55 protein-coding genes and 2 pseudogenes (1 of these 57 cut by a window edge) are annotated in these 55,390 nt (G+C 67.0%); 29 read left to right on the forward strand and 28 right to left on the reverse strand.

Translation table 11 applies throughout. From position 1 onward, the window contains the following. Window positions 1-1,583 carry the 3' portion of a hybrid sensor histidine kinase/response regulator gene (locus tag HWY45_RS27980; protein WP_059883642.1) on the forward strand. 1,480 nt of this gene lie to the left of the window's left edge, so the window shows 1,583 of its 3,063 coding nt (coding positions 1,481-3,063); its start codon lies beyond the left edge, outside the window; the stop codon is at window positions 1,581-1,583. 120 nt (window positions 1,584-1,703) lie between these two features. On the opposite strand, the gene HWY45_RS27985 is transcribed toward HWY45_RS27980, so the two are convergent. From HWY45_RS27985 to HWY45_RS28005, 5 genes and pseudogenes are all read right to left on the reverse strand, one after another. Further along, window positions 1,704-2,036 carry a DUF2322 family protein gene (locus tag HWY45_RS27985; RefSeq protein ID WP_059564221.1) on the reverse strand — a complete coding sequence of 111 codons (333 nt, stop codon included), beginning with the start codon at window positions 2,034-2,036 and terminating at the stop codon, window positions 1,704-1,706. A gap of 135 nt (window positions 2,037-2,171) precedes the next feature. Next, window positions 2,172-2,339, reverse strand: a pseudogene (locus tag HWY45_RS27990) (flavin reductase family protein); the annotation flags it as partial. 90 nt (window positions 2,340-2,429) lie between these two features. Continuing rightward, window positions 2,430-4,238 carry a hybrid sensor histidine kinase/response regulator AtsR gene (gene atsR / locus HWY45_RS27995; protein ID WP_059810646.1) on the reverse strand — a complete coding sequence of 603 codons (1,809 nt, stop codon included), beginning with the start codon at window positions 4,236-4,238 and terminating at the stop codon, window positions 2,430-2,432. Continuing rightward, a complete protein-coding gene (locus tag HWY45_RS28000; RefSeq protein ID WP_059883597.1) occupies window positions 4,235-4,732 on the reverse strand; it encodes a putative pterin-binding protein in 498 nt (165 codons plus the stop codon). The genes atsR and HWY45_RS28000 overlap by 4 nt, the downstream gene beginning before the upstream one ends. A 34-nt stretch (window positions 4,733-4,766) precedes the next feature. Beyond that, window positions 4,767-5,645, reverse strand: coding sequence for a response regulator (locus tag HWY45_RS28005; RefSeq protein ID WP_059883594.1), 879 nt, complete (start codon window positions 5,643-5,645; stop codon window positions 4,767-4,769). 325 nt (window positions 5,646-5,970) lie between these two features. Between HWY45_RS28005 and HWY45_RS28010 the strand changes: the two genes are divergently transcribed. From HWY45_RS28010 to HWY45_RS28030, 5 genes and pseudogenes are all read left to right on the forward strand, one after another. Then, entirely contained in the window at window positions 5,971-6,573 is a 603-nt protein-coding gene (locus HWY45_RS28010) for a tetratricopeptide repeat protein (protein WP_059810648.1), read from the forward strand. Window positions 6,574-6,693: 120 nt separating this feature from the next. Next, the gene (locus HWY45_RS28015) at window positions 6,694-7,521 is read left to right on the forward strand and encodes a hypothetical protein (RefSeq protein WP_059564215.1); all 828 of its coding nucleotides are present in this window, start codon (window positions 6,694-6,696) and stop codon (window positions 7,519-7,521) included. Window positions 7,522-7,581: 60 nt separating this feature from the next. Continuing rightward, window positions 7,582-7,758 carry a hypothetical protein gene (locus HWY45_RS28020; protein ID WP_175038312.1) on the forward strand — a complete coding sequence of 59 codons (177 nt, stop codon included), beginning with the start codon at window positions 7,582-7,584 and terminating at the stop codon, window positions 7,756-7,758. Window positions 7,759-8,169: 411 nt separating this feature from the next. After that, window positions 8,170-8,446: pseudogene (locus HWY45_RS28025) on the forward strand (hypothetical protein); the annotation flags it as partial. Between the two features lie 599 nt (window positions 8,447-9,045). Continuing rightward, a complete protein-coding gene (locus HWY45_RS28030; protein ID WP_059564212.1) occupies window positions 9,046-9,687 on the forward strand; it encodes a response regulator in 642 nt (213 codons plus the stop codon). A 63-nt stretch (window positions 9,688-9,750) separates the two neighbouring features. Here the strand turns inward: HWY45_RS28030 and HWY45_RS28035 are convergent, their stop codons facing one another. Both HWY45_RS28035 and HWY45_RS28040 read right to left on the reverse strand, forming a co-directional pair. After that, on the reverse strand, window positions 9,751-10,278 hold the full coding sequence (locus HWY45_RS28035; RefSeq protein WP_230946865.1) for a Rossmann-fold NAD(P)-binding domain-containing protein: 528 nt from the start codon (window positions 10,276-10,278) through the stop codon (window positions 9,751-9,753). A gap of 489 nt (window positions 10,279-10,767) precedes the next feature. Continuing rightward, window positions 10,768-11,784 (reverse strand): 1-aminocyclopropane-1-carboxylate deaminase, encoded by a 1,017-nt coding sequence (locus tag HWY45_RS28040; RefSeq protein ID WP_059883591.1) that lies wholly within the window; start codon window positions 11,782-11,784, stop codon window positions 10,768-10,770. Window positions 11,785-11,944: 160 nt separating this feature from the next. Here HWY45_RS28040 and HWY45_RS28045 point away from each other — a divergent pair, with 160 nt between their 5' ends. After that, on the forward strand, window positions 11,945-12,445 hold the full coding sequence (locus tag HWY45_RS28045) for an Lrp/AsnC family transcriptional regulator (protein WP_059883588.1): 501 nt from the start codon (window positions 11,945-11,947) through the stop codon (window positions 12,443-12,445). Window positions 12,446-12,461: 16 nt separating this feature from the next. Here HWY45_RS28045 and mdeB read toward each other — a convergent pair whose 3' ends face one another. Next, the gene (gene mdeB, locus HWY45_RS28050; RefSeq protein WP_059883586.1) at window positions 12,462-15,182 is read right to left on the reverse strand and encodes an alpha-ketoglutarate dehydrogenase; all 2,721 of its coding nucleotides are present in this window, start codon (window positions 15,180-15,182) and stop codon (window positions 12,462-12,464) included. Window positions 15,183-15,333: 151 nt separating this feature from the next. Here mdeB and HWY45_RS28055 point away from each other — a divergent pair, with 151 nt between their 5' ends. Both HWY45_RS28055 and HWY45_RS28060 read left to right on the forward strand, forming a co-directional pair. Continuing rightward, entirely contained in the window at window positions 15,334-15,861 is a 528-nt protein-coding gene (locus HWY45_RS28055; protein ID WP_059883584.1) for an Lrp/AsnC family transcriptional regulator, read from the forward strand. 2 nt (window positions 15,862-15,863) lie between these two features. Further along, complete coding sequence (locus HWY45_RS28060) at window positions 15,864-16,337, forward strand: GNAT family N-acetyltransferase (protein WP_230943204.1); 474 nt, start codon at window positions 15,864-15,866, stop codon at window positions 16,335-16,337. Between the two features lie 18 nt (window positions 16,338-16,355). Here the strand turns inward: HWY45_RS28060 and blaOXA are convergent, their stop codons facing one another. Then, on the reverse strand, window positions 16,356-17,168 hold the full coding sequence (gene blaOXA, locus HWY45_RS28065) for an OXA-1043 family class D beta-lactamase (RefSeq protein ID WP_059883580.1): 813 nt from the start codon (window positions 17,166-17,168) through the stop codon (window positions 16,356-16,358). A gap of 235 nt (window positions 17,169-17,403) precedes the next feature. After that, window positions 17,404-18,555, reverse strand: a complete 1,152-nt coding sequence (locus HWY45_RS28070) for a porin (protein ID WP_059883578.1) — start codon at window positions 18,553-18,555, stop codon at window positions 17,404-17,406. A gap of 381 nt (window positions 18,556-18,936) precedes the next feature. Here HWY45_RS28070 and HWY45_RS28075 point away from each other — a divergent pair, with 381 nt between their 5' ends. From HWY45_RS28075 to HWY45_RS28085, 3 genes are read left to right on the forward strand one after another with little or no spacing between them, the layout of a single operon-like run. Further along, on the forward strand, window positions 18,937-19,959 hold the full coding sequence (locus HWY45_RS28075) for an ABC transporter substrate-binding protein (protein ID WP_230942502.1): 1,023 nt from the start codon (window positions 18,937-18,939) through the stop codon (window positions 19,957-19,959). Between the two features lie 42 nt (window positions 19,960-20,001). Next, the gene (locus tag HWY45_RS28080; protein ID WP_059883575.1) at window positions 20,002-20,955 is read left to right on the forward strand and encodes an ABC transporter permease; all 954 of its coding nucleotides are present in this window, start codon (window positions 20,002-20,004) and stop codon (window positions 20,953-20,955) included. Window positions 20,956-20,969: 14 nt separating this feature from the next. Continuing rightward, complete coding sequence (locus HWY45_RS28085) at window positions 20,970-21,791, forward strand: quaternary amine ABC transporter ATP-binding protein (protein WP_059883573.1); 822 nt, start codon at window positions 20,970-20,972, stop codon at window positions 21,789-21,791. A 114-nt stretch (window positions 21,792-21,905) separates the two neighbouring features. Here HWY45_RS28085 and HWY45_RS28090 read toward each other — a convergent pair whose 3' ends face one another. From HWY45_RS28090 to HWY45_RS28115, 6 genes are all read right to left on the reverse strand, one after another. Continuing rightward, complete coding sequence (locus tag HWY45_RS28090) at window positions 21,906-22,271, reverse strand: class I SAM-dependent methyltransferase (RefSeq protein ID WP_059883571.1); 366 nt, start codon at window positions 22,269-22,271, stop codon at window positions 21,906-21,908. A 116-nt stretch (window positions 22,272-22,387) separates the two neighbouring features. Further along, entirely contained in the window at window positions 22,388-24,067 is a 1,680-nt protein-coding gene (locus tag HWY45_RS28095) for a GMC family oxidoreductase (protein WP_059883566.1), read from the reverse strand. A 16-nt stretch (window positions 24,068-24,083) separates the two neighbouring features. Beyond that, a complete protein-coding gene (locus tag HWY45_RS28100; protein ID WP_059883564.1) occupies window positions 24,084-25,301 on the reverse strand; it encodes a mandelate racemase/muconate lactonizing enzyme family protein in 1,218 nt (405 codons plus the stop codon). Then, window positions 25,298-26,620 carry an MFS transporter gene (locus tag HWY45_RS28105; protein WP_230946863.1) on the reverse strand — a complete coding sequence of 441 codons (1,323 nt, stop codon included), beginning with the start codon at window positions 26,618-26,620 and terminating at the stop codon, window positions 25,298-25,300. The genes HWY45_RS28100 and HWY45_RS28105 overlap by 4 nt, the downstream gene beginning before the upstream one ends. 102 nt (window positions 26,621-26,722) lie before the next feature. Continuing rightward, on the reverse strand, window positions 26,723-28,147 hold the full coding sequence (gene aldA / locus HWY45_RS28110; RefSeq protein WP_059883562.1) for an aldehyde dehydrogenase: 1,425 nt from the start codon (window positions 28,145-28,147) through the stop codon (window positions 26,723-26,725). A 171-nt stretch (window positions 28,148-28,318) separates the two neighbouring features. Next, complete coding sequence (locus HWY45_RS28115; RefSeq protein WP_059883560.1) at window positions 28,319-29,257, reverse strand: LysR substrate-binding domain-containing protein; 939 nt, start codon at window positions 29,255-29,257, stop codon at window positions 28,319-28,321. A 166-nt stretch (window positions 29,258-29,423) separates the two neighbouring features. Between HWY45_RS28115 and HWY45_RS28120 the strand changes: the two genes are divergently transcribed. Next, on the forward strand, window positions 29,424-30,275 hold the full coding sequence (locus HWY45_RS28120; protein WP_059883559.1) for an AraC family transcriptional regulator: 852 nt from the start codon (window positions 29,424-29,426) through the stop codon (window positions 30,273-30,275). A gap of 18 nt (window positions 30,276-30,293) precedes the next feature. Here the strand turns inward: HWY45_RS28120 and HWY45_RS28125 are convergent, their stop codons facing one another. The 3 genes from HWY45_RS28125 to fae are packed head-to-tail and all read right to left on the reverse strand — an operon-like array spanning window position 30,294 to window position 33,347. Then, window positions 30,294-31,745, reverse strand: a complete 1,452-nt coding sequence (locus HWY45_RS28125) for an NAD-dependent succinate-semialdehyde dehydrogenase (RefSeq protein WP_059883557.1) — start codon at window positions 31,743-31,745, stop codon at window positions 30,294-30,296. Window positions 31,746-31,759: 14 nt separating this feature from the next. Then, entirely contained in the window at window positions 31,760-32,782 is a 1,023-nt protein-coding gene (locus HWY45_RS28130) for an aldo/keto reductase (protein WP_059883555.1), read from the reverse strand. Window positions 32,783-32,822: 40 nt separating this feature from the next. Next, window positions 32,823-33,347, reverse strand: coding sequence for a formaldehyde-activating enzyme (gene fae / locus HWY45_RS28135; RefSeq protein WP_059883553.1), 525 nt, complete (start codon window positions 33,345-33,347; stop codon window positions 32,823-32,825). 320 nt (window positions 33,348-33,667) lie between these two features. Here fae and HWY45_RS28140 point away from each other — a divergent pair, with 320 nt between their 5' ends. Then, window positions 33,668-34,585, forward strand: a complete 918-nt coding sequence (locus tag HWY45_RS28140) for a LysR family transcriptional regulator (protein WP_059883551.1) — start codon at window positions 33,668-33,670, stop codon at window positions 34,583-34,585. Between the two features lie 12 nt (window positions 34,586-34,597). On the opposite strand, the gene HWY45_RS28145 is transcribed toward HWY45_RS28140, so the two are convergent. After that, window positions 34,598-35,473, reverse strand: a complete 876-nt coding sequence (locus tag HWY45_RS28145; RefSeq protein ID WP_059564204.1) for a LysR family transcriptional regulator — start codon at window positions 35,471-35,473, stop codon at window positions 34,598-34,600. Window positions 35,474-35,653: 180 nt separating this feature from the next. Here HWY45_RS28145 and HWY45_RS28150 point away from each other — a divergent pair, with 180 nt between their 5' ends. Together HWY45_RS28150 and HWY45_RS28155 are read left to right on the forward strand one after the other, a co-directional pair. Further along, a complete protein-coding gene (locus HWY45_RS28150) occupies window positions 35,654-36,973 on the forward strand; it encodes a DUF3422 family protein (RefSeq protein WP_059883550.1) in 1,320 nt (439 codons plus the stop codon). Window positions 36,974-37,000: 27 nt separating this feature from the next. Beyond that, on the forward strand, window positions 37,001-37,201 hold the full coding sequence (locus HWY45_RS28155; protein ID WP_059883547.1) for a hypothetical protein: 201 nt from the start codon (window positions 37,001-37,003) through the stop codon (window positions 37,199-37,201). Window positions 37,202-37,357: 156 nt separating this feature from the next. On the opposite strand, the gene HWY45_RS28160 is transcribed toward HWY45_RS28155, so the two are convergent. Then, on the reverse strand, window positions 37,358-38,416 hold the full coding sequence (locus tag HWY45_RS28160) for a DUF3466 family protein (RefSeq protein WP_081069835.1): 1,059 nt from the start codon (window positions 38,414-38,416) through the stop codon (window positions 37,358-37,360). A 168-nt stretch (window positions 38,417-38,584) separates the two neighbouring features. Between HWY45_RS28160 and HWY45_RS28165 the strand changes: the two genes are divergently transcribed. The 4 genes from HWY45_RS28165 to HWY45_RS28180 all read left to right on the forward strand — a co-directional run bounded on the left by HWY45_RS28165 (window position 38,585) and on the right by HWY45_RS28180 (window position 40,013). Next, entirely contained in the window at window positions 38,585-39,019 is a 435-nt protein-coding gene (locus tag HWY45_RS28165; protein WP_124491548.1) for a hypothetical protein, read from the forward strand. A gap of 35 nt (window positions 39,020-39,054) precedes the next feature. Continuing rightward, a complete protein-coding gene (locus tag HWY45_RS28170) occupies window positions 39,055-39,489 on the forward strand; it encodes a GNAT family N-acetyltransferase (protein ID WP_059883545.1) in 435 nt (144 codons plus the stop codon). Beyond that, on the forward strand, window positions 39,486-39,626 hold the full coding sequence (locus HWY45_RS28175) for a hypothetical protein (protein ID WP_170304032.1): 141 nt from the start codon (window positions 39,486-39,488) through the stop codon (window positions 39,624-39,626). Before HWY45_RS28170 ends, HWY45_RS28175 begins: the two co-directional genes overlap by 4 nt. Before the next feature lie 90 nt (window positions 39,627-39,716). Then, a complete protein-coding gene (locus HWY45_RS28180; RefSeq protein WP_059883543.1) occupies window positions 39,717-40,013 on the forward strand; it encodes a cupin domain-containing protein in 297 nt (98 codons plus the stop codon). 27 nt (window positions 40,014-40,040) lie between these two features. Here HWY45_RS28180 and HWY45_RS28185 read toward each other — a convergent pair whose 3' ends face one another. From HWY45_RS28185 to HWY45_RS28195, 3 genes are all read right to left on the reverse strand, one after another. After that, a complete protein-coding gene (locus tag HWY45_RS28185) occupies window positions 40,041-41,525 on the reverse strand; it encodes an aldehyde dehydrogenase family protein (RefSeq protein ID WP_059883541.1) in 1,485 nt (494 codons plus the stop codon). Between the two features lie 23 nt (window positions 41,526-41,548). Continuing rightward, complete coding sequence (gene speB / locus HWY45_RS28190) at window positions 41,549-42,499, reverse strand: agmatinase (protein ID WP_059564197.1); 951 nt, start codon at window positions 42,497-42,499, stop codon at window positions 41,549-41,551. A gap of 133 nt (window positions 42,500-42,632) precedes the next feature. Beyond that, window positions 42,633-43,478, reverse strand: a complete 846-nt coding sequence (locus HWY45_RS28195) for a helix-turn-helix transcriptional regulator (RefSeq protein ID WP_059883538.1) — start codon at window positions 43,476-43,478, stop codon at window positions 42,633-42,635. 189 nt (window positions 43,479-43,667) lie between these two features. Here HWY45_RS28195 and HWY45_RS28200 point away from each other — a divergent pair, with 189 nt between their 5' ends. From HWY45_RS28200 to HWY45_RS28210, 3 genes are all read left to right on the forward strand, one after another. Beyond that, window positions 43,668-44,012: a cupin domain-containing protein gene (locus tag HWY45_RS28200; protein WP_059564195.1), complete on the forward strand. Its 345-nt coding sequence runs from the start codon at window positions 43,668-43,670 to the stop codon at window positions 44,010-44,012. An 88-nt stretch (window positions 44,013-44,100) separates the two neighbouring features. Then, entirely contained in the window at window positions 44,101-45,555 is a 1,455-nt protein-coding gene (locus HWY45_RS28205) for an NAD(P)/FAD-dependent oxidoreductase (RefSeq protein WP_059883536.1), read from the forward strand. A gap of 172 nt (window positions 45,556-45,727) precedes the next feature. Next, window positions 45,728-46,648: a LysR family transcriptional regulator gene (locus tag HWY45_RS28210; protein ID WP_059564242.1), complete on the forward strand. Its 921-nt coding sequence runs from the start codon at window positions 45,728-45,730 to the stop codon at window positions 46,646-46,648. Window positions 46,649-46,722: 74 nt separating this feature from the next. Here the strand turns inward: HWY45_RS28210 and HWY45_RS28215 are convergent, their stop codons facing one another. Together HWY45_RS28215 and HWY45_RS28220 are read right to left on the reverse strand one after the other, a co-directional pair. Continuing rightward, window positions 46,723-47,589 carry an FG-GAP repeat protein gene (locus HWY45_RS28215; RefSeq protein WP_059883534.1) on the reverse strand — a complete coding sequence of 289 codons (867 nt, stop codon included), beginning with the start codon at window positions 47,587-47,589 and terminating at the stop codon, window positions 46,723-46,725. Beyond that, entirely contained in the window at window positions 47,579-47,953 is a 375-nt protein-coding gene (locus tag HWY45_RS28220) for a winged helix-turn-helix transcriptional regulator (protein WP_059883533.1), read from the reverse strand. The genes HWY45_RS28215 and HWY45_RS28220 overlap by 11 nt, the downstream gene beginning before the upstream one ends. Window positions 47,954-48,090: 137 nt before the next feature. On the opposite strand from HWY45_RS28220, the gene HWY45_RS28225 reads away from it, so the two are divergent. The 6 genes from HWY45_RS28225 (at window position 48,091) to HWY45_RS28250 (ending at window position 52,926) form a co-directional block, all read left to right on the forward strand. Next, window positions 48,091-48,723 carry a glutathione binding-like protein gene (locus HWY45_RS28225; protein WP_059883531.1) on the forward strand — a complete coding sequence of 211 codons (633 nt, stop codon included), beginning with the start codon at window positions 48,091-48,093 and terminating at the stop codon, window positions 48,721-48,723. Between the two features lie 62 nt (window positions 48,724-48,785). Next, a complete protein-coding gene (locus HWY45_RS28230) occupies window positions 48,786-49,109 on the forward strand; it encodes an ArsR/SmtB family transcription factor (protein ID WP_017330601.1) in 324 nt (107 codons plus the stop codon). Continuing rightward, window positions 49,106-49,516, forward strand: a complete 411-nt coding sequence (locus tag HWY45_RS28235; RefSeq protein WP_059883529.1) for an SRPBCC family protein — start codon at window positions 49,106-49,108, stop codon at window positions 49,514-49,516. Before HWY45_RS28230 ends, HWY45_RS28235 begins: the two co-directional genes overlap by 4 nt. Before the next feature lie 28 nt (window positions 49,517-49,544). Further along, on the forward strand, window positions 49,545-49,949 hold the full coding sequence (locus HWY45_RS28240; RefSeq protein WP_059883527.1) for a DUF1801 domain-containing protein: 405 nt from the start codon (window positions 49,545-49,547) through the stop codon (window positions 49,947-49,949). A 599-nt stretch (window positions 49,950-50,548) separates the two neighbouring features. Next, the gene (locus HWY45_RS28245) at window positions 50,549-52,360 is read left to right on the forward strand and encodes an ExeM/NucH family extracellular endonuclease (protein ID WP_059883525.1); all 1,812 of its coding nucleotides are present in this window, start codon (window positions 50,549-50,551) and stop codon (window positions 52,358-52,360) included. Window positions 52,361-52,596: 236 nt separating this feature from the next. Beyond that, window positions 52,597-52,926: a hypothetical protein gene (locus tag HWY45_RS28250; protein WP_059883523.1), complete on the forward strand. Its 330-nt coding sequence runs from the start codon at window positions 52,597-52,599 to the stop codon at window positions 52,924-52,926. Between the two features lie 86 nt (window positions 52,927-53,012). Here the strand turns inward: HWY45_RS28250 and HWY45_RS28255 are convergent, their stop codons facing one another. Next, entirely contained in the window at window positions 53,013-54,143 is a 1,131-nt protein-coding gene (locus HWY45_RS28255; RefSeq protein ID WP_059883521.1) for a DSD1 family PLP-dependent enzyme, read from the reverse strand. A gap of 128 nt (window positions 54,144-54,271) precedes the next feature. Next, window positions 54,272-55,231 (reverse strand): LysR family transcriptional regulator, encoded by a 960-nt coding sequence (locus tag HWY45_RS28260; RefSeq protein WP_081069832.1) that lies wholly within the window; start codon window positions 55,229-55,231, stop codon window positions 54,272-54,274. Window positions 55,232-55,390 lie beyond the last annotated feature (159 nt).

Raw genomic sequence — 55,390 nt, forward strand, 5'->3', positions numbered from 1 at the left:
TCACCGCCCGAAAGCAGATGGAAGGAAAACTGCGCGAGGCACGCGAGGCCGCCGAGTATGCAAACAAGGCGAAGTCGACGTTTCTTGCGACGATGAGCCACGAGATCCGCACGCCGCTCAACGCGATCGTCGGCAACCTTGAACTGATGGAACGCGCCGAGATATCCGCGCCGTTGCGGCGCCGGCTCGGGACGATCATGTCGTCGTCGGACGCGTTGCTGCGCGTGATCAACGACGTGCTCGACCTGTCGAAGGCCGAATCGAACCAGATGGTGCTGGAACATATCGCCTTCGACCTGCGCGCGTTGTTGCGCGACGTCGCCGCGATCTTCCGGCCGCTTGCCGATGCGAAACATCTGGCGCTCATATGCCGTCTTTCTCCGGAGTTGGCCGATGGCTACGTTGGGGACCCGGTGCGACTCAGGCAGGTCGTCACGAATCTTGTCAGCAATGCGATCAAATTCACGGAGCACGGCACCGTGACGGTGGACGCGCGGCTCTCGCCGATCGAGGCCGGTACTCGGCGTGTCGAGCTTGTCGTCAGCGACACGGGCGTCGGCATTCCCGAGGAGAGCATGTCGACGCTGTTTGACGTTTACATTCAGGCCGATGCGTCGACATATCGACGTTTCGGGGGCACCGGGCTCGGCTTGCCGCTGTGCAAACGTATCGTCGGGCTGATGGACGGCGAATTGTCCGTCGACAGTCGTTTCGGCGAAGGCTCGAATTTCGTTGTCACGCTACCGTTGCCGGATGCACCGCGCGGCTGGCGCGCCGAGCTGTCGGATCTCGACGCGTGCCTGGGCCCGGCGTACGGTGTCGGTATCGACGATGGCCCGACGGCGGATGAAACCGGCGGGGAGCGACGCGTTGGCGGCGAGCCGATCCGCGTGCTGGTCGCCGAGGATCATCCTGCGAGCCGCGCGCTGCTGCGCGACCAGCTTGACGCGCTCGGCTACGATGCGACGATCGTCGCCAACGGCATCGAGGCGATGCGGGCATACTTCGAGCAGCCGTACGATATCGTGTTGACCGATCTCGGGATGCCGGAACTCGACGGCTTCGCGCTCGCGAATTTTCTTCGCGAACAGGGCGCGCGGGTGCCCGTGATCGCGATGACCGCCCATGCGACCGACGAAGATCGCCGGCGCTGCGAGAAGGCGGGCGCCGTGGAGGTCGTGCTGAAGCCGCTGTCGATCGGCGCACTCAATGCAGTATTGCGTCGGCATGCGGGGCATGACATCGTTGCGTCCGCATCGCAGGGAAGCCCGGAGCGCGAATTGGAGATAACCGACGAGATTCGCCAGACACTACTCGCATCGACGCGGCACTCGCTCGCGGCAATCGAGGCAGCGCTGACGAGCGGCGATACGGACATCGTCCGGGTCGAGCTTCATTCGATGCGAGGCGGCTTCGCGCTGGTCCGGGATGTCGATGCACGGGACGCATGCGCGCGCGCCGAGTCGACTTTGCGCGACGACGGCCTCGATGCGCTCAATCGGATCTGGTCTTCGATCGAAGCAGCGGTCACGCTCGCGCTCAGGCGTCTGGCGAGCGGAGATGCGCAAGTTGATTCGCCCTAAGCGCAACAGGGCGGATTGCACGCGGGGCGTGCCGGACGATGATTCGGCATGCCTTCGCGCCCACTGAAAAAGATGAGCGTGCCGCACTTTCTTGTGCGGCACCGCTGTCCCGCCAGTCGCTCAGCCCTTCGCGACGACGTCGATCCGCAGCGCTTCGCCACCGGCGACGATCGCGAGCAGCCGATCGACGTTCGGATGTGCGCCCGGACGGTTGCGTGCGTCGGCCGTATGTTCGGCGAACACGGCGAGCCCATGCTCGGCGGCCTTCGCATCGAGCGTGCCGAACGCCTGCTTCAGATAGTTGTACACCGCGAGCGAGCCCTGCTTGCCCGGTTGGTTCTCGATGCTGGCGGCCACGTCGCCGTTTGCACCGACGAGATCGATGCGTGCGATGCCGTCGATGGCCGGCAGTTGCGCGAGGTTGTCCTTGAATACTGCGGTCGGTTGAATCACTGAAAACACTCCGTCGGTTCGATAAGAGGCAGGGCGGCCTGTATCTTATCCGATCGGGCGCGGCGAGCCGGATGAGCCGATAGAGCCGGCTGCCATCGCGAGCCGCAGCCCGCCAGCGCCGCCGCCGCACACATTGCGGATCAAGTTCAGCGTGGTCTGGGAGCTGGCCGCGAGGCCGAGCACACAGCGCCAGCCGAGCCAGAACGCGGACGATATCGGCGCGAAATTGACGGTGCTGATCGGCACGACGGGCGTGCCGAAATAGAGGATGTTCGGTTCGCTGACGCGATGCGGGGCGCTCATGGCGGTGTCCTTCGAATGACGGATCGGGCTTCATGCTGATCCGCCCCAGGCCGGCCGGCGCTCCGATTCTTGCGACGTCGTTCGCGCCCGCTACCCGAGCAGCCGCTCCATGAGCGCGCCGAGCTCGCGCAAATGCACGGGCTTCGGCAGGAACGCGTCGAACCCCGTGCGGTTCGCGTCGAGCGCGGCCGATTCGTATGCGCTGACGCCAAGGATCGCCGTGCGCCGGAGCCCGTTCCCCGGCGACGCCGCGCGCAGCCGCTTCGCGACATCCAGCCCGCTCAGGTCGGGCAGCTCGAGGTCGAGCAGCACGATGTCGTAGCGGCGCTCGGCGAACCGCGCGATGCCTTCGCGGCCGGTGCCGCACAAATCCGCGGAGATCCCCAGCGCGGCCAGCATCGAGCCGAGCGTCTCGCGCGCATTGTCGTTGTCGTCGACCACCAGCGCGCGCCGGTCGCGCAGCGTCTCGGCGTGCGGCCACGCGGGCGCGTCGCCCGACGGCTCGCCGGTGTCCGGCACGTCGACCGGCAGCGTCACGACGAATTCGCTGCCTTCCCCGACCACGCTGCGCACGTCGACGTGCCCGCGCAGCGTCGTCACGATCTCGCGCACCACGGCGAGGCCCATGCCGATGCCGTCCACGTGCAGGCCCGCCGCGTCGTTCGCGCGGTAGAACGGCTCGAAGATCTTCCGCAGATGCGGCTTCGCGATGCCCGCGCCGGTGTCGCGCACGGCGATCTCGAGCTGCGGGCCGTCGGCCGTGTCGACCAGGGTCGCGGCCACGGCGATCGAGCCGCCGTTCGTGTACTTGACCGAGTTCTCGACCAGGTTCGACAGCACCTGCTGCAGCAGCTTGCGATCCGAGCGGATCGCGAGGCCGGGCGGCTCGACGCGCTGCGACACCGCGATCCGCTTGCCGGCGATCTTCTCGCGCAGCGGTTCGAGCACGTCGGCGAGCAGCGGCGCGAGGCTGACGACTTCCGGGTTCGCGCGGCGCGTGGTGGCGCGCAGCTTGATGTAGTCGGTGAGCTCCCGCACCAGCGCTTCGAGCGACGATGCGGAATTCTGCAGCCGCCGGATCGTCTTCAGGTTCGGCTCCGACTGCGGCCGCGCGAGCAGGATCTCGATCGATCCGCAGATCGCCTGCAGCGGCGTGCGCAGCTCGTGGCTGACCATGCCGAGGAACGCGTTCTTCGCCTCGACCATCTCGAACGCGCGGTCCGACGCCTTCTTCTCGGCCTCGAGCGCCGCATGCTGTCGTTCGAGCAGATCGTCCCGCGTGCGCACCGTGTAGAACAGCAGCATGAACAGCGCGCACAGCATCACGCCGAGTATGCCGCCGAGGATCAGGATCGCCTGCTGCTTCTCCCTCAGCTGGTGGAACGTGAAATCGCGCTGCGCCATCTCGAGCGCGCGGAAGTAGTTCGCGAGATCGTTGACCCGCTGCCAGTACGCGGCGATCTCCGCCAGCACGCGCGGCGCGTCGCCGCGCGCGTGGCGCAGCGGCGGCACGTCGCGTTTCAGCAGGGTCATGAAATCGGCAAGCACCGCGATGTCGTCGCGCGCCTTCGGGATGCGCAGCCAGTACTCCGACACCTCGGACGGCCGCTGCAGGAAGCCGAACGAGGCCGACAGCGCGTTGAGCTGCATCTCGACGCGATCGAAGTCGTCGTCCTCGTGCGTCGCGTAGAGGATCAGCTGCCGGTCGAGCCGGCTGTACGCGTTGCGGAACTGCGAGGCCGTCCAGAACACCCCTTCGCGCGGCCCTTCGAGCACGCCCTCGTTGACCGACGTGGCGAGCAGGTCATACAGCAGGAAGGCCCATGCGGTGAAGCCCAGGATCCACAGGGAGCCGAGGACGACGATGACTTTCCGTTTTCTCCACCGCCTCGCCGTCATTTCACGGTCAGGCCAATGATCTGCCATGCGAACTTCGCTTCGCCGAGCGGCGTCTTCAGCTCGTCCGCGTACTGGTCGCGCGGATACATGATCCACAGCGGGCCGTACTTGTCGTTGTCGAGCACCTTGCCGTTCATCGTGCGCGCGAGGATCACGCCGTACTTGTCCGCATCGGACACCGGAATCGAGAACGTGTAATCGTCGATACAGTGAAACTCGATCTGCGTGCCCTTCGCGCCGACGGCCTTCAGCACGTCGGAGAGCCGCGGGCCGGTGAAGGTCGCCTTCGGCGTCCAGCTCGTCGAGGTCGTGATCGAGTGCTGGGGCAGCGCCATCAGTTCGCGCTCGGAGAACACGTAGGTGGTCTTGCCGGGCTGGTTCGTCTTGCCGATGTTGCCGTCGACGGTGAACTTGAACGGCGCGGCCCAGGATGCGGCGGCGCCCAGCAGGCAGGCCAGCAGCAGGCTTCTCAACCAGATCGTCGGAATTCGCATGATGTTTTCTCGTTTGGTGTCGCGTGTCGGGCGTTCAACCCGTGTGCGCGTTGAACGGTTGGGCAATCTTCAGCTCGCGCGCCACCTCGGCGAACAGGATCGGCAGCCGCACCGGCTTTTCCTCGCAGCGCGCATTGAACTGCGACATCACGCGTGCGATTTCGTCCTCGCTTGCCTCACCGGTGGAGATCTTGCCCGTCAGCAGGAAGATCGGCGCATCGCCATTTTCGCTCGAACGGATGCTGCGCACGAGATCCGCGGAGGTCTGGTCGCCGAGCATCCAGTCGAGGATGTAGCCGTCGAAATCCTCGACCGCCAGCGCCTTGCGGAACGATTCGCCATCGTAGTACGGGATCGCGTTCACGCCTTTTTCGATGAAGTATTCGCATACCGTCTCGGCCACGTCCGGCGAATCGTCCACCACGGCGATGCGCGCCGCGTACGCGTTCTGCGGGGTGGAGCGCAGCTCGATCAGGTCGACCGGATAGGTGCGTCCCTCGCGCGCGTGCTGGCGCTCCATGACGAGCCATTCGCCCTGCGACTGCATCGCGACGAAATCCGTTTCGCCATGGCTGCTGGCCTTCGTCGCGATCGCGGCGCGGCAGCGGAAGCGCCGCGATTCGATCACGAGCGTCGCGTCGAGCATCTCGGGCGCGGCCGCGCCGGCGTGCGCGCCCTTGTCGTCGAGCAGGATCGCGGGCGGCACGCCGAAGTGCGTCGCAATGTCGTGGAGCTGAGACAGGTTCCACGGAATCAGGCCTTTCATCTTGCGGGTGACGACGGAGAAACTGAGGCCGAGCACATTCGCGATCGTCGTGTTGTGGCTGCGCGGCGGCACGCCGTTTCGGGTCAGGAGGTCGCGCACCTTGGTGGCGGTGATGAGATCGGCATTGGCCTGCTCGCTGGTGGGCATCTCGATGAGGTCTCCAGTGGTTTTCGCGTGGAAGCATAGCAAAGTTGACGCGCTATGCAAACTTTAAATAGAAGAATCGGCTTGACATGCCATTTTTCTCCATTATTATTGCTCACCACGTCACTATTGTTTGTCGCGTCATGTTTAAGCGCGGCGACAAAAGATGACAAACGATTAAAAAGTGGGAACCTGAGAGAGCCTTGGGCCGCGCGTCGGCGCCGTCGGACTTTGCTGTCTGTCCGCGGCGCCGCGCCGACCAGGTTTAGCGCTCACGGGGGCGCGATAGCTCGAATTGCGGCGCCAATAAAACTTGAGGACCGTAAAAATGTATCGCCGTCTACTCGCATCGGGGCTGCTGTCGATGCTGCTGGCCGCTTGTGCGCAGAACCCGTCAGCCAGCAACGTGGTGCGCATCTGCGACGAAACAGGTTGCTCTGATCGGCCGAAAGATCAGGTCTCCTACCAAAAAAAGGACGATGACGGGGACCGGGAAGACCCGCGCATCGCCGCGCTGAAGCAGACCGCGAAGGCCCAGCCGAAGGCCGCCTACGATCTCGGGCTGCGCTATTTCCGCGGCGACGGCGTGCGCCAGGACAGCTACCAGGCGCTCAAGTGGATGCGCGAGGCTGCCGAGCGCGGCGACCTGCGCGCGCAGAAGGCGCTGGGCGCGTTCTATCTGTTCGGGCTGGAGGAGATGGGCTCGGATGCGCGCGAGGCGGAGAAGTGGCTGTCGATCGCGGTAGCGCGCGGCGACAAGGAGTCGAAAAAACTGCTCGAGCAGGCGCGAGCGGACAAAAAGGCCGACGAAGAAGACTACAAATGGCGCACGCAATGGCGTGACTGGCGTGACGTCTATTACGGCTACTGGTATTCGGGCTATCCGTATTACGGCGTCTGGCAACAGACGACCTGGTACTACGGCTATTGACCGGTGCCACAAGCATCGGGGCGGCAGCGGGGAGACCACCATCGCGCGCCTTGCCGGGGGCTTATCGAGGTTCGCACGGACGCATAAGCCGGACATCGACTCAAATATATCGATAACGACATGAAGACCATCCTCACCAACCGTCTCACACAATGTGCACTGACCGCGGCACTGGCCGCTTCCGTTGCCGCATGCGGCGGCATCGTTTCGCCGGGCGGCCAGAACGCCGGCGTGACCGGCGCGGCCGCGGGCGGCGCGAGCGCGGGCGCGGATTCGACGCTGCAGCGTTGCCCGTCGCCGCTCGGCACGATCGCGGTCGACGACGGCCGTAACGCCGACTGGTGGGGCCCGTTCGGCAGCGCGACCAAGATCACCACCATCGATCCGCTGCTGCGCCTCGCGGTGCAGCAGTCGAACTGCTTCGTGATCACGTCGATCGGCAACCAGAAGTCCGACGCGCGCCTGACGCGCATCACGCAGATGCAGCGCAATTCCGGCGAATACCGTGCAGGCTCGAAGCAGCAGAAGGGCCAGCGCGTCGCGGCCGACTACTACATGGAACCGCAGATCGTCATCAACGATTCGCCGATCGGCGGCATCGGCAGCATGGTCGGCGGCCTGATCGGCAACAGCGCGATCGCGGCGGTGGCGGGCCACCTGCAGACGAAGGCGTCGGTCGTCACGCTGACGCTGTTCGACGTGCGCTCGGCCGTGCAGATCGCCGCGTCGGAAGGCAGCTCGACGGCGACCAACTACGGTGCGGCGCTGGCCGGCTTCGGTGGCGGCGTGGGCGGCGGCCTGGCCGGCTTTTCGACGACGCCGGAAGGCAAGGCGACCGTGGTCGCGTTCATCGACGCGTACAACAAGATGGTCGTCGCGCTGCGCAACTACAAGGCGCAGGACGTCAAGGGCGGCCTTGGCCGCGGCGGCCAGTTGCAGGTCAACTGAAGCCTCCCGGGCCGGCGGGCGCGACCGCCGGCCGACGCCTGATTGACGTTCGGCAGCGACATGGCGTGGGTCCATGTCAAAGACCGGACGCAGGCGCCCACCTTCGCGCACCCGTCCGCGGCGACTCGGACGACCTGCGCGGGCTTCGTTCAGCCGTCGAACGATCCGGGTGCGCAGGGGACGGCCTGTCTCGGCGATCTCGCGCTCGGCGGCACCGTATCGTTCTATTTCGAGTAATCGAACCGCGCGGGATTCCGGTGCACGACGCTCGATCCGCAGGCGCAGAATGGAGCCGCTCGTCGCTTGCCGGTATGCGTCGCGGCCCCGCGCATGCCGGCGCCTGACACGCCGTTTCGCTTCCACGTGGGCGTCCGGATGCGCGTTCCGTTTCCCCAGTTCCCTCCGCCGAGCGACCGAGTCGCCGACCGAAACGCGTCCTGTCCCGGCAATTTTTCGCCCCGGAATTCGTCCAAGTTCTAAATATCATTTCGAACAAATTTGACCTGTACGAAATAGTTCATACGAAGTGGACGCGCGCCCGGGCGTTTGGCATCGTCGGAAATTGATTTCCACCATCGGTGATTTCCGCAGCGGCCCCGCGAGCCGAAGCGGCAACGTTTCCGCCGTGCGCAATCCTTGCCGTCCGTCATGCCGCAGAGCCTGCATCAATCCTTCCGCCGCGACCGGAGCATTTCGATGCTCGGGGGGCGGCATCGTCGTCGTCGTCCTGGCCCTGATCGCCTGCGGTCTCGGGACGGTTTCGATCGTCCCGGGATATGTCAAGGGCGAGCGGCGAAATTGCCTGAACGGCCTGGAACAGACGCTCAACGAAATCCAGGTGAGCGAGACCTCGTTCCGCAATGGCGTCGCGAATGCGCAATCGATCTGGCGAGAGGCCGGCAGCGCACCGGCGCCCGTCGTCGACGATGCACGGCCGGTTCGATCGATCATGGGCGCACGCTGGCCGTACGTTGTGTGTCGCGGATGACGACGCCGTCGACGCGGGACGCCGATACATATGTACGAGACAACAAGGGCAGGGTGCCGCCGCCGCAAGCCGCGCGGCAAGTTTCAAATCAACGAAGGAGAAAAAGGCCGTGCGCCACCCGGGGACGATAGTTGCACTGCTGCTCGATTGCTCGACGTTGTCGGAGAGATCCAGAAAGGAATTTCTGACGATGATGAACGAGTTTCTGCTCATGTCGCCGACTCGGAACAGGCGCGCGATCAGCAAATGGATGGATCGGGCGCCCGGCGATGCGCACTAGCCGTCCGGAGATCCGATCAGCCGATAACGCGCTGCCGTGCCGGGCACTCGGCGCGCATCGTGTTTTCGCATTCTGCCGTGAGGCGACTCGATGTCCGGTGCGGCTCGGATATCGGGCGAAGCCGGATTTATCTTAAAATTAGCCGCGTTTTGTCCGGTGTGCCGAATGCGGCCGGCCGTCGACACAATGGCGCGAACCTGTACGCCGTCCAGACGGATACCGGACGCGTGACAGAAAGTCTCGGGGAAACAGGAACATGGACGAATTCTTTGTGCGCGTGATGGTGGCGGATGATCATCCGGCATCCGCGCTCGGCATGTCGCAGGCGCTGCAAGGCAACGGCACGATCAAGCTGGTCGGCACCGTTTCGAACTCGACGGATCTGGTTGCGGCGCTCGATGCGCAGCAGAGCGACGTGCTCGTGCTCGACTATGTGATGCCGGGCGGCAAGTACGGCGACGGTCTCGTGCTGCTGTCGTTTCTCCAGCGCCGCTATCCCGCGCTGCATATCGTGACGATCACGATGATCGACAATCCGAGCGTGCTGCGCGCGATCCACAAGCAGGGCGTGAGCTGCATCCTGAGCAAGTCGGACGCGATCTCGCACCTGATCGGCGCCGTGCACGCGGCATTCGTCGGGGCGAATTACCTGTCGCCCTTCATCAAGCAGTTGCTGCAGGATGTCGAGGTCGCGCGCGCGCTCACGACGCGCGAGATCGAGGTCGTCCGGCTGTTCAGCGCCGGCTTTACGGTCGGCGAAATCGCCGCGCAGCTGCATCGCAGCAAGCAGACCATCAGTTCGCAGAAGTCGAGCGCGATGAGGAAGCTTGGCATCGTCCGGGACGCAGACCTGATCCGCTATGCGGACGAAGGGGTCCTGCCTGATTCGGCGGAGTAGGGCGCGCCACGGCAGGCGGCACGCCCTTCGGCCCGGGATGCCCGGCGCCAGCAGCAGATGCTGTCATACGGTGGCGTCGCGATGGCGGCATTCGTTCCGTTGTGCACGCGGCTCGTCATGCGGCTTGCCGTCGAACAGCGCGAACTGGCGCGCCGGCTCGTCGATGCCGGCCGCGCGGCCGAGCGCGGAACGGGCGACGAGCCGCGACGCGGCCAGCGAGGCGCCGCTGGCGACGGACCACAGCAGATACCACGCGGCCGGCACGAACGACGGGCCGTAGAGCGCGCACATTGCGAGCGCCGCGCCTGACTGGGCGAGCGCCCATGCGATACAGGCGCGGATCGCGATCCGTTGCGCCGACCGTTCGGGCGGCGCGCGATAGAGGCCGAATGCCGGAAACAGGACCAGCGCGAAAACCGTCGCGCAGGCGACGATGGCCACCGAGCGGGCGAGAAATGAGTTGCCTTCGGGCAGAACCGGCGCCGCCGCCAGCGCGCTGAGCGCGATCACTGCGATATCCAACTTGCGCGCGCCCCGCCCTTTTGCCGCCGACCGCATCTCTGCCCGGTCATGTTCGTTTGCCGTGTGCATATAACCCTTCGTTACCGTTTCGTTGGACGTGGCGTCCGCTGCCTCGCGCAAGGCGCAACCTGCCGCGCCCGCATGAAAGCGGGCGTGGCGCGAATTCCGTTTCACGGGAAGGGTTGACGCGAGGCGGGGCGCTGCTTCGTCGGTCGATTGCGTGCGTCGTGACGCTTAGATCTGGTCCGATGCCGGCGTGGAAACAGGCGACGCGCCGCAATCGATTCGACTTGCATCGATTGTCGATAACCGGACGCGTGATTTAAATGGGACGTGTATTAAATGAAATGCTCGTCTGTTGGTACGAGTACGAATTCGTTCGAACGGGCATTTCAAATACCGGGGGGATGCGCGAGGGGCGGCGTGACGGCCGCGGCGATCTTCGACGAGGCGGGGGCGGGGCGGGTGGTATGGCGGGCAGTATCGGCTGGCGGATCGGAACCCGAAGCGTGATTGCCGCTGCGGCGCGCATCTTGGCGCGCGCCGCAGCGCACCGCGTCAGCCGTCCCGGAAAATGAAGCTGTACGCGCTCAACGCCGGCACGCCGCCGAGATGCGCATACAGCACCTTCGAGCCGGGCTCGAATTCGCCGCGCCGCACCTTGTCGATCATTCCGTGCATCGACTTGCCTTCGTAGACGGGGTCGGTCAGCACGCCTTCGAGCCGCGCGCACAGCCGGATCGCCTCGAGCGTGCCGTCGTTCGGCAGCCCATACTCGGGGCCGCCGTAGCGCGTGTCGAGCACGACGTCCTGCGCGCCGATGTCACGCCCGAGCCCGACGAGTTCGGCCGTATGCCGCGCGATTCGCGTGATCTGCTCGCGGGTTTGCTCGGGTTTCGCGGATGCATCGATGCCGATCACGCGATCGGCGCGCCCGTCGGCCGCGAAGCCGACGATCATGCCGGCCTGCGTGCTGCCCGTCACCGAGCACACGACGACGTAGTCGAACTTGAAGCCGAGTTCGGCTTCCTGCGCGCGCACTTCCTCGGCGAAGCCGACGAAGCCGAGGCCGCCGAGCGGATGTTCGGAACACCCGGCCGGAATCGGATACGGCTTGCCGCCCGCCTGCCGCACGCTTTCCAGCGCGTCTTCCCAGCTGCGGCGGATGCCGATGTCGAAGCCGTCCGGCACGAGCCGCACGTCGGCGCCCATGATGCGCGACATCTCGATGTTGCCGACGCGGTCGTACACGGCGTCGTAGTAGTTGACCCAGTTCTCCTGCACGAGCACGCATTTCATGCCGAGATGCGCGGCGACGGCCGCGACCTGGCGCGTCTGGTTCGACTGGATGCCGCCGATCGACACCAGCGTGTCGGCCCCCTGCGCGAGCGCGTCGGGAATCAGGTATTCGAGCTTGCGGGTCTTGTTGCCGCCGAACGCGAGGCCGCTGTTGCAGTCCTCGCGCTTCGCGTACAGCTCGACCTTGCCGCCGAGATGCTCGCTCAGGCGCTTGAGCGGCTGGATCGGCGTCGGGCCGAAGGTCAGCGGATAGCGGGGGAAGCGTTGCAGGTTCATCGACTGTCTCCGTAAAGGGCGCCGCATGCGTGACGCGATGAAAAAATGATAGGCAAGCACGCACGAAATGAGCTTGCGAAATAAATCTGCAAGGCCTACGTTTATGACCAAATCATCGACTGCAAGACAACTGTAGTTCGTCATGAGGGAGATAGACGCAATGAAATTAGGCAAGCCATCAGCGGCCGCGCCGGATGCCGCGCCGGTGCTCGATCGCATCGATCGCGCCATCCTCCGGCAATTGCAGCAGGATGCGTCGATCTCGAACGTCGCGCTCGCCGCGAAGGTGAAGCTGAGCGCGCCCGCGTGCCTGCGGCGCGTCGAGCGGCTCAAGGAGATGGGGCTGATTCGGGGGATCGTCGCGCTGCTGGAGCCGAAGGCGCTCGGCGCGGGGATGCTGGTCGTGATCGGCTTCGTGCTCGACCGGTCGACGCCGGAGGCGTTCGCCGCGTTCGAGAAGGCCGCGCAGAAGGTGTCAGGGTGCGTCGAATGCCATGTGGTGACCGGCGAGTTCGACTACTTCATGCTGGTGCGCACGCGCGACAGCGAGAGCTTCAACCGGCTGCACGCGGAGCAGCTGCTGTACCTGCCGGGCGTGCGGCAGGTGCGCAGTTTCATGGTGCTGAAGGAGATCCTGTCGACGCATGCGCTGCCGCTGTAACGCGGCAGCGCGATGCTCAACGCTGCCAGGGCGCGTCGCCCGGCGGCGCGGCCTGCAGGTAGCGTTCGCGCGCGGCGCGCACGATGCCGGCGTCGATCTCGCGCTCGTCCGCAAGCGCCTTCAGCGCGGCGATCACGATGCTCGCGCGATCCACCTCGAAGAACGACCGCAGCGCCTGCCGCGTGTCGCTGCGCCCGAAGCCATCGGTGCCGAGCGTCACGTAGCGGCGCGGCACGTACGCGCGGATCAGCTCGGGCACCGCGCGCACGTAGTCGGTCGCGGCGATCACCGGGCCGCGCGACGCGGCGAGTGCCTCCGTCACATAGGGCATGACGTCCGCGTCGCCGAGCCGCGATTGCCGTTCGGCGTCCATCCCGTCGCGCTGCAGTTCGGAGAAGCTCGTGACGCTCCACACCGCCGCGTCGATTCCCCAGTCGTCCTGCAGCATCCGCTGCGCGGCGAGCACCTCGCCGAGAATCGCGCCCGCGCCGAGCAACTGCACGCGCGCGCTTGCCAGCCTGTCCGGCGCCAGCGGATAGATGCCCTTCAGAATCCCTTCGCGCAACGCCTGAGGATCGCCTGCGGGCGCTGACGGCTGCGCATAGTTCTCGTTCGTCACCGTCACGTAATAGAACACGTCGCGCTGCTGCTCGACCATCTCGCGCATGCCGGCGTCGACGATCGTCGCGACCTCGTACGCGAACGCCGGATCGTACGCGCGGCAGTTCGGGATCGTCGACGCGGCGAGATGGCTGCTGCCGTCCTGGTGCTGCAGCCCTTCGCCGCCGAGCGTCGTGCGGCCCGACGTCGCGCCGACGAGAAAGCCGCGCGCACGCTGGTCGGCGGCGGCCCAGATCAGGTCGCCGATGCGCTGGAAGCCGAACATCGAGTAGTAGATGTAGAACGGCAGCATCGGCAGGTCGTGCACGCTGTACGCCGTCGCCGCGGCGATCCACGACGAGATCGCGCCGGCCTCCGAAATCCCTTCCTCGAGAATCTGGCCGCGCGTGTCCTCGCGGTAGTACAGCATCGAGCCGAGGTCTTCCGGCTCGTAGCGCTGCCCGAGCGGCGAATAGATGCCGACCTGCCGGAACAGGTTGGCCATGCCGAACGTGCGCGCCTCGTCCGCGACGATCGGCACGACCCGCTCGCCGATCGCCTTGTCCTTCAGCAGCGCGGCGAGGATGCGCACGAGCGCCATCGTCGTCGACATCTCGCGGCCCGCCGCATCCAGCGCGAACGCCCCCCAGGCCGGCAACGAAGGGACGGTCAGCCCCTTCGTCGCCGCTCTCCGCCTTCTGGGCAGACAGCCTCCCAGGGCAGCCCGGCGTGCATGCAGGTAGCGCATCTCCGGGCTGTCTTCCGCTGGTTTGTAAAACGTGAGCCGCTCGACGTCGTCGTCCGACAGCGGCAGCCGGAAACGGTCGCGGAACCCCTTCAGGTCGTCCACGTCGAGCTTCTTCTGCTGATGGGTCGTCATCCGACCCTGGCCGGCCGTGCCCATCCCGTAGCCCTTCATCGTTTTCGCGAGGATCACCGTCGGCTGGCCGCGGTGCGCGAGCGCGCGCGCATACGCGGCGTGCAGCTTGCGCGCGTCGTGGCCGCCGCGGCGCAGGCGGTCGATCTCGGCATCGGTGAGTTGCGCGGCCAGCGCTTCGAGCGCCGGATCCCGGCTGAAGAAGCGCGCGCGGTTGTACGCGCCGTCGTTCGCGGAGAAGGTCTGGAACTGGCCGTCCACCGTATCCGCGAACGCGCGGGCCAGTGCGCCGGCGTGATCGCGCGCGAACAGCGGATCCCAGTCGGAGCCCCACAGCACCTTGATCACGTTCCAGCCGGCGCCCGCGAACAGCGCCTCGAGCTCGTCGATCACGCGGCCGTTGCCGCGCACCGGGCCGTCGAGCCGCTGCAGGTTGCAGTTGATCACGAACACCAGGTTGTCGAGCCCCTCGCGCGCGGCGAGCGACAGCGCGCCGAGCGATTCGGGCTCGTCCATCTCGCCGTCGCCGAAGAAGCCCCACACCGTGCGGCCGGCCGTGTTCGCGAGGCCGCGATGCTGCAGGTAGCGCATGAAGCGCGCCTGGTAGATCGCGTTGATCGGGCCGATGCCCATCGAGCCGGTCGGGAACTGCCAGAAATCCGGCATCAGCCACGGGTGCGGATACGAGCACAGGCCGGGCCCGGCGATTTCGCGGCGGTAGTGCTTCAGGTGGTCTTCGCTCAGGAAGCCTTCGAGATACGCGCGCGCATAGACGCCCGGCGACGAATGCGGCTGGAAGTAGACGAGGTCGCCGCCCGCGCCTGCTCCGCCCGCCGGCGCGGCCGCGCGGAAGAAATGGTTGAAGCCGACCTCGAACAGGTCGGACGCCGACGCATAGCTGGCGATATGGCCGCCGAGCTCGCCGTATGCGCGGTTCGCGCGCACGACCATCGCGAGCGCGTTCCAGCGCAGCGCGGCGGACAGCCGGTCCTCGAGTTCGAGGTCGCCCGGATAGGGCGGCTGCTCGGCGACCGGGATCGTGTTCACGTAGCGCGTGACGGGCGTGCGCACGGCCGCGAGCCCGTTGGCCCGCGCGTGCTCGGCGAGCCGGTCGAGCAGGTATTGCGCGCGCTCCCGGCCGACGTGCGCGACGACCGCATCGAGCGCGTCGAGCCACTCGCCGGTTTCCTCGGGGTCGGCGTCGGCGTGCAGGCTGCCGGCGCGCTTCGTTGCGTCGATACCGCTCGATAAATCCGTCATCGCTGGTCTCCGGCGCGCCGCGGGAGGGGCGCGCATCCACGGAGTGATGCTACGCGCCAGTCCGCAAAATATGCGTCTGAATTCATTGGGAATTTGCGCCGGGATAGTGTAAATATTCCGGTTGTATCCACGATTCCGGAAAATTTTCACCATGAGCTCGAATCCCCGGCGGCTCGACCGCATCGACATCGGCATCCTGAACCAGCTTCAGCAGAACGCGCGGATCACGAACGCGGAGCTCGCGCGCGCGGTGAAGCTGTCGGCCACGCCGTGCTTCAACCGCGTGCGCGCGCTGGAGAAACTCGGGCTGTTCCGGCAGCAGGTGACGCTGCTCGACCCCGAGCCGCTCGGCTTGCGCATCAACGTGTTCATCCAGGTGAGCCTCGAGAAGCAGGTCGAGGACGCGCTGCAGCGTTTCGAGGAAGCGATCTCGCAGCGGCCCGAGGTGATGGAGTGCTATTTGATGTCGGGCGACGCCGACTACCTGCTGCGCGTCGTGATGCCCGACATGCGCACGCTCGAACGCTTCATCATCGATCGGCTGACGACGATTCCGGGCGTGTCGAACATCCGCTCGAGCTTCGCGCTGAAGCAGGTGCGCTACAAGACGGCGCTGCCGCTGCCGGCGGCGGGGCTGACGCTCGTCGATCCGGACGAGGCGGCGTCGGACTGGAGCTGAGCGTGGCGACCGTCTCACCCACCCCGCATCACAACATGGACATGTTGATTCGCGCTTATCGGCATACCGACCTGCACACCCTGTCGGCCATCTGGTTCGACGCGTCGATGCTCGCGCATCCGTTTCTCGGCGAGGCGCGCTTGCGACGGCAGCGCGCGCTCGTCGAGGACGTCTATCTGCCCGGCGCGGAAACCTGGGTCGCCTGCCTGGGTGACGAGCCGGCCGGTTTCATCGGCCTGCTCGACGGATCGATCGGCGGCCTGTTCGTGGCCCCGGCGATGCAGGGCCGCGGCATCGGCCGCGCGCTGGTCGCGCATGCGCTGGCGCTCAAGGGCGTGCTCGAACTGGAGGTGTACGCGGACAACCGCGCCGCCCGCGCGTTCTATGAACGGCTCGGTTTCGAGGAGATCTCGCGGCGCGCGGAGGATGACGACGGCGCGCCGTTCGCGAATATCCGGATGCGGTCGGCAGGCTGACATTGCGCGGGCCGGCGCTCATCGCGGCTGCGCGGCATCGGCGAGCGCGGGCAGCGCGTCGAGGAACGCGTCGCGCGAGCGCATGCCGGCGTTCGGGCGCAGCGGCGTCTCGTCCTGGATCAGGTTCGCGAACACCAGCGTGCGCGGCCCCTTCGTCGCCCAGCCGACGAACCAGCCGTACGCGTGCGCCGCGTCGTATTGCACGCCGGGCGAGCCGGTGCCCGTCTTGCCGTGCACGGTCCAGCCGCCCGGCTGCGCGTCGATGCGCGTGAGGCGCGCCGTCATGTCGTACGCATGCGCGCTGACCGGCAGCGTCCGGTTGACGATCCGGCGCATGAACGCGACCTGTTCGCGCGGCGAGATCCGCAGCGACCCGTTGGCCCACGCGCCCGTCACGCCGTTCAGTTCGCCCGGCTGGCTCGTGACGTCGGCGTTGCCGTAGCCGAACGCGGTCGTGTACTGCTGGAAGCGCGCCTGGCCGAGCGCCTGCGCGACCTGCTGCGAATACCAGAAGATCGAGAGCCGCATCCAGCGGGCCGGGTCGGTCGGCTCGCGCCACGCGGCGCCGCCCCAGTCGGGATAGCCGTCGCGATAGTCGAGCGTCGGCGTGTGCTCGTCCTTCAGGAACCCCGCGTCGTAGCCCATCAGGCTGATTGCCACCTTGAACGTCGACGCGGACGTCACGCGGGTGGCGCAGTCGCCTTGCTCGACGAGGACCTGGCCGGTGGCGGCATCGGCGACGAGGGTGCAGAGAGGTTTGGCGTGGGCGGCGGAGACGGCGAGTGCGCCCGCCGCCAGGGCGAACAGCGTGCGTTGCAACGGGTTCGGCATGAGGTCCTCGGAAAGGGGATTCGTTGTTCGTTTTTGGATCAGGCTCATGGCGGCGGCCCCGTGCTGGGTGCCGCCCGCGACATTGTAGGGGCGGTGTGGCATGTCGTCGTTGCCGAAACCGTACTGCGCCCGCCCATGAAAAAGCCCGCCGCGCATGCTGGCGCATGCGGGCGGGCGAAGACACCCGGGCAGACCGACGGGAGACGGGTGTCGCGTGGAACCTGGGAGAGACGCGTCAGAACTTGTGGCGCAGCGCGACGCGCACAGCCACCTGGTTCGCGGTCGACGACGGCGCGTCCGTGCCGGGGATGAACGCCTGGTCGAGGATCGAGTTCGTCTTGTCGCCGGCGATGTGCTGATACGCGGCCTGCACGTAGACGTCGGTGCGCTTCGACAGGTTGTAGTCGGCCATCACGCCGAACGAGTGGATCTTCGGCTTCGCGTCGCCGGCTGACGACGCATACTTCTCGAGCGACAGCACGTACTGCGCGCCGACCATGAACGCCGGCGTGACCTGATACGCGCCGTTCACCTCGAAGTTCTGGTACTTGATCGCGCTGACCGTCGTGCCCGGCGCGATGATCGCGCCCGGCGTGCCGAGGTAGCCGTTGCCGGTCGGGTTCTTGTAGTCCGACTTCGTGTACGCGAAGCCGACGGTCGCGGGCCCGAACGTATAGTTGATGCCCGCGCCGAACACGCGCATGCGCTCGGCGATGTAGCTCGCGTCGTTCGCGGTGATCGCGCCGGCCGAGCCGTTGCCCGGGTGGTTCGCCTGCAGGTAGGCCGCGCCGACCAGCAGGCCGCCGTTCTGGTATTGCGCGCCGACGCTGTACGCGCGGTTGTCCGCGAAGTTCGTGCTGTTGCTGAAGCTGTATGCGCCGCCGAACCGGAAGCCCGCGATGTCCGGGCTCGCGTACTTCACCGTGTTGTCGAGCCGGAACGAGTTGTCGGTGTTGTCGTTGTCGAACGGATGCGCGAGCAGGTAGCCGCCCCAGTTGCCGTTCGCGGTGGTCGGCGCCAGATAGTCGACCACCGAATCGTATTGCCGGCCGAACGTCAGCGTGCCGTACTGCGCCTGGCTCAGGCCGACGTAGGCCTGGCGGCCGAACATCCGGCCGCCCTGGTTCAGGCGGCCCGTGTTGACGTCGAAGCCGTTCTCGAGCTGGAAGATCGCCTTCAGGCCGCCGCCCAGATCCTCGTTCCCCTTCAGGCCCCAGCGGCTGCCCTGCGCATAGCCGCTCGCCATCTCGTAGACGTGGCCGGTGCCGACGTTGTTCGTGTAGTTGAGGCCTTCGTCGATCACGCCGTACAGCGTGACGCTGCTTTGGGCGAACACGGGCGACGCGAAGGCGGCCATCACGGCGAGCGCCGTCAGTTTCGTTTTCATTTGCTGAGATCTCCGGGGTTTCCAGCTTGTGTCGGTAGTCGTGAACGCACCCCGAGAGGCGCGCCCCATCATCCGGAGCGATGCAGGGCCGCCGCGCGCGGCGTGCGATCGCGTCTCCTCCGATGACTGCACGCATTCTTCCCAACCGGGTACGGAACCAAAAGCGAGTAATTCCGATGGATGGAATCGGCATCGCCAATAGGGCGGCGCGCAGGGCGGGAATCGATTGGCACAGCCGATCGCAATGATCGGAATTACTCGCTTCCCCAAACAATTTGGCGATCGAAACATGCAACCTGGCCGCAGATGCACGCCGCTGCGCAGGATGGCGCGGCGCACAAACGACATTACTGGAGACGACCCATCATGCAGATTCGACGAATGAAGACAGTCCTTCTCGCCGCCGCGGCGATCCTGTCGGCGCCCGCGGCCCATGCGGCGGCCGGCGCGTGCGGGGACGGCAAGACGGTTCATTTCGCGGGCATCACGTGGGAAAGCGGCGCGTTCGCGACCGAGGTGCTGCGCCAGATCATCGAGAAGGGCTACGGCTGCAAGACCGACGTCGTGCCGGGCAGCACCGCGGCGACCGAAACCGCGCTGGCGCGCAACGACCTGCAGATCTGGGCCGAACAGTGGACGGGCCGCAGCGAGATCACCGCGAAGGCCGTGGCATCGGGCGCGGTGAAGCTGATCGGCGACACGCTGCCGGGCGGCACCACGGAAGGCTGGTTCGTGCCCGAATACGTGGTCAAGGGCGATCCTGCCCGCCACATCAAGCCGGTCGCGCCGGGGCTCGCGTCGGTCGACGACCTGCCGAAGTTCAAGCAGGTGTTCGCGGACGAGGAGGAGCCCGACAAGGGCCGCTTCCTGAACTGCCCGACGGGCTGGGACTGCGAGCGCGTGAACACGCGCCTGCTGCGCGTGCTGAAGCTCGACCAGTCCTATACGAACTTCCACCCGGGCACGGGGGCGGCGCTCGACGCGGCGATCGCGTCCGCGTACCAGCGCGGCGCGCCGATCGTGTTCTATTACTGGGGCCCGGCCGCGCTGATGGCGAAGTACAAGCTGGTCGCGCTGAAGATGCCGGCCTATGACGAAGCGTGCTGGAAGACGCTGCGCGACGAGAGCAGCACGCGCCAGTGCGCGTCGTCGTACAGCGTGTCGCGGCTGACGGTCGGCGTGTCGAAGCCGTTCGCCGACGCGAACCCCGACCTCGTCGCGGTGTTCGAGAAGGTGCGCTTCCCGATGGCGTTCCTGAACCAGACGATCCTCGACATGACGACGAAGAAGGCCGACGGCGCGGCGATGGCGACGCAGTTCCTGCGCACGCATCCGGAGATGTGGAAGCAGTGGGTGCCGAACGACGTCGCGCAGAAGATCGCCGGCAGCCTGAAGGGCGCATAAGGCATTGATGCGCGCGCCCTCGCGGCGCAACGGAGATCGGAAATGAACGGCTTCTTCCTGCACCTGTCGATCGCCGACTGGGTCAACGGCGTCCTCGAGACGTTCGTGACGCAGTACGGCGACAGCTTTCATCATTTCAGCGCGCTGATGCTGCGCTACCTGCTCGTGCCGCTCGAGGGCGCGCTGCGCGCGACGCCGCCGTGGCTGATGCTGCTCGCGGTGGGCGCGATCGCATGGAACGCGACGCGCCGCGCGAGCCTCGGCGCGCTCTTCATGCTGCTGCTCTACGCGATCGGCTGCTTCGGCCTGTGGGACAAGCTGATGCAGACGCTCGCGCTGATGCTCGTCGCGACGGTGCTGTCGGTCGCGCTCGGCGTGCCGGCCGGCATCCTCGCGTCGCGCAGCCCGTGGCTGCGCCGCATGCTGCTGCCGGTGCTCGACGTGATGCAGACGCTGCCGAGCTTCGTCTACCTGATCCCGGTGCTGATGCTGTTCGGCCTCGGCAAGGTGCCGGCGATCCTCGCGACGATCATCTACGCGCTGCCGCCGCTGATCCGCCTGACCGATCTCGGGATCCGCCAGGTCGACGCGGACGTGACGGAAGCCGCGCGCGCGTTCGGTACGACGCGCTGGCAGCTGCTCGTCAACGTGCAGCTGCCGCTCGCGCGGCCGAGCATCATGGCGGGCATCAACCAGACGACGATGATGGCGCTGTCGATGGTCGTGATCGCATCGATGATCGGCTCGCGCGGGCTCGGCGAGGACGTGCTCGCGGGCATCCAGACGATGGACGTCGGCAAGGGCACGCAGGCCGGCGTCGCGATCGTGATCCTCGCGATCGTCATCGACCGGATCAGCCAGGGCTTCGGCCAGGAACGGCGCGCGCGCCGCAGGCTCGCGCAGCAGCGCCGCCAGAAGGGCGCGTCGCGCGTGCCGTACCGGCCGGCGGCGTCCGGCGCCGACACCAACCCGCCGGCGGAATCGTCGCGCGCATAACACGGGAGGCAGACATGGCGACCATCGACGTCAAGCACGTCTACAAACTGTTCGGCCCGCACACCACGCATGCGCGCGTGCTCGACCTGCTGCGCAGCGGCCGGCGCAAGGCCGACGTGCTGGCCGAAACGGGCTGCAACGTCGGGCTCAACGACGTGAGCCTCAGCATCGGCTCGGGCGAGATCTTCGTGATCATGGGGCTGTCCGGCTCGGGCAAGTCGACGCTCGTGCGGCACTTCAACCGGCTGATCGAGCCGACCGCCGGCGAGATCGTGATCGACGGCAGCGACGTGATCGGGCTCGACCCGCAGGGGCTGCGCGAACTGCGCCGCTACAAGGTCAGCATGGTGTTCCAGAACTTCGGGCTGCTGCCGCACCAGACCGTGCTCGACAACGCCGCGTATGCGCTGCGCACGCGCGGCGAGAAGCGCCACGACGCGCTCGATGCCGCGCGCAACTGGCTGTCGAAGGTCGGGCTCGACGGCTATGCCGATCACTACCCGGACGAGCTGTCGGGCGGCATGCGGCAGCGCGTCGGCCTGGCGCGCGCGCTGGCGGCGGATACCGACGTGCTGCTGATGGACGAGGCGTTTTCCGCGCTCGATCCGCTGATCCGCACGGAGATGCAGGACCAGTTGCTGCAGTTGCAGGCGACGCTGAACAAGACGATCGTGTTCATCACGCACGACCTCGACGAGGCGCTGCGGATCGGCAACAAGATCGCGATCCTGCGCGACGGTACGCTCGTGCAGGTCGGGACGCCGGACGATATTCTGTCGCGGCCGGCGGACGATTATGTGAGAAGGTTCGTGGAGAAGCGCACTGCCGCGAACTGAGCCGGGGAACCGAGCCGGAAGCAGGAACGACGGCACGCCGCGATGCGCGGCGTGCCGTTTTGCATCGAGCAGCGCAGGGCGGACGGCGTTTCTGCTGGAACGGGCCGCCGCGCGTTACTTCGCGCCGAGCACGCAGGCAAGCGGATGCGACGGCACGCCGTTGCGATGCAGGGCAACCGGCGAGAAACCCGCTTCGGTCATCGCCCGCGCCAGTTGTTCGGGCCGGAATGCACCGTAGGGCGAGCGCCCGATGTCGCGGACGGTGATCGCCACGCGGCCGCCGCGCTGGACGACGCGGTGCAGCTTGCCCCAGGCCGCGCACGGGGTGCGCCAGAAGTAGATGCAGTTGATCGAGAACGCGTTGTCGAGTGCATCGTCCGCAAACGGCAGTCCATCGACGGGCTGAGGCCGCGCGGCAGCCCGGGTTGTCCGAGATGTGCCGCCATTCGATTCCTCCCTCGATTTGCGTGCAAGCTGCACGCCGCTGTCCAGACGGCCAGAAGAGGATCCAAATTGACACGCCGGGCGGCGGAATTTCGCGCCCGTTTATCGAGCTGTCGCGCCGGCGCGGCTTGCGCCGGCGCGAGTCGACCGTATTACGGCGCGACGGTTGCGCGTTCGTGCGTTCGCACGTCAGCCCTCAGGTCAGCGGTCTCGCCGCGCGACGCATCCGCCAGAATCAAATCCGCGCCTTTCTCCGCGACCATCATCGTCGGCGCATTGATGTTGCCCGACGTGATGTTCGGGAACACCGACGCATCGACGATCCGCAATCCCTGCAGCCCATGCACGCGCAGCGCCGCATCGACCACCGACGTGCGCGCATCCGGCCCCATCGCGCACGAGCCGCACAGGTGATAGATCGAACCCGACTGCTCGCGGAAATACTGCAGCAGCGCGTCGTCGGATGCGACCTGCGGCCCCGGCGAGATTTCCTCGACCGTCATCGCCCGCAGCGCCGGCGCACGCATCAGCGCGCGGATCAGCTTGCTGCCTTGCACGGCCTCGTCGAGATCCTTCTGCGTCGTCAGCGCGTTGATATGGATATTCGCGGCATCTTCCGCGCGATTCGACGCGATCTCGATCGCGCCGCGGCTCGTCGGCCGGCACGGGTTGAACGCGATCAGGAAGCCCGAATACGGTTCGGGCTTGATGCTCGCGTGCGCACTCTTCGGGATCCGGTACGACAGCGGGTTGAAGTAGAGCTGGAGGTTCGGTTCGTGCGCGTCGGCCGCGCCGCGAAAGAAGCCGCCCGCCTGGTTCACGCTCATCGCGAGCGGGCCGCGCTTCGTCAGCAGGTAGCGCAGCCCGATCTTCAGCTTGCCGAACAGCGTGCCCATCTCGTCGTTGAGCGTCGGCCGGTTCGCCTTGAAGTAGAAGCTCACGCACAGGTGATCCTGCAGGTTGCGGCCGACGGCCGGCAGCGCGTGCACGAGCGGCACCCGGCGCCGCGCGAGCAGCGCCGGATCGCCGACGCCCGACAGTTGCAGCAGCTTCGGCGTATCGACCGCGCCGGCCGCGAGGATCACTTCCCGCGCGGCGTCGATCGTTTCGTCGCCGTGCGGGCCCGCGACGACGACGCCCGTCGCGCGCGCGCCGTCGAACGTCACGCGCCGCACGAGCACGCCCGAGCGCAGCGTGAGGTTCTTGCGGCCCAGCGCCGGCCGCAGGTACGCGAAGCTGCTCGAACAGCGTTCGCCGTTTTTCGTGTTCAGGTCGTAGATGCCCGCGCCTTCGAACTGCGCGCCGTTGAAATCGTCGCTGCGCGGCAGGTTCAGCTCGTCGCAGCCCTTCAGGAACGTGTGGACGATCGGATGCACGTCGGCCTTCATCGACGTGATGTGGATCGGCCCGCTGGTGCCGTGATGGTGCGGATCGGTCGCGCCGGCCGCGTGCGTCTCGAGCTTGCGGAAATACGGCAGCACGTCGTCGTACGCCCAGCCCGGATTGCCGGCGGCGGCCCAGTCGTCATAGTCGCTGCGCTGGCCGCGCACGTAGACCATCGCGTTGATCGAGCCCGAGCCGCCGACCACCTTGCCGCGCGGGCAATACAGCGTGCGGCCGGCGAGCTGCGCTTCGGGCGCGCTGTAGTACATCCAGTTGTAGCGGCGGTTGTAGTAGGTCTTCGTGAAGCCGACCGGCACCTTGAACCAGAACGAGGCGTCGCGCTCGCCCGCTTCGAGCAGCAGCACCGAATGCCGGCCCGACTCGCTCAGGCGGTTCGCGAGGATGCAGCCGGCCGAGCCCGCGCCGACGATGATGTAGTCGTAGGTCATGTCGTGTCCTTCGCCGTCAGCCCTTCGCGGGCGCGAGATCCTTCACGTCGGCGGGCTGCGCGCCCATCTGCAGGTGCAGCCGCTCGCCGGTGTACGGCGTGTGGCGCTTCACGACGTCCATGTCCAGCTCGATGCCGAGCCCCGGCTCGGTGGACGGGACGATGTAGCCGTCTTCCCAGCGGATCGGCGTCTTCACGACTTCCGCGTGGAAGCCGCCCCACGTCATGATGCTTTCCTGGATCAGGAAGTTCGGCGTGCAGGTCGCGAGCTGGATGCTCGCGGCCGCGCCCACCGGCCCGTTGTACAGGTGCGGCGCGATCTGCGCGTAGTGCACTTCGGCGAGGCTCGCGATCTTCTTCGCTTCGAGCAGGCCGCCGACGCGCGCGACATTCAGTTGCAGGATCGATGCGCCGCCCGCCTGCAGCAGCTTGTGGAATTCGTACTTGGTCGTCAGGCGCTCGCCGGCCGCGACCGGAATCGACGTGTGCTGCGCGACTTGCGCCATCGCGTCTTCCTGCCCGGGCGGCACGGGCTCCTCGAACCACAGCGGGTCGTACTTCTCGAGCCGCTTCGCGAGCCGGATCGCCGACGACGGCACCATCTGCCCGTGCGTGCCGAACAGCAGGTCGGCCTTGCTGCCGACCGCTTCGCGCACCTTGCGGCAGAACGTCTCGCAGCGGTCCAGTACTTCGAGCGAAAGCTGATGGCCCGAGTAGGCCGTGTACGGGCCGGCCGGGTCGAACTTGACGGCCGTGAAGCCGAGCTTCACGTTCTCGGCCGCGCATTCGGCGGCGAGATCGGGGTCGTCGTAGTCGTATTCGCCTTGCGAATTCTTCGGATACAGGTACGTGTACGAGCGCAGGCGTTCGTGCACGCGGCCGCCGAGCAGTTCGTACACGGGTTTGCCGGCTGCCTTGCCGACGATGTCCCAGCACGCCATCTCCAGCCCGCTGACGACGCCCATCATCGTCAGGTCGGGGCGCTGCGTGAAGCCGCTCGAATACGCCTGCCGGAACAGCCGCTCGACGTGGTGCGGGTCGTGGTTCAACAGGTAGCGCTCGAACACGTCGCCGATGATCGGGCCCATCGCCTTCGGGTGGAACGTGGCGGAATAGATCTCGCCGACGCCTTCGATGCCGTCGTCGGTTTTCAGCTTCACGAAGATCCAGTACATCCCGCCGATGTGCGGCGGCGGCACGGCGACGATGTGGGTTTCGAGCGAGACGATCTTCATGCGGACTCCTGTGTGCGGTTCAAGCGTTGTTTGAGAATCGCGGCCGCGCCCGCGCCGCAGAGCGCGATCGCCGCGATATAGCCGAAATAGAGCTGGTAGCCGTGCGCGCCGGGGTAGGCCTGCGTCACGTAGCCGTTGATCAGCGGCACGAACACGTCGGGCGAGTAGCCGATCACCGAGATCAGGCCGATCGCGAGGCCCGCGCAATGCGGCGGTACGTTGCAGTCGTCGAGCAGCGACCAGTACAGGCCGCGCACCGCGTAAGTCAGGATGCCGATGAACAGCACGAGCACGACGAGCAGCGCCTGCGGGCTGTGCGGCGGCGCGGCGATCAGCCCGACGAGCGACAACGCCGCGAGCACGAGTGCCCAGAACAGCACGCGGACCTTCGACACGCGGTCGCCGAGATAGCCGCCGCCGATCCCGCCGATCGGGCGCATCCACAGCTTGAGCGTCGTGATGAAGCCGGCCGCCGTCGCGCTGAGCCCGAAGTTGCCTTCGTGCAGATAGGCCGAGAAGCTGTAGGTCGCCCAGAACACCTGGTAGCCGCAGAACACGATCGCCGCGACGAGCCACAGCTCGGGAATCGCCGCGAGCGTCCTCAGGTCGGCCAGCACGTTGCCGCGCGGCCGTGCCGCCGCTGCCGCGCGCGGGGCTTCGCCCGCAGAGTCCTTCACGAGCGCGAGCAGCACGCCGAGCGCGATGCAGGTGAACGCATACAGGTGCACGACGCGTATGAAGCCGGCCGCGTCGGTGCCGCCGCGCGTCTGCGTCACGTACGCGAACAGCGTGATCGCGACCGTCGCGAGCAACGCCTCGACGAGGCCGCGGCCGCCGTCGAGCAGGCCGAAGAAGCGGCCCTGTTCGTCCGGGCCGGCGATCGCGTTCACGCGCTTGATCACGGCCGCCCAGAACGTGAGGCCGGTCGTGAGCCCCCAGCCGCCGAAGATCAGCACGAGCGTGGGGAACGACGGCCCGGTCGCGTACACGAGCCCGAGCACGCCGGTGGCGATCAGCGAGAAGCAGATCAGCCGGCGCGGCGACAGGCGGTCCGCGAGCCAGCCGCTCGGCAGGTAGCTGACGAGAAAGATCGTGCCGAGCGACGAATACAGGTAGCCGAGCTGCACGTCGTCGATGCGGAAGAACTGCAGCATCGTCGGCTGGTAGACCTGCCGCAGGTACAGCATCGGGTAGATCGCGCCGGCGGCGATCACGAGCAGCAGCAGTTGCAGGTAGCGCTGCGCGCGTGAATCGCGCACGGCGTGCGCGTCGGCGGGCAAGGCATGCGGCGACGCGTGCGTCGACGGTTGGGTCGGCATGATGTCTTCCTCCATCAGGCGTCCGCGTGGCGGACGTCCGCAGATTTTTTATGGTCGGGTTGGGTCAGGGCGGCGCGCGGCCCGTTGCCGCGCGCCGGAACGTCAGTACTTCATGACGACGAGGCGCGTCTGCGTGAATTCGAGCATCCCGTGCTTGCCGTCGTCGCCGCCGAGGCCGGAGCGTTTCCAGCCCGCGTGGAAGCCCTGGTACGGGTCGGCCGGCGTACGGTTCACGTACAGCTCGCCCGCCTCGATCGCGTTCGCGACCTGCATCGCGGTGCGGTAATGCTCGGTGTAGAGCACCGACGACAGCCCGAACTGATGGTCGTTCGCGAGCGCGACGGCCTCGTCGATCGATGTGTAGCGCAGCACCGGCATGATCGGGCCGAAGGTTTCCTCCTGCACGATCTCCATGTCCTGCCGGCAGCCGGTGAGGAGCGTCGCCGGGTAGAAGAAACCCGGGCCGTCGGGCACGACGCCGCCGGTTTCGAGCGTGGCGCCCGCCGCGATCGCGCGCTGCACCATGCCGTGGACGTGGGCGCGCGCCGCTGCGCTGACGAGCGGCCCCATCCGCGACGGATCGGCCGCGCGGTCGCCGATGCGCACCGCTGCCATCTTCTCCTTCAGCAGCGCGACGAAGCGGTCGTGCACGCTGTCGTGCACGTACACGCGCTCGATCGCCGTGCAGAGCTGGCCGCAGTGTGTGGTCTTCGACGCGACGAGCGCGGCGGCCGCGCGTTCGAGATCGGCATCCGGCTCGATGATCGCGGGCGTCTTGCCGCCGAGCTCGAGCGACGGCTTCGCGATGTTTTCCTTGCAGTAGTCGAGCACCTTGCGGCCTGCGTTCACGCTGCCGGTCAGCGTGATCATCCCGACCGCCGGGTGCGTGCACATCGCCTCGGCGGTCGCGTGATCCATCGTCAGGATGTTGACGACGCCAGGCGGGAACCCCGCCGCGTCGACGGCCTTCGCGATCTCGAACGCGGACACCGGCGTGTGGTTGCTCGGCCGCACGACCACCGTGTTGCCCGCGATCAGCGCGGGCGCGACCTTGCGCAGCAGCGTGTAGACGGGATAGTTGAACGGGATCAGGCACGCGACGACGCCGATCGGCTCGCGCTGCAGGAACAGGTTTTCGTCGGGGGTGTCGCTCGGGATGATCTCGCCCTCGATCCGGCGCGCCCATTCCGCGTGGTAGCGGGTGATCTGGCCCGCATAGACGGCTTCGTTCGATGCGTCGTCGGCGCTCTTGCCCGATTCCTGCGCGAGCGCCGCGCCGATCTCGGGGGCGCGCGCGGCGAGCGCGTCGGCGAGCTTGTGCAGACAGGCGGCGCGCTCGGCGCTCGGCAGCTTGCGCCATGCTTTCTGCGCGGCGGCCGCGGCGTCGACGGCGGCGCGCGCGTCGGCGGGCGTGGCGGCCGGCACGCGTGCGAATTCGGCTTCAGTGGCGGGATTGCGGACGGTGATGAAGGCGTCGCTCGACGGGGCGACGAACCGGCCGTTCACGTAATTGCGTTCGGTGCGCATGCAGGGGCTCCTCCGATGGATGCGGGCGGATCGCTGCGGATGGCGATACGCGCGTCACGGGACAGAGGCCATTCTCGTCATGCGTTTAATGCACGGCAAACGACTTATTTACGCATCGAGCGTGAAAAAAACTCATGTTACTCACGCAGGGCTGGCACCGCGCGCCTGGAGTCAGCGCAGCGGCGGCTGCGGCAGCGGCGACGACGGCTCCAGGTGCCGCTTCGACAGCCACACTTCCTGCTGCAGCCAGTCGCGGAACTGCACGATGTGCGGCAGGTTCGTCTGCTCGGGGCGGGTGACGAACCAGTACGACTGATGGCCGTCCACATGGACGTTGAGCACCTGCATCAGCTGCCCGGCGGCCAGCTCGCGCGCGACCATGTGGCGGTCGGCGATCGTGATTCCGAGGCCGTCGATCGCCGCGCGGATCGCGTGGTCGAGCAGGTCGAATTCATAGCCGCCGCGCGTGTCGACGTCCGCGATGCCGGCCGCCTTCAGCCAGTGGTGCCAGGTCAGGTAGCGCTGGTCGTCGGACGCCAGCACGTGCAGCAGCGTGAAGCGGTTCAGGTCGATCGGCGCGCCGTCCTGGCGCAGCCGCGCGTACAGCGCGGGCGCGCACACGGCGATGTGCTGTTCCTGCATCAGCAGCGCGTTGTCGAAACCGTCCCATTCGCCGTCGCCGAAGCGGATCGCGCAGTCGAGCACGCGCGATTCGCCGAGGCTGTCGTGGATGCGCGTGGTCAGGCTCAGCTCGAACTCCGGATGCGCGTCGCGCAGCCGGCCGAGGCGCGGCATCAGCCAGCGCGCGGCGAAGGTGGGCGGCACGTTCACGCGCAGCCGGTTCAGGTGGGTCTTCTCCTGCAGGCTGCGCACGGTCAGCTCGATCTTGTCGAACGACTGCTGCAGCGCACGCAGCAGCACGCGGCCGGCGGCGGTCAATTCGAGCTGGTGGTGGCGGCGTTCGAGCAGCGTCTCGCCGAGCTGGCCTTCGAGCTGCCGGACCTGGCGGCTCACCGCGCTCTGCGTGACGTTGAGCAGTTCCGCCGCGCGCGTGAAGCTGCCGGTGCGGCCGGCCATCTCGAAGGCTTTCAGCGCGTTCAGCGCCGGCATCTTGCGTCTCACGGGCAGGGAGGGCGTTGGGTGGAGGAATGGCTATTGTAGGGGCTGCATGCGTCGTGCCGTATCGGTAGTTCAGCCCCTTCACCCACTGCAAGAACGATCAAATGGCCGCGCCGTCGATGTCGTATAGTCCTTCCGACTTCTTCTCGGGCCCACCATGAATCCAGTTGGAAAAGCGTTGTGGTTTATCGAAAACGAACTGGGCGACGAACTGACGCTCGACCGGATTTCCGCCGATTGCGGCATGTCGCGCTTCGGCTTTTCGCGCCTCTTTTCGATGAATACCGGTTGGCCGGTCATGCGCTACGTCCGGTCCAGGCGGCTGACGCGCGCGGCGCGGACGCTGGCGCAAGGCGCGCCGGATATCTTTCGCGTGGCGCTCGATGCCGGATATGGTTCTCATGAAGCATTTACCCGTGCCTTCCGCGATCTTTTCGGCGTGACGCCCGATGAGGTGCGCGCGCGGCGCAGTCTCGATGGCCTGTCTCTCGTGGAGCCGTTACGCATGAAAGAAATGAAAATCGTGGCGCTTGTGCCGCCGCGCTTCGAAGTCTCCGACAAGCTGTTGATCGCGGGGATGAGCGACCGGTTTACCTTCGAAACCAATGAAGGGATTCCGGCGCTCTGGCAAACCTTCATCCCGTACATCGGCAGCGTGCCCGATCAGATCGACGATGTGACTTACGGCGTGTGCTGCAACCCGGACGCGGATGGCAGCTTCGAATATGTTGCAGGCGTCGCGGTGACGCGTCGCGACCGGTTGCCCGCGTCGTTTCGTTGCGTCGAGCTTGAACCGCGGCGTTACGCGGTCTTTGAACATCGCGGGCATATCTCCACGATTCACCAGACCGTCTACAGCATCTGGAACGGGTGGCTGCCGAATTCGGGATTCAAGGCGGCGGACGCGCCCGAGTTCGAACGCTACAGTGCGGACTTCGATCCCGTCGCAGGTACCGGGGTGCTGGAAATCTGGGTGCCGATAGAAGATTCGACAGGCCGATCCGACTGATCGAACCGGCCACCGGCTTCAGCGCCCAAGCCCCGCCATCAGCGTGTACTTCAGCTCCACGTACTCGTCGAGGCCGTACTTCGACCCTTCGCGGCCGAGCCCCGACTGCTTGACCCCGCCGAACGGCGCGACCTCGGTCGAGATGATCCCGTCGTTGACGCCGACCATCCCGCTTTCCAGCGCCTCCGACACGCGCCACGCGCGGCCGAGGTCGCGCGTGTAGAGGTACGCCGACAGCCCGAACGGCGTGTCGTTGGCCGCGGCGATCGCGTCGTCCTCGGTCGCGAAGCGGAAGCACGCAGCGACGGGGCCGAAGGTTTCCTCTTCCGCGATCAGCATGTCCGGCGTCATGCCGGTCAGCACGGTCGGCTCGTAGAACGTGCCGCCGAGCGCGTGACGCCGGCCGCCCGTCACCACCGAGGCGCCTTTTGCGGTGGCGTCGGCGACGTGCCGCTCGACCTTGTCGAGCGCCGCATCGTTGATCAGCGGCCCCTGGTCGACCTCGCCCGCGAGCGCGTTGCCGACGCGCAGCGTGCGCACGGCGTCGGCGAGCTTGCGCGTGAACGCGTCGTACACGCCGTCCTGCACGAGGAAGCGGTTCACGCATACGCAGGTCTGGCCCGTGTTGCGGAACTTCGACGCGATCGCGCCCACGACCGCCGCATCGAGATCGGCATCGTCGAACACGATGAACGGCGCGTTGCCGCCGAGTTCGAGCGACAGCTTCTTCAGCGTGTCGGCCGACTGCTTCGCGAGCAGCTTGCCGACGCGCGTCGAACCCGTGAACGACAGCTTGCGCACGACCGGCGAGCCGGTCAGCGCCGTGCCGATCGCGACCGCGTCGCCGGACACGACGTTGAACACGCCGGCCGGCACGCCCGCGCGTTCGGCGAGCACCGCGAGCGCGAACGCGGACAGCGGCGTCTCCTCGGACGGCTTCAGCACCATCGTGCAGCCGGCCGCCAGCGCGGGGCCGGCCTTGCGCGTGATCATCGCGAGCGGGAAGTTCCACGGCGTGATCGCCGCGACGACGCCCACCGGCTCGCGCGTGACGACGATCCGCGCATCGGGCTTCGGGCTTGGGATCACGTCGCCGTACATCCGCTTCGCCTCTTCCGCGAACCATTCGAGGAAGCTCGCCGCGTAGGCGACTTCGCCGCGCGCCTCGGCCAGCGGCTTGCCCTGCTCGCGCGTGAGCAGCTCGGCGAGCGCGTCGCGGTGTTCGAGCATCAGCTCGCCCCAGCGCTTCACGCGTGCGCCGCGCTCCTTCGCACTCAGCGCGCGCCACGCGGGAAACGCGCGCGCGGCCGTGTCGATCGCGCGCTGCGCGGCGTCGGCGCCGCCTTTCGCGACCTGCGCGATCGTCTCGCCGGTCGCCGGGTTGCGCACGGGGTAGGTCGCGTCATCCGCGCCGCGCGGTTCGTGCCATTCGCCGCCGATGTAATGGCCGGTCCTCAGAAATTCGCTCATCGTGAGTCGCTCCTTCAGTCTGCGGCGAAGCTGCCCTGCGCCGCGCGCGGCTCGCGTGCGATGCGCGTGCCGGCCGTGTAGTCGTTGATCAGGTCGCACGGCGTGTAGTTGCGTTCCAGCTCGTACAGCTCGTCGTCGGTGAGCTGCGTCTCCAGCGCGCCGAGCGCGCTGTCGAACTGCGCGACGGAATCCGCGCCGACCAGCATGCTCGCGACGCCGGGCCGGTTCAGCACCCACGCCTGCGCGATCTGCGCGGGCGGCACGCCGCGCCGCTTTGCGACTCTCGCGACCGATTCCGCGATCGCGCGCGACGCGGGGTCGCCGTACATCTGCGAGGTGAAGAAGTCGGTCTGGTTGCGCGTCGATTGCGGCTCGCAGGTCAGCAGGCCGCGCGCGAGCGGGCTGAACACCGACACGCCGACGCCCTGGTCGACGCAGTACGGAATCATCTCGCGCTCTTCCTCGCGATACGCGAGATTGAGCTGCAGCTGCATGTTGATCGGCTTGTGCCAGCCGTTACGTTCGCAGGCCTGCATGATCTTCGCGAACTGCCACGTGTACATCGTCGACACGCCGATGTAGCGCGCCTTGCCTGCGCGCACGATGTCGTGCAGCGCGCCCATCGTCTCCTCGACGGGGGTGTTCACGTCGAAGAAGTGCAGCATGTAGAGGTCGACGTAATCCATGCCGAGCCGCGTGAGCGACCCGTCGATGCCGTCGAGGATGTGCTTGCGCGAATGGCCGCCCGCGTTCGGGTACGCGCCCATGTCGTAGCCGACCTTGGTCGTCACGACGATTTCCTCGCGGCGCGCGGCGCGCTTCAGGATGCGCCCGACCACTTCCTCGCCGACGCCCGTCGAATAGAAATCGGCGAGATCGATGAAGTTGACGCCGGCGTCGAGCGCGCGGCGCACGATCGGCTCGCTCTGCGCTTCGTCGAAGATCCACGGCTTCCATTGCGGGGTGCCCATGTTCATCGTGCCGAGGCACAGGCGGGACACCTTCAGGCCGGACTGGCCGAGGCGGACGTATTCCATGCTTCCTCCTGGTACGGCCTTGCCGGCCGTTCGTTGTCCGTCAGTTCTTTTTCGGGGTGTAGAACGGGTTCGACACGTCGCGCGCGGCGGCGAACACCGCGTCGCGGTGCGGCAGCCCCTCCATCGCCGCGACGATCGCGTTGCGGCACGCGCGGTAGTTGTTCTCGAACACCGCGTCGAGATCGTCGGCCTTCGGGTTCACCCAGTTCGCCGACACGACGACCCAGTCGTTCTCCGCTTCCGGCGGCAGCGTGCCGTGCTCGAGCGCCTCGGCCACGGCCTTCGCGATGCCGGCCTGCGAGGCGCCCCACGTCGCGTTGCCGTGGAAGTCGCCGTCGATCTGCGCCTTGTTCACGTACAGCGTGAGCGGCTTGGTCGGCACGCCGGGCTGCGCGATCACGACGAACGGCGCATGGCCGGCCGACGGTGTCGCGAGCGCGGTCGCGAACGCCTGCCCGGCGGGGCCGTCGCGCGGGCCGATCAGCACGTTGATGTGCGCGAGGTTCACGCCGGGGCCTTCGAAGCCTTCGCCGATGTACAGCGATTTGCGGGGGGAAGCAGTCATTGCGGTGTCTCGTCGTTGAAGTTGGGTGTGGGTGGGGCGACGGCGGACGGCCGCGTCGCCGCCCGTGAAGCGAAAATTCCTGATCGACGCATGACGCCGGCCCATCTCCGGGAAATCCCTCGGTCATGCCGCGCGCGCCGTGCCTGGCCTGGCTCCGGCGCATTCGCGCAGGCATGCGGCGGTGCACCGGGCCGCGTACCGACTCCGGGTTTGTCATACCCGATCAGGGGTTGGAGCGCCGAACGCGTTTGGACAACAATCGGCGTACCCGAGGCCCTATCTTTCGTCTTCCCATTACTTTTCGAAAGCGAGTAATTCCGATGGTTGCCATTCAAAGTCCCGATTGGTCGAGGCTGAGCTCGCTCGACCCGGAACTCATCCGCGCGTTCGTCGCGGTCGTCGAAAGCGGCGGCTTCACCGCGGCGTCGCGGCAGCTGCATCGCACGCAGTCGACGATCAGCCTGCGGATCCGCACGCTCGAGGAGCGGCTCGGCACCCACCTGTTCATGCGCAACAGCCGGCGGCTCGCGCTGTCGCGCGACGGCGAGAATTTCCTGATCTACGCGCGCCGGATCATCCAGGTGCAGAACGACGCGATCATCGCGTTGCAGCAGAGCAGCAGCCATCGCGGCGCGCTGCGCTTCGGGCTGCCGGAGGACTATGCGGAACTGTGGCTGCCCGACCTGCTGAAGTCGTTCTATGCATTGCGCCCGGGCGCGCGGCTGCACGTGCACTGCCGGATGTCGCTCGAACTGCTCGAACGGCTGCAGGCCGGCGAGCTCGACGTCGCGCTGGTCGTGCGGCACGGCTCGCAGGCGGGCGGCCGGCATCTCGGCCGCGAGGAGGTGGTGTGGGCCGCGCATCGCGATTTCGCGCTCGACCCGCATGCGTCGGTGCCGCTCGCGCTGTTTCCCGAGACCTGCTGCTACCGGCAGCGCGGGCTGCAGGCGCTGGCGTCGATGGACCGGCCGTATCACGTCGTCTACACGAGCCAGAGCCCGACCGGGATCAAGGTCGCGGTGAACCACGGCGCCGCCGTGACGATGATCGACCGCTGCACGCTGCCGGAGAACTGGCGCGTGCTCGGCGAAGACGAGGGCCTGCCGCCGCTGCCGCCGGCCGATCTCGAACTGCATCGCTCGCCGGGCATCTGCGATCCGTCGACCGACGATCTCGCGTCGCTGATCGAGACGATGGTCGACGAACGGCGACGCGCGTCGGTCGAAGCGATCGCCTGAGCGCCGCGCCCGCTACGCCTCCGCCGTCTGCCCCGTCTGCCGCTGCAGATCGTCCATGATCTGCTCCGCGAGGAAGTCGCACGGCGGCCGCTTCGACTTCGTGCTGCGCGCGAGGATCAGTTCGAGCGGCGGCATGTCGGGCAGCCCGTGCGAGCGGCCGAGCACCGACAACTGCGGGGGAATCGCGCAGCGCGCGAGCGGCGCGACCGCGAGCCCCGCTTCCACCATGCTGAGCAGGCCGAGCAGGCTCGGGCTTTCGTACGAGGTGCGATACGGCAGCTTCGCGCGTTCGAGGCTGCGGATCGCGTTCTCGCGCGCGACGCTGCCCGGCATGAACACCGCGATCGGCAGCGGCCGCTCCTCCCACACGCGCGGCCCGTTCGTCATCGCGGCCCATGCCATCGGCTCGTGGCGTACGAAGTCGCCCGACAGCCCCTTCACGCGCGTACCGCACACGAGGTCGACGGTGCCGTCCTTGATCAGCGGCGCGAGCGCGCTGCTCGGCAGGCCGATCACCTGGATCTCGACCTTCGGATACGACGCCGAGAATTTCTTAAGCACTGAAGGAAGAAGCGACGACGCGTAGTCGTCCGGCACGCCGATCACCACCTTGCCCGTGACCTCCGGCCGCACCACGGCGGCCCACGCCTCGTCGCGCAGCGCGAGCATGCGCCGCGCGAAACCCAGCAGCACCTCGCCCTCGCGCGTCAGCACGATGCTGCGCGGGCGGCGCACGAACAGCGGCCGCCCCAGCGCGTCCTCGAGGCTCTTGATCTGCATGCTGACGGCGGATTGCGAGCGGTTCACGGCTTCGGCGGCGCGGGTCATGTTGCCGGTCTCGGCCACCGCGACGACGGTGGCCAGCACGTCGTGATCGAGCATCTTCATCGGTATCAGGAAAACTGAACGTAACGATCAGCATTATGCGTTTTTATTGTCGTTATGTGTCTGCCATAGTGCGATCGGGCAGGCGAAACCGCTGCCGCCGCCGGTTCGTCGGGCTGTTCCCGGCGACGGAGGCGCGCGTGCCGGGCCGGCGGGGTTGAACAAGGAAAGCATGGTGTCTCGATGATGGACCATCCGTTGCGCGCCGCACTGGCCGCCGAACTGCATGCGCGGCCGTTCCTGCGGCTGGCCGAAGCCGTGTCGCTCACTCACTACGCGATCTATTCGGATGGCGAAGCGGCGATCCACGAAACACTGCTGCACGCGCTGTGCCGCGACGCCGGCATTGCCGCGCCGCATGACGGCGCGACGCACTACGCGGTGCAGTCGCCGAGCGGCTGGCACCTGAAGTGGGAGCGTCACACCGAATTCTCGACCTTCACGTTCGTCGCGCCGCGCCGCGACACGGGCTATTTCGACGATCTCGCGATCGAAGGCATTCCGGCCGACTGGTTCGCACGCCTGAACGGCATCCGCTTCGTCGCGGTGCGCATGGAGCTGCTGTCCGGCGACGCCGCGCGGCTCGTCTGCGCGGACATGCGGCGCTGGATCGACGGGCCGATTCTCGTCGGCAGCAACGTGCTCGGCGGCGGCCAGGTGTTCTGCGACTGGCACGTGCGGCCCGACGGCTTCATGCGCTTTCTCGTCGTCGACGAGGATTTCCGCGAAGAGCAGGGCGGCCGCCTGCTGCAGCGTCTCTATGAAATCGAAACCTACCGGATGATGGCGCTGCTCGCGCTGCCGGTCGCGCGGCGGATGAGCCGCGAGCTCGACGAGATCCACGCGTCGCTGCAGGCGCTGATGCAGAGCATGGACGCGGGCGGCGCGCACGGCGACGACGCGGCGCTGCTGGTCAAGCTCACGCACCTGGCGGTGCGCGTCGAATCGCTGTCGGGCTCGGGCGGGCGTTTCAGCGCATCGCGCGCGTACGAGAAGCTCGTGCTCGCGCGCATCCAGGAGCTGCGCGAGGAGCGCATCGAAGGGATGCCGACGATCGCGGAATTCATGGAACGGCGCTTCGCGCCGGCGATGGAGACGTGCCGCAGCGTGTGGGCGCGCCACGAGCAGATCGCCGCGCGCATCGCGCGTGCGGTGGACCTGCTGCGCACGCGCGTCAATCTCGCGCAGGAAAAGGACGTCACGCGGCTGCTGGCCGGCATGGAGCGCACCGCGCGCAACCAGCTGCATCTGCAGCATGCGGTCGAAGGCCTGTCCGTCGCGGCGATCTCGTATTACGTGTTGTCGCTCGCGGCTGCCGCGTTCAAGGCGCTGCACGTGCTGAGCCTGCCGGTCGATCCGGAGCTGGCGGAAGGGCTGCTGATCGCGCCGGTCGTGCTCGGGGTAGTCCACATCACGCGGCGCACCCGTGCGCATCTCGCGAAGGCGGATGGCGCGCACGATGGCGAGGCGGCGCGGGCGGTGAAGTTGAAGCAGGTGGTTTGAACATCAATGACAAGCAAAGGAACGGAGATGACTTTTTCGCAGATTCAGGCTGGTTTTTTCGTCGCGATGGACGATTTCGCGGAGCCGCTGCAGGACAACGCAGGCGCGGCGGACGACGCACGCGTATCGTCGTATCAGGCCGTGTTGCAGGAGCCGATGGTGTCGCTCGTCGGCAGCACGAGCGACCGGCCGGACGTCGCGACGGTTGCGATTCTCGGCTACAACTGAGCGCGCGGTTCCGGACGTGCGCCGGATGGCAGCGGCGATGGCGTCGCTGCCATCCGGCTGATTGAAGCCGGCATGGCCCGCTCGCGCAGCGTCCGCGAGTGACGCACGGTTTTCTGCCCAAAAGCGGCCGAGCCGGGCCAACGCGAGCGCATGCGATTACGGTCGCGTCCAGAGGACGGCATCATTCGATTCGCCGACCACCTGGCCGTGTTTGTTGATGGCGAAAGCCAACGTAAAGCCTTCACCGTCGGGGAGTGCGCCGAGGTCGGTCATCACACCGTTCTCATAGACAAAGGCGTGAACGGCGCCACCCGGGGTGTCGGAAGCGCCGACTATCTGGCCGCGGTCGTTGATCCCCGAGGCCTGGCTGTTCCGGCCACCGGGGAGCGTTCCGAGGTCGGTCATCACCCCGTCTTGATACAGGAAGGCACGAAACTGCCTCGGGGTCGCAGTGTCGGAAGTGCCGACCACCTGGCCGCGATCGTTGATCGCCGCAGCGCCGCTGCTTTGACCACCGAGCGTGCCCAGGTCCGTCATCTGTTGACCGTCGTACAAAAAGGCGTGGGCCGCTCCGGTCGCGATGCCGGAATCGCCGACCACCTGGCCCTTCTGATTGATCGCGTTCGCGCGGCTGAAGGTACCACCGGGGAGCGTACCGAGGTCGGTCGTCACGCCGTCTTGATAGATGCACGCGTGGCCGTTCGTAGCGCCGGCCACCTGACCGCGATTGTTGATCCCGTTGGCTTCGTAGAGGCCAAGGTCGATCATCACGCCGCCGTCGTATAAAAAGGCGCGCCTGACGAACCCGCTTGCGATGGACGAAAAAGAGGCGCCGACCACCTGGCCGCGGTCGTTGATCCCTGCCGCGGTGCTGAAGCTGTCGCCGGGGAGCGTACCGAGGTCGGTCATCACCCCGTCTTCATACAAGAAGGCGCGAAGGTCGCGATGATGTCTCACTCTGCCGAAAAAGTTGAACGACTCGCCGACCACCTGGCCGTGATCGTTGATCGCGTAAGCGCTGCTGCCGTTCTTGCCGGGAAGCGTGCCCAGATCCTTGATCGTGAAATTCTGATTGGCGGCGGCCAGGCTTTTGGCCACCGCCGCACTGCTCGCCGCATCACCGTCGCCGCCGCAGCCGGCCAATGCCGTTGCCAGCGATATGACGATTGCCGATGTTTGCAATGCTCGATTGACGAGCGGGGACAGGTGAACCATGTCGACCTCCAACGGGTTTTCAGCGTGACGGGTGGGCCGGGGTCGCGTCGACGATGTGCGAAGGCGGGGCAGACCAGCGCCGACGGAGTGCCGGATGCGGGCTGGCGCAAGAAGAGACGCCGGAGGCGTTGCGTGGACAACGAAAATTGAGGAATTGAAATTGACGCCGTGCCGGCTACGGATTTCAAGCCAACACCGCAATCGCAATCCAAGCGAGTGTCGTGCCACCCGATCAGGACGGGCTTCGCAAGGCGCGAAGCGGAACAGGCGGAAGCTGCGCGTGCGAAAAACGTATCACCCGCGATACGCGCGAAGGGGGCGAGGATCGAAATTGCGACTTCTCTATCGGAACCGGCCGTCAGTCATTTGTTTTTTATCGAATGCAAACGATTCCATTGCCCTCGCCTCGTAGCGCCCGAATGGCAACATCACCCAATTCGTTTCAAGGATGATGCAGTCGATCATATTGCGGTGGCACGGGCAGCGATGATCGAGGCGGAGGTTGTGATCGCAACATCCGGAACGTGCGCGCCGGAACCATTGCCTGCGATCACGGTAGGCGGCGTAGCACGTATTCGCGCAACGGCCGGCATGGCAGAATGATCCGCCCGCCATTTCGTCACGGACCCATCACCGACATGACTGCCCCGTCGAACGTCACCATCCAGCTCGCCGCCGTCGGACAGCCCACCGCGCGCGACGCCATCAGCCGCAAGCTCAACGCATTCAACGATGCGATCACAGGGCAGCCGGACAACACCGCGCTCGATCTCTACGTGACCGACCCGAACACTGGCGAAGTGCTCGGCGGGCTGGTCGGCCGCACGTCGCTCGGGCTGTTTTTCATCGATCTGCTTTTCGTGCCCGAATCCCTGCGCGAGGACGGCCTCGGCAGCAAGCTGCTGAACGACGCGGAAGCGGAGGCGAAACGGCGCGGCTGCGCGCGCGCCGTGCTCTATACGATCACGTTCCAGGCGCCCGCGTTCTACGAGAAGCACGGGTATCGCGTGTTCGGCGAGGTGCCTTGCGAGCCGGCGGGGGCGGCTCGGGTGTTCATGGTCAAGGCGCTTTGAGCGGTTGCAAGCCCGACCCGCTAGGCGCGCCCGACTGGTTCCTGCCACTCGCGCCGGCGGCGGCGTTCGCGTTCCTGGTGGTGGCCTTTGCCGCGTGGCGGCTGGGGGTGCGCAAGTACACGTCGACCGGCACCTGAAGCGCACCGTACCGGACAATTTCCGCCGTACTGTACCGCCAGGCGTGTGAGCTTTCTGACGATACTCGTGTCTTTCCAGGAGACCGTCCGATGCCCCTCGTCGATTTCACATCCGTCGCTGCCGAGCAAACGCAAGCATGGAAATCCTCGCTTGTCGGCAAAGTAGGCCCGGCCAACGTCAAGGTGCTTCGCATGGATGCGCAGCCCTACGACGAGGAGATTCACGACTACAACGAGGGTTTGCTGGTCGTCGATGGACGGCTTCTGCTTCAGGTCGGCGCGGAGACGGTCGCCGTGGAAGCCGGGCAGATGTATCTCGCGTTGGCAGGGACTGCACACGCCGTCCTGCCCGGCAGCCACGGGACGCTCGTCGTCATCGACGTGTAAAGGCGGCTGACACGCGCGCCGGCACTATCAGTCGACCGCGCGCATCGCGTGCCGCAGCTCCTGATAGCTGCGCAGCCCCGCGACACCGAGTTCACGGCCGATCCCGCTCAAGCCGAACCCGCCCCAGCACACGTGCGGATAAATGAGCTGCGGCGTATTGATCCACACGAGCCCCGCGCGCACGCGTGCCTGATAACGCTTCGCCTGCGCCGCGTCGCGCGTGACGACGGTCGCGACGAGCCCGTAGCGCGTGTCGTTCGCGAGCGCGATCGCCTCGTCGTCGGTGCGAAACGACTTCACGCACGCGACCGGGCCGAACACTTCGTCGGCCCACAGCACGTTGTCGGCGGCCGGTTCCGCGATCACGACCGGCGCCATGAAGTAGCCGTCGCCGCGCGCGTCGGCCACGCGGCCGCTGAACGCGACCTGCGCGCCGCTGTCGATCCCCTGCCGCAGCATTGCCTCGACGCGCGCGCGGTGTGCAGCCGAGATCAGCGGCCCCATCGCGACGTTCGCCGCCTCCGGCGGCGCGACGACGAGCGCGCGCACGGCCGTCTCGAACGCGGCCATGAAGCCGCGATACAGGCTGTCGTGCACGAGAATGCGCGCGGTGGCCGAGCACATCTGGCCCGCGTTCGTGAAGGCGCCGGCAACCGCGAGTGCCACCGCAGCATCGAGATCGGCGTCGTCGCGGACGATCAGCGCGGACTTGCCGCCAAGCTCGAGCGTCACGCGCTTCATGTCGTCGGCGGCGGCGCGCATCACTTTCCTGCCGGCGGCGGTGCTGCCGGTGAACGAGATCTTGTCGATCAGCGGATGCGCGGCGAGCGCCGCGCCGACATTCGCGCCGCCGTTCACGATGTTCACGACGCCGTCCGGCATGCCGGCCTCGGCGACGATGTCGAGCAGCGCGTGTTCGGCCGGCGACGTCAGTTCCGACGGCTTGAGCACCGCCGCGCAGCCGGCGGCCAGCGCGGGCGCGAGCTTCCACGCGGTCGTCACCATCGGGAAATTCCACGGCACGATCAGCGCGGCCACGCCGAGCGCATCGTAAAAGCGCTCGGCCGTCACGGTTTCGCTCGGCAGCGCGACCGGTTCCGCCGCGAACGTCGCCGGATCGGCGCACAGCGCGGCGTAGTACGCGAATGTCGCGGCGACGTCGCCGACGTCGGCATCGGCCTCGAGCGGCGGCTTGCCGCTGACCTGCATCTGCAGCGCCGCGAGGCGCGCGCGGTCGGCTTCGACCAGCTCGGCGATCTTCGCGAGGATCTTGCCGCGCGCGGCGGGCGGCGTGTCGCGCCAGCCGGCGAACGCATCGCGCGCGGTGCGCACCGCGCGGTCGACGTGCTCGGCTGAAGCGAATTCCTGCCAGCCGAGCGTGTCGCCGGTCGCGGCGTTGAACAGCGGCGCGCCGGCATCGTCGGCATGCGCGCGGATATGTTCGCCGGCGATGCGCGCGGCGGGCAGCACGAGCGTCGCGGTAGCGGCAGGGGAAAGCGGTGCGGTGGACATGGTGGCGATCCTGAAGGTCGGGTTCAACGGTAGGCGACGCCCGGCATCACGCAGAGCATTTCGAACGCGAGGTTCGCGCCGACGAGCGCGGTCGTGCCGACCGGGTCGTAAGGCGGCGACACTTCGACGAGATCGGCGCCGACGAGATTGAGCCCCTTCATCCCGCGCACGATCTCGAGCCCTTGCTGCACCGTCAGGCCGCCGACTTCCGGCGTGCCGGTGCCCGGCGCGAACGACGGGTCGAGGCCGTCGATATCGAAGCTCAGGTAGACCGGCGTGCTGCCGACGCGCTCGCGCACCTGCGCCATCAGCGGCGCGAGCGACGTGTTCCAGCATGCCTCGGCCTGGACGACGGTGAAGCCCTGCTCGCGGCACCAGTCGAAATCGTCGGCGTGGTAGCCGGTGCCGCGCAGGCCGATCTGCGTGACCTTGTCGCACTGCAGGAGGCCGTCCTCCACCGCGCGGCGGAACGGCGTGCCGTGCGCGATCTTCTCGCCGAACATCGTGTCGTTGACGTCCGCGTGCGCGTCGACGTGCACCACCGCGACCTTGCCGTACTTGCGGTGCAGCGCGCGCAGGATCGGCCACGCGATCGTGTGGTCGCCGCCGAGCGTAATCGGCCGGCAGCCGTTCGCGACGATCGCGTCGTAGGCGGCCTCGATGCGGCGCACCGAGTCCTTCAGGTCGTACGGGTTGGTCGCGACGTCGCCGAGGTCGGCCACCTGCAGCGAATCGAACGGCGCGGCGCGCGTCGCCATGTTGTACGGGCGCAGCAGCACGGATTCGCTGCGGATCTGGCGCGGGCCGAAGCGCGCGCCCGACCGGTTCGACGTGCCGAGATCGAGCGGCACGCCGACGAAGCACGCGTCGAGCCCGTCGGTCGTGTCGGCCTGCGGCAGACGCATCATCGTGGCGATGCCGCCGAAGCGCGGCATCTCGTTGCCGCCCATCGGCTGGTTCAGTTCGCGATGCATGGGGGCCGTCTCCTCTGTCTGGTGAACAACGATCGGCCGATGGTAGAGGAGAACGCCCGCGCGAAGATTTCGAAGTCGCAACGTTTACATCGAGCGGATTCGATGCAAGCGGGGGGAGGCTGCGGAATGCCGGTCAGCCCGCGAGCGCATCGGGCACGGCGCTGCCCCACGCGGCCAGCTCGCGCTTGGTGCGCACGCCGAGCTTCGCGAACGCGCGCTTCACGTACGACTCCGCCGATGCGACGCGCACGCCGAGGATGTCGGCGGTTTCGGGCACCGTCTTGCCCGACAGCAGGTGCTTGCAGGTTTCGTATTCGCGCTTCGACAGGCGAATGCCGTCCGCCGCGAGGCGCGCGTCGAATTGCGCGAGCGGATGGCGGTCGGGTGTCGGGTGCGCGACGCGCCGCGCGGCGGTGGTCGACGCGTGCAGTTCGAGCAGCGGGAACAGCACATCGCTGACGCTGCGAAAGCGGTTCATCTCGGCGAGCGTGAACGGCGGCTGGTCGCGCCCGCGCTCCAGCGCGATCGAATGCTGCGAGTAGCGGGTGCCGCGCGCGAGCACGCATTCGTGCCCGATGCGCACGTCGTCGAACAGGCGCTGGCGGAATTCGCCGGGCGGGATCGCGGCGATGTCGCGCACCACGAGCAGCGTGCCCGTCTTGCCGCGCAGGCCCGCGAACAGCGGGTCGCTGTCGAGGAAGCGCTCGTAGTAGAGCGTCATCACGTCGGAGATCTCCGACGACGCCGTGCCGATGCCGCTGCTGCCGATCCACTCGCACCGGTAGCCGGTCGGCATCGTGCCGTCGACCCGCGAACGTTCGACATGCGCGACGTCGAGCGGCACCACCTGGTTCAGCAGCTGGGTCAGCCGCGGCACGAAATGCGGGGTGCCGACGGTCTCGATGAGTTCGCCCAACGTCTTGAACGACACGTTGCACGTTTCGCCGTCGCGAGGGAAGGGGTTCACGTTGAGCAGCATGCGGATTCCCCGGGGTGGAAAGCCCGCGGATTGTAGCGTTCGGAACGGCGTGCGTCTGTAAGGGGAAGTACGGCCATGCGCCACGGGCCGAGGAAATCGCCGCTTGTCCCCCCCGAAGGGGGGCATACCAGGGCCGCGCGAATGCGTAACGTTGCTCCTGCTTTCTCAATCACGACGCGAACATTTCAGATGACTAAATTGATCAAGGACATCCTGCCGCTCGGCGCCAACGTCGGCGCCTTCACGAAGCTCGATTTCGGCATGGACGAAAGCGACTGGCGCGCGGCCGAGGGCAACAGCGGCAACTACATCGTCGGCTGGTGGGAGGGCAAGGTCGGCGCGGTCGACTTCCCGGAAACCGCCGCCGACGAAGCCGTGTGGCTCGTCGAGGGCCGGATCGCATTGACCGACGTCGAAGGCAATCGCCGGGAATTCGCGCCGGGCGAGGGCTACCTGCTGCCGGCCGGCTTCGCGGGCCGCTGGGAAACGCTCGAGGACGCGAAGAAGTTCTACGTGCTGCTCGAGAAGGCGTGATGCCCGTGGCCGCTGCCGCGCGTCGTCCGTGCGACGCGCGCGACGGCGGCGCGTGCCGCGATGCAACGTCATGGCTGAGACCAGGAACATGGAAGTCAAGGAAGCGAAACAGACCGCGCCGGCCACGCCCCACGCACTGCGTGGCGCGCCGGCCGCATTGAGCGTCGACGAGGCGCTTGCCCATACGAAGCTGTTCCCGTACTGGCTCGACAACCCGGCCGCGCCGGCGCCCGAGCCCGAACTCGTCGGCGACGCGCGCGCCGACCTGCTGATCGTCGGCGGCGGCTTCACGGGGCTGTGGGCGGCCGTGCAGGCGAAGGAACAGATGCCGCACCTGAACGTGGTGCTGATCGAGGCGGACAAGGTCGCGCACGGCGCGTCGGGCCGCGCGGGCGGGATCATCTCGACGTCGGTGATGCACGGGCTGCCGAACGCGGTGCGCGTGTTTCCGAACGACATCGCGCAGCTCGAAACCTTCGGCCACCACAATCTCGACGGCTTCGAGGAGACGCTGAAGCGCTACGACATCGACGCCGATATCGAATGGAACGGCGAGATGACCGTCGCGGTCGATCCCGACCATCTCGCGCACCTGCGCGGCGACTACGACCTGCACCGCGAGTACGGCCACGACGTGGTGCTGCTCGACCGCGACGAGACGCTCGCGCAGCTCGCGTCGCCGCTGTTCGCGGGCGCGCTGTGGTCGCGCAACCGCAGCGGCATCGTGCATCCGGCGAAGCTCGCGTGGGGCCTGAAGCGCGCGGCGCTGTCGCTCGGCGTGAAGCTGTACGAGCACACGCCGCTCATGACGGTAACCGACGAAGGCGGCACGGTGTACGTGACGACGCCGAAGGGCAGCGTGCGCGCGCCGCGCGTGGTGTTCGGCAGCGGCACCGCGAAAGTCGGGATTCCCGACATCAACCGCCGCGTAATGCAGGTGCGCGACCACGTGCTCGCGACCGAGCCGCTCACCGACGCACAGCTCGCGCGGATCGGCTGGAAGAACCGCCAGGGCGTGTACGACACGCGCACGCAGCTCAATTACTTCCGGCTGACGAAGCACAACAACATCATCTTCGGCGGCCTCGTCAGCTATCACTTCGACGGCGATCCGGCGCCGCGCCAGGACGGCGAGCGCGAAACCTACCACCGGCTCGCGCAGGCGTTCTACCGGACCTTCCCGCAACTGTGCGACGTGCGCTTCTCGCACGCGTGGGGCGGCCCGATCGACTACTGCTCGCGCGGTTCGGTGTTCGCGAAGCGCTATCTCGGCGGCAAGGCGGTGTTCGTCGCAGGCTACACGGGCTTCGGCGTCGCGGCGAGCCGGTTCGGCGCGTTCATGGGGCTGAACATCCTGTTCGATCGCGACAGCCCGGAACGCCAGCTCGACATCGCGAACCAGAGCCCGAGCTACATCCCGCCGGAGCCGATGCGCTGGGTGGCCGCGAAGATCACGTTCCATGCGTTCGACGGCGCGGATGCCGAAGGCGGCTGGAAGCGCGCGTGGATCAACGGCATCAAGGCGATGGGCTTCCCGATGTAACGACGCGCGGCGGCCCGCGCGGGGCTGCCGCGTGCACGAAGGAGACAGTCCGCGGCGCGCGCCGATGCCGATGGCGGCGCGCGGCCGAACGGATGCATCGGCGATGGCGGCAGGCGGCGCACAGTGCGCATGCCGGGCCGACGCAACGCGCGCACGCGCAGCGGCATTCAGCATGTTCTCGAATACCACCGATCTCGATCTCCGGCTCATCCGGGTGTTCCTGGCCGTCGTCGACGCGCGCGGCATCACCGCCGCCGAGGCGTCGCTCGGCGTGCGGCAGTCGACGATCAGCACGCAGCTCTCCGCGCTCGAGGCGCGGGTCGGCTTCAAGCTGTGCGACCGCGGCCGCGGCGGCTTTCGGCTGACGTCGAAGGGCGAGCGCTTCGCGGCGACCGCGCGCACGCTCGTCACCGCGACGTCCGAGTTCGTCGCGCGGGTGCGCGACATCGACCGCAAGCTGGTCGGCACGCTGTCGATCGGCCTGATCGGGCAGGCGCCGCTCGTCGAGAACGCGCGCGTCGCGGAAGCGATCGGCGCGTTTCGCAAGCGCGACCAGGCCGTGACGTTCGCGATGAAGGTCGCTTCGCCGCAGGAGCTCGAGGAAAGCCTCGTCAACAACCAGCTCGATCTCGCGATCGGCTATTTCTGGCATCGCGTGCCGGGGCTGCTGTATACGCCGCTGTTCGCCGAGCGGCAGGTGATCTACTGCGGGCGCGGGCATCCGCTGTTCCATGCATCGCGCCCCGTGACGGCCACCGACCTGCAGGCGCACGACTGGGTGTGGCGCACCTATCCGGTGCCGGAGGAAACCTGCCCGCTGCCCGAGCGGCGCGTGACCGCGAGCGCGGACAGCATCGAGGCCGCGACGATCCTGATCCTGTCGGGCGGGCATCTCGGCTACCTGCCCGCGCACCACGCGGAGCCGTTCGAGCAGCGCGGCCTCGTGCGCGCGATCGGCCGCGACAGCTTCGGCTTCGACGTGCCGCTGCATCTCGCGATGAAGCGCAGCGCGGCCGACAAGCCGATCGTCGACGCGTTCTGCGAGGACTTGCTGCGCGCGTTCAACATCAAGGCGGTTGCGCAGGCCGCGTAGGTGCGGCGGTGGCGCGGCCGGCGCTCAGCCGTCGACCAGCACAGCACGCAGTCGAACGGCTCGCGGCGCGCGCGTCAGCCTTTCGTCGCTTCCTCCACGCTGACCCAGCCCGACACCGCGCCCACGCGCGGATTGCGATACAGCACCCTCAGCCAGCGAAAGTCGGGGCTCGCGTCGATCAGTTCCAGCGTGTCGCCTGCAACGACATAGCGCTTCGTCGGCGCGTCCGTCATCGCGTCGTGCAGCGGCAGCCGAGCAACCTGCACCTTGAGTGCGAGCTTGCCGCCGCCGTAGGCCTCCGGACGACGCGCGATCCGCCGGCCATGCGCGTCGTAGGTCAGCAGCATCGTTGGCGGCCCGTCGCCGGGTGCGCCGTCGAGCAGCATCGATACGTCGTCGGGAATCGCCTCGGTCGACTGATGGAGATACAGCCGGCCGCTGCCGTCGTAGCGATACGCATCGGTGTACCAGATCGGGCCGCCTCGGCATGAGCTGTACAGCATGCGTTCCTTCGGCTTGACGGCGACATTGATCAGCCCGTCGCAGTTGCCGTGCGGTGCGTCGTTCGCCGGCATGCGCAACGGCTCGAAGCGTTGCCGGGCCGCGTCGTACAGGTAGATCGCGTAGTTGCGGTTGACCTGGCCGAGCGTCGCGCCGAGCGCGAGATCCTGGTGGCCATCGAAGTTGTAGTCGGCGGGTTCGAAGCCGTAATGGCCCTCCTCGTCGGCGGTACCGACGTCGAGCGTCTGCGTCTTGCCGCCCGGCAGGAAGCGGACGGTGAAATGCGCGCTGTCGGCGCGTTCGACGCGGGCGGTCACGTCGTTGTCGACCTTGAACGACGGCAGCGGTTTGGCGGCTTGCGCGGCGAGCGGCAGCGCGCAACAGGCGAAGCAGGCCGCGGCGATGCGCAGCAACGGCCGGGCACGGAAGTCACGCTTCATCGATTTCCTCGATCATCGGGCAGGGCACGTGTGCGCATGCCGCGTCCGCATCGCGCGCCTTCAGCCACAGACCGAAATCCCGCATCACGTCGACGACCGGCCGCAGCCGTTCGCCGTCTTCGGTCAGGTCGTATTCGACCCGCACCGGCACTTCCGGATAGACGGTGCGCCGCACGAGCCCCGCTTCCTCGAGCGCGCGCAGGTCGAGCGTCAGCATCCGCTGCGAGATGCCCGGCACGTCGCGGCGCAGGTCGCTGAAGCGTTTCGGCCCGTCGAGCAGGTACGACGCCAGCAGCAGCCGCCAGCGGCCGCCGAGCAGGCGCATGGCTTCTTCAACGGAACATCCTGTCGCACTCGTTTTCATCCTGCGGGCCCGGTAGGTAAATTTTTTGTGACCACGGCACAAACTTCTGCCGTCTTCTCATCGATGCGTCGATGCGAGATATTAGCGCCCGCGTCGCGGCGAATCGATAAATCGGCATCGGAACATCAAGGAAGACCATGAAGCTCTACCACGCCCCCGGCAGCTGCTCGCAGGCCATCTGCATCGTGCTGCGCGAACTGAACCTCGACGCGGAGGTCGTCAAGGTCGACGCACGCAGGCATCTCGTCGAAGACGGTGGCAACTACTACGACGTGACCGAACTCGGCTACGTGCCGCTGCTCGCGCTCGCCGACGGCACGACGCTGCGCGAAGGCCCCGCCATTGCGCAATATCTCGCGGACCAGCGCCCGGAAGCGGGGCTCGCGCCGGCCTTCGGCACGCTCGCGCGCTACCGGTTGATCGAATGGCTCAACTTCCTGTCGGCCGAGATCCACAAAGGCTTCATCCCGCTGCTGTATGCAGTGCAGGCGGGGAAGTACGTCGACCCGGCGCGGCAGAAGCTCGCCAGCCGCTTCGCGTGGATCGACCGCCAGCTCGACGGCCGGACCTACCTGACCGGCGACGCGTTCACCGTCGCGGATGCTTATCTGTTCGCGCTGACGGGCTGGGGCAAGGCCGCGTGGATGCAGTCGGTGTACAACGCGGACATCGACCTCGGGCCGTATGCGCATCTCGCCGCCTGGTACGCGCGCGTGCGCAGCCGGCCGTCGGTGCAGTACGTGCTCGCGGCGGACGGGCTGTTGCGCTGACGCTTGACTCGCGCCGATCTTCGCCTATAGTCAATCCATAGCTGGCTGGTTATGGATTGAGAATGTCGAATGCTCACGATGTGCTGTTCAGAACGCTTGCCGACCCGACGCGGCGCGCCATTTTCGAGCGCCTGTGCCGCGAAGGCGAGCAGACGGTCGGCGCGCTGACGGCCGAGGCGGGAATCTCGCAACCGGCCGTGTCGAAGCATCTCGGCGTGCTGAAACAGGCGGGGCTCGTGCGCGACCGTCACGAGGGCCGCCAGACCCACTACAGCGCGCAGCTCGGCGCGCTGGCCCCGCTGATCGACTGGACGAGCCAGATGACAGGCTTCTGGCAACGCCGCTTCGACCAGCTCGAAGATCTGCTCAGGAGGATGGATCAGTGAATGCCGCCCCGATCGAAACGCGTTCCGTCGTCGTCGAACGCGAAGTGCCGTATCCGCCGGAGAAAATCTGGCGTGCGCTCACGCAGCCGCATCTGCTCGAGGCGTGGCTGATGAAGAACGACTTCGCGCCGGCCGTCGATCATCGCTTCAGGCTCAGCGCGGATTGGGGCGCGGTCGAGTGCCGGGTGCTGGCGGTCGAGCCGAACCGTTCGCTGTCGTACACATGGGCCGCGCTGGGGCTCGACAGCGTCGTCACGTGGACGCTCACGCCGACGCAAGCGGGCACGCTGCTGCGCATGGAGCAGGTCGGCTTCCGGCCCGATCAGGAGCAGGCGTTCCAGGGCGCGAAGTACGGATGGCCGAAGTTCTTCACGGCGCTGGAGGGCGTGTTGGCCCGGCCGGAATGAAGGTGTCCGCGTTTGAGGAGAATGAGGCATGGCGAAAGACGAATCGCAGGAAGTGGGCGGCGTGTCCGCCGCTCGATTGATCGACGCGAGAATCGAGGAACTCGGCGATTGGCGCGGCGAGATGCTCGGGCGGCTTCGTGCGCTGGTCAAGGATGCGGACCCTGACGTCGTCGAGGAATGGAAATGGCGCGGCGTGCCGGTGTGGTCGCACGGCGGCATCCTCTGCACCGGCGAGACCTACAAGAGCGTCGTGAAGATGACCTTCGCCAAGGGGGCGGCGCTGAAGGATCCGGCGGGCCTGTTCAATTCCAGTCTTGAAGGGAACACGCGGCGGGCCATCGATTTCCGCGAAGGCGAGAAGATCGACGAGGCCGCGTTGAAAGCGCTCGTGAAGGCGGCCGTGGCGTTGAACCAATCGAAGGGGAAAGGCTGATCGCGGCGAGCGTCGAACAAGGAGAAAGGCGGCCTTCGCCGAGATGTGCGTCGTCGAAGGCCGCAAACCCGCCTGAAATATCCGAGGCATTCCAGGAAGCACATCAACTACGTGGTCAGGCGGGACATGAACGGTCGATGCGTTGCGCGGCCGGTTCCCACGGCGCGCGCGTTGCCTACTTTTGCGTTTTTCCCTCCGGCAGTCAAGAGGCAAGGCATCCGGATCGTATGGACTCCACGATAAAGACCCGATTGGCTTCATGGGCTCCAGTGTCCACGATCATTGCGTTTCGATCGAATTCGCAATGAACGACGCGACGAGGTCGGCGCACGATTCAATCGCCGCGGGTTGAACACGCGTTCCGCCGCATACCGTTCCGATTGCTTCCGGTTTGCTGGCCGGGCCCGGCGTCGATGCACGCATGTCTTTCGCGCAGCGCAACGGACAATATTTCGATGACGCATGCACAAGCGCGCAGCGTTGCGGAATGCGAAACAAGTCCATTCCGGGCGAATTACATCTCCCTGTCTCGCCGTTACTAGAAGCTGTCACTTTGTGTTGCTAAGCTTTCGCGACCCTCACAACCCGGGTTCTCCGTCATGCGCCCTCCGATTTCCTCGCTTGCCACCCTGTTGCTCCTGCCCGCTCTCGCTGCCGCGCCGGCGTTCGCGGCCACGGCCGCGCCCGTCAGCTCGACCTGCGGCGGCAGCGCGACGCCGATCGCCGAGATCCAAGGCCCGGGCGCGCCGTCGCCGCTTGCCGGTGAGACCGTGTCGATCGAAGCCGTCGTCACCGCCGATTTCGGCGGCGCGGACGGTTTCAGCGGCTTCTTCGTCCAGCAGGCGGACCCGCAGCGCCGCAACCAGCCGGGCGTCTCCGAGGGGCTGTTCGTCTATGCGCCGAAAGTGCGTGCGAAGGCCGGCGATCTCGTCCATGTGACGGGCAAGGTCGAGGAGAAGTACGGGCAGACGCAGCTCACGCTGTCGGGCGGCATCGCGGTGTGCGCGAGCGGCCAGTCGGTCACGCCCGCGACGCTCACGCTGCCCGTCGACAACGTGAATACATTCGCCGCGTATGAAGGCATGCTCGTGCGGCTGCCGCAGAAGCTGAACGTCACCGACAACTACGAGCTCGGCCGCTACGGCAGCGTGCTGCTCAGCAACGGCCGCCTGCGCACGCCGACGAGCGTCGTGCCGCCCGCGCAGGCGCAGTCGCAAATCGACGCGAACGCGCGCAACCGGCTCGTGCTCGACGACGGCTCGAACAAGCAGAACCCCGCGACCGTGCCGTATCCGTCGCCCGCGCTGTCGGCCGCGAACACGCTGCGCGCGGGCTACGCGGTCAGCAACGTCGAAGGCGTGCTCGAGATGCGCTATGGCGCGTGGCGCCTGCAGCCGGTGCCTGGCGCACCCGCGCCGGCGTTCGATGCACGCGCGAATCCGCGCACCGCGGCGCCCGCGCGCGATCGGCACGCGAACCTGCGCGTCGCTTCATTCAATGTCCTTAATTATTTCAACGGCAACGGCCTCGGCGGCGGCTTCGACGATCCGAACAACCGCGGCGCGAAGACCTATCAGGAGTTCGTGCGCCAGGACGCGAAGATCGTCAGCGCGCTGAAGGCGCTCGATGCCGACGTGATCGGCCTGATGGAAATCCAGAACAACGGCTACGGCGAACTGAGCGCGGTGCGTCAGCTCGCGGCGAAGCTCGGCGACGGCTGGCGCGTGGTCGACCCGGGCACGTCGCGGCTCGGCGGCGACGCGATCGCGGTCGCGCTGATCTACGACAGCCGCAAGGTCGAACCGGTCGGCCGCGCGGCCACGCTCGCGATCGACGACAAGAACCGCCAGCCGCTCGCGCAGACGTTCCGGCGCATCGGCGGCAAGCATGCGCTGACCGTCGCGGTGAACCATCTGAAATCGAAGAACTGCCCGGACGCAACCAACGACGATCTCGATCAGGGCGACGGCCAGGGTTGCTGGAACCCGACGCGCACGCGCGCGGCGGCGAAGCTCGCCGACTGGCTCGCGGGCACGCCGACCGGCGCGTCGAGCCAGGGCGTGTTGCTGATCGGCGATTTCAACAGCTACACGCACGAGGATCCGATCCGCCTGCTCGAGTCGCGCGGCTATCGCAACCTCGTGTCGCGCTGGCTGGGCGACAAGGCCTACAGCTACGTGTACAACGGCGAAGCGGGCTATCTCGATCACGCACTCGCAACGCTGCCGCTCGCGGCGCACGTGAAGGCCGTGCACGAATGGCACATCAATGCGGACGAGCCGGTCGCGCTGCAGTACACGCTCGCGTACAAGACGGCCGAGCAGCAGCGCACGTATTACGCGCCGGATGCATATCGTTCGTCGGATCATGATCCGGTGCTGGTCGATATCGCGTTGCCGGGCGGGCGGTGATGGGCGGGTGAGTGCCTCTCGAAGGGCGGCGCGCGCGGCATGCGCGCGTCGTCCAGTGCGCGGTGGCATGCGAGGTGGCGTGCCGCCCGCACGCGATGTGCTTGCGACTTGGCCGGACGCGTTGCGCCGGCCTTGCGCGCTTTTACGCGAGCACGTATTTTTCAACGGTCAGTTCGTCATGCGCGTCATGGCGCTTGAGCCTGTTACGACCACATCGTTGACTAATGGAGGGATTCATGCAGAAAAACGAAACGCTGAACATCGGCCAGGAAAACAGCGATCTGTCGATTTCCATCAATTCCCATGGCGAGACGACCATCGTGTATGAGGCGAAGCAGGCGACGTTCAACGATCGAGCGGCGGTGCGCGATCTTGCCGGCGCCATTGCGTCGCGGCTCGGGCTCGAGACCTACGAGGACGGCACGCAGCTCGGTGGCTCCGAGAGCGCTCGCGTCCGCGCGTTCGACAGCTATCCGGAGCGGGCCCGGATCACGGCGAACAAGATCTATCTGGATCACAAGCTGGGGCCCGCGAAGGGCGCCAAGGTGAAGGTGAACAAGATCTAGGCGCGCGTGGTGCGCGGCGAAGATGCGTGTTCGGCCCGCCGCGATCGGGCCTGTCCGGCGCAGCTGCGCAAATCACGCCACGTCGCTCACCACCCGTAGAATCGCGGCCATGTCTGCACCACGCCGTCTTCGTCGACGGCGTGATATTCGGGATGTTGCGCACCGGTGGCGCACGCGTGGTTCGGCAGAATGCGCAGGCGGGTGCCGAGGGGAAACTGCTTCGCGATGTCGGTGTCAGGCGTGACCAGCCGCGACACGATGCCGTGCTCCTGGTTGGCTGCGCTCACGACGTATTCCCCGAGCACCTCGCCGTTTTCGGTGCAGACCTGTCCGTAACCAAAATCCCGGTTCTGACGCTGCGTGCCGCGGTCGCGGCTCATGGCCATCCAGCCCGCGTCGACGATCGCCCAGCCTTTCTCCTGCTGATGCCCGATGACGGTCGTCAGCACCGACAGCGCGATATCGGAAAGCGCGCATACCCCCACGTTGTGCATGACGAGGTCGAACATCGCATAAACGCCGGCCCGAACTTCCGTGACGCCGTCGAGGTTCTCGGCCGAGAGCGCGGTGGGCGTCGATCCGATGCTCACGACCGGGCAGGGCAGCCGGGCAGCCCTGAGGCGCTCCGCGGCATGCACGGTGCGGCTGCGCTCCTGCTCGGCAATCTTCACCAGGGCTTCCCGGGCGTCGTATTCGTAGCTGGAGCCGGCGTGCGCCAGCACACCGCCAAGTTTCATTCCGCCGTCGACGAGCGCGCGTCCCACGTCGATCAACAACGTGTCGTCGGGCTGGATGCCCGAGCGATGACCGTCGACGTCGACTTCGATCCACACTTCGAAGCATTCGCCGTGCTCGCGCCCGAAGCCGGCGATTGCCTGCGCCGCCTGCAGGTTGTCGGCGACGATCTTCAGGTCGCAGCCTTGGCGGCGAAGCGCGAGCGCGTGGCGAAGTTTCGCGGGCACCATGCCGACCGCGTAGACGATGTCCCGGATACCGCTCGCGAAGAACTGCTCGGCTTCCTTGAGCGTCGACACCGTGATGCCCTGCGCGCCCGCTGCGATTTGCGCGTCGACCACGTGTGCGCATTTGGTGGTCTTCACGTGCGGCCGGAACTTGACCCCGAGCGTGTCCAGATGCGCCTGCATGCGGTCGATGTTGTGACGCATGCGGCCGACGTCGATCAATGCGGCCGGTGTGTCGAGCGTTTCAATGTGCATGATGTGTTGCCTCGATAGGTTGCCGATGCGAACACTTTAGGCTCGGTGATCCGCGCTGTGTTTAACGCCTGCATAATCCGTCATTAAATTCTTTTTAATGCGTGGAGCGACCCGGGACGAAGCACGACTCACGCCCTGTTGCGCCAGGGCGGCGGGCTGAGAAATTGCTTCGCCGCTTCGAGAAAGATCCGTTGCCGCACGGATCGGCCGGTTCGCGACGGCAAGAGCGCGGTGACGGGCGCGGACGGCAAATGCCAGTCGGGCAGCAACCGGACGAGCTTGCCGTTCGCGAGCAATGGCGCGACGTCCCATTCGGAGCGCTCCACGATCCCGAGCCCGGCCAGCGCCCATTCCGTGATGACGGTGCCGTCGTTGGACGAAAGCGCACCTGCGACGCGAATGACGGCGGAGCGTCGCGGGTCGCTTTCGTTGTCGCCCGGTTGAGAGAAGCGCCATCGCGGCACGTCCTCGTCGTTCTCCCGCAGGCATAAGCAGTTGTAGCGCGCGAGGTCGGACGGATGGTTCAGATCCTTGATGCGGCGCGCGTACTTGGGGCTTGCGCACAGGAATCGCTCGTTCGGCGCGAGCGGATAGCCGACCCAGGATGATGACCTGAGGTTGCCGACGTGCACGACCACGTCGGCTCCCGGCGCGCTGGTCAATGGGCTTTCGGACAGATGCAGCGATATTTCGAGCTTCGGATGAGCAAGCTGCACGTCGCGCACGATCCGGGACACGTATTTCCGACCGAAGCCAAACGGTGCGACGACGCGCAGCGTGCCTTGTACTTCGCCGTGGTCTCCGGAGATGTGGACTGGCAGCGCCTCCACGCGCTCGAGAATGTCGAGGGCTTCCTGGTACAGGCGCTGCCCTTCGTCTGTCAGGGAAATGCCCTTCGATTTGCGCACCGCGAGCCGCACGCCCAGTCGCTCCTCCATTTTCTGCAGGCGAATCGTGACGGCAGGGGGCGTGAGATCGAGCAGGCGCGCGGCCGATGCCAGTGAACGCGACGCGCCGATGGCGCGAATCACGCGAAGGTCTTCCAGGTCGAGCATGGTGTGTGCCTTAATGCCGGGGTTGTCAGCCATTAAACGATTCGCGGCGTTACGACGCGACGCCGATACGAATCCGGACTTCGTCCGGGCCGCAGCAGGATTCGAAATCCGACAGGAAACTGCGCTGGACATGTGGATGCCGGTCAAATCGAATCTTACTTGGCGCCCCGGCCTGAAGACCGTAGCCGGTCC

This window comes from Burkholderia stagnalis (assembly GCF_902830275.1).
Lineage (GTDB): Bacteria > Pseudomonadota > Gammaproteobacteria > Burkholderiales > Burkholderiaceae > Burkholderia > Burkholderia stagnalis.

Coding starts and splice junctions, on each gene's coding strand:
- HWY45_RS28260 (WP_081069832.1), bottom strand. CDS start 55,231: ATGGCTGACAACCCCGGCATTAAGGCACACACCATGCTCGACCTGGAA.
- mdeB (WP_059883586.1), bottom strand. CDS start 15,182: ATGACGGATTTATCGAGCGGTATCGACGCAACGAAGCGCGCCGGCAGC.
- HWY45_RS28035 (WP_230946865.1), bottom strand. CDS start 10,278: ATGCACACGGCAAACGAACATGACCGGGCAGAGATGCGGTCGGCGGCA.
- HWY45_RS28240 (WP_059883527.1), top strand. CDS start 49,545: ATGGCGAAAGACGAATCGCAGGAAGTGGGCGGCGTGTCCGCCGCTCGA.
- HWY45_RS28140 (WP_059883551.1), top strand. CDS start 33,668: ATGGTTGCCATTCAAAGTCCCGATTGGTCGAGGCTGAGCTCGCTCGAC.
- HWY45_RS28010 (WP_059810648.1), top strand. CDS start 5,971: ATGTATCGCCGTCTACTCGCATCGGGGCTGCTGTCGATGCTGCTGGCC.
- HWY45_RS28115 (WP_059883560.1), bottom strand. CDS start 29,257: ATGCCGGCGCTGAACGCGCTGAAAGCCTTCGAGATGGCCGGCCGCACC.
- HWY45_RS28185 (WP_059883541.1), bottom strand. CDS start 41,525: ATGTCCACCGCACCGCTTTCCCCTGCCGCTACCGCGACGCTCGTGCTG.
- HWY45_RS28250 (WP_059883523.1), top strand. CDS start 52,597: ATGCAGAAAAACGAAACGCTGAACATCGGCCAGGAAAACAGCGATCTG.
- HWY45_RS28130 (WP_059883555.1), bottom strand. CDS start 32,782: ATGGAATACGTCCGCCTCGGCCAGTCCGGCCTGAAGGTGTCCCGCCTG.
- HWY45_RS28160 (WP_081069835.1), bottom strand. CDS start 38,416: ATGGTTCACCTGTCCCCGCTCGTCAATCGAGCATTGCAAACATCGGCA.
- HWY45_RS28225 (WP_059883531.1), top strand. CDS start 48,091: ATGAAGCTCTACCACGCCCCCGGCAGCTGCTCGCAGGCCATCTGCATC.
- HWY45_RS28120 (WP_059883559.1), top strand. CDS start 29,424: ATGAATCCAGTTGGAAAAGCGTTGTGGTTTATCGAAAACGAACTGGGC.
- HWY45_RS28170 (WP_059883545.1), top strand. CDS start 39,055: ATGACTGCCCCGTCGAACGTCACCATCCAGCTCGCCGCCGTCGGACAG.
- HWY45_RS28215 (WP_059883534.1), bottom strand. CDS start 47,589: ATGAAGCGTGACTTCCGTGCCCGGCCGTTGCTGCGCATCGCCGCGGCC.
- HWY45_RS28005 (WP_059883594.1), bottom strand. CDS start 5,645: ATGCCCACCAGCGAGCAGGCCAATGCCGATCTCATCACCGCCACCAAG.
- HWY45_RS28055 (WP_059883584.1), top strand. CDS start 15,334: ATGAGCTCGAATCCCCGGCGGCTCGACCGCATCGACATCGGCATCCTG.
- HWY45_RS28255 (WP_059883521.1), bottom strand. CDS start 54,143: ATGCACATTGAAACGCTCGACACACCGGCCGCATTGATCGACGTCGGC.
- HWY45_RS28040 (WP_059883591.1), bottom strand. CDS start 11,784: ATGAACCTGCAACGCTTCCCCCGCTATCCGCTGACCTTCGGCCCGACG.
- atsR (WP_059810646.1), bottom strand. CDS start 4,238: ATGACGGCGAGGCGGTGGAGAAAACGGAAAGTCATCGTCGTCCTCGGC.
- HWY45_RS28200 (WP_059564195.1), top strand. CDS start 43,668: ATGACTAAATTGATCAAGGACATCCTGCCGCTCGGCGCCAACGTCGGC.
- HWY45_RS28220 (WP_059883533.1), bottom strand. CDS start 47,953: ATGAAAACGAGTGCGACAGGATGTTCCGTTGAAGAAGCCATGCGCCTG.
- HWY45_RS28075 (WP_230942502.1), top strand. CDS start 18,937: ATGAAGACAGTCCTTCTCGCCGCCGCGGCGATCCTGTCGGCGCCCGCG.
- HWY45_RS28105 (WP_230946863.1), bottom strand. CDS start 26,620: ATGCCGACCCAACCGTCGACGCACGCGTCGCCGCATGCCTTGCCCGCC.
- HWY45_RS28230 (WP_017330601.1), top strand. CDS start 48,786: ATGTCGAATGCTCACGATGTGCTGTTCAGAACGCTTGCCGACCCGACG.
- HWY45_RS28150 (WP_059883550.1), top strand. CDS start 35,654: ATGATGGACCATCCGTTGCGCGCCGCACTGGCCGCCGAACTGCATGCG.
- aldA (WP_059883562.1), bottom strand. CDS start 28,147: ATGCGCACCGAACGCAATTACGTGAACGGCCGGTTCGTCGCCCCGTCG.
- HWY45_RS28095 (WP_059883566.1), bottom strand. CDS start 24,067: ATGACCTACGACTACATCATCGTCGGCGCGGGCTCGGCCGGCTGCATC.
- HWY45_RS28245 (WP_059883525.1), top strand. CDS start 50,549: ATGCGCCCTCCGATTTCCTCGCTTGCCACCCTGTTGCTCCTGCCCGCT.
- HWY45_RS28020 (WP_175038312.1), top strand. CDS start 7,582: ATGGCGTGGGTCCATGTCAAAGACCGGACGCAGGCGCCCACCTTCGCG.
- HWY45_RS28195 (WP_059883538.1), bottom strand. CDS start 43,478: ATGCTGCTCAACGTGAACCCCTTCCCTCGCGACGGCGAAACGTGCAAC.
- fae (WP_059883553.1), bottom strand. CDS start 33,347: ATGACTGCTTCCCCCCGCAAATCGCTGTACATCGGCGAAGGCTTCGAA.
- HWY45_RS28045 (WP_059883588.1), top strand. CDS start 11,945: ATGAAATTAGGCAAGCCATCAGCGGCCGCGCCGGATGCCGCGCCGGTG.
- HWY45_RS28000 (WP_059883597.1), bottom strand. CDS start 4,732: ATGCGAATTCCGACGATCTGGTTGAGAAGCCTGCTGCTGGCCTGCCTG.
- HWY45_RS28180 (WP_059883543.1), top strand. CDS start 39,717: ATGCCCCTCGTCGATTTCACATCCGTCGCTGCCGAGCAAACGCAAGCA.
- HWY45_RS28205 (WP_059883536.1), top strand. CDS start 44,101: ATGGAAGTCAAGGAAGCGAAACAGACCGCGCCGGCCACGCCCCACGCA.
- HWY45_RS28210 (WP_059564242.1), top strand. CDS start 45,728: ATGTTCTCGAATACCACCGATCTCGATCTCCGGCTCATCCGGGTGTTC.
- HWY45_RS28155 (WP_059883547.1), top strand. CDS start 37,001: ATGACTTTTTCGCAGATTCAGGCTGGTTTTTTCGTCGCGATGGACGAT.
- HWY45_RS28080 (WP_059883575.1), top strand. CDS start 20,002: ATGAACGGCTTCTTCCTGCACCTGTCGATCGCCGACTGGGTCAACGGC.
- HWY45_RS28085 (WP_059883573.1), top strand. CDS start 20,970: ATGGCGACCATCGACGTCAAGCACGTCTACAAACTGTTCGGCCCGCAC.
- HWY45_RS28100 (WP_059883564.1), bottom strand. CDS start 25,301: ATGAAGATCGTCTCGCTCGAAACCCACATCGTCGCCGTGCCGCCGCCG.
- HWY45_RS28015 (WP_059564215.1), top strand. CDS start 6,694: ATGAAGACCATCCTCACCAACCGTCTCACACAATGTGCACTGACCGCG.
- HWY45_RS28145 (WP_059564204.1), bottom strand. CDS start 35,473: ATGAAGATGCTCGATCACGACGTGCTGGCCACCGTCGTCGCGGTGGCC.
- speB (WP_059564197.1), bottom strand. CDS start 42,499: ATGCATCGCGAACTGAACCAGCCGATGGGCGGCAACGAGATGCCGCGC.
- blaOXA (WP_059883580.1), bottom strand. CDS start 17,168: ATGCCGAACCCGTTGCAACGCACGCTGTTCGCCCTGGCGGCGGGCGCA.
- HWY45_RS28030 (WP_059564212.1), top strand. CDS start 9,046: ATGGACGAATTCTTTGTGCGCGTGATGGTGGCGGATGATCATCCGGCA.
- HWY45_RS28125 (WP_059883557.1), bottom strand. CDS start 31,745: ATGAGCGAATTTCTGAGGACCGGCCATTACATCGGCGGCGAATGGCAC.
- HWY45_RS28070 (WP_059883578.1), bottom strand. CDS start 18,555: ATGAAAACGAAACTGACGGCGCTCGCCGTGATGGCCGCCTTCGCGTCG.